This window comes from Exiguobacterium sp. E17S (genome assembly GCF_057772545.1).
In genome coordinates, this window is sequence record NZ_JBYLRU010000001.1 from 1,722,275 (window position 1) to 1,778,341 (window position 56,067).

Below are 56,067 nucleotides of genomic sequence, written 5' to 3' on the forward strand. Positions count from 1 at the left end.
TGACAAATCCATCTTCTCCTAACACCTCTTGAACAGCTTTTTCTCCAGCCAATTTTGCTTTTCCGTACTCATTTAAAGGATTGACAGCGTCTGTAGTTTCATAAGGCGTTTCTTTTGTACCATCGAAAACATAGTCCGTACTCACGTAAATCATTTTTGCCTTGACTGTTTTAGCAGCTTTTGCAATAACCTCAGTCCCTGTAGCGTTCACTAACCAGTTCTGTTCTTTCCCCTCATCCTCTGCCGCTTCAACATTCGTATATGCAGCAGCATGAAGAATCCAGTCTGGTTGAATCGAGTTCACGATGGTTTGAACTGCTCTCTCATTTGTGATATCCAGTTCTGATTTTGTAAAAGCACTAATCTCAAACACTGAAGCGTCGATTGATTCAACAAGATCTTTTCCTAATTGCCCGTTGGCACCTGTTATAATGACTTTCTTCATTTAACTAGTGTCGCTTTTTCTTTGAGTGGACGCCACCAAGCTTCGTTTGCTAGATACCAGTCGATAGTTTCAATAATTCCTGTATCAAATGTATATTTTGGTTTCCAACCGAGTTCTGTTTCTAATTTAGCTGGATCAATCGCATAACGACGATCATGTCCTAAACGATCTTCTACATACTTCACTAAGTCAGAAGAAACATTCAAACGTTCCACAATCAAGTCTACGATTTGGTTGTTTGTTCGTTCGTTATGCCCACCCACATTGTAAACTTCACCTGACTTACCATTATGGAAAACTAAATCGATTGCCGCACAATGATCGGTTACATGCAACCAATCTCGAATATTTTCACCATCACCGTAAATCGGTAATTCTTTTTGATCCATCGCATTGGTAATCATCAATGGAATGAGTTTTTCAGGGAAATGGAATGGACCATAGTTATTCGAACAGCGTGTAATATTGACATCCATGCCGTATGTTTCAAAGTAAGACCGTACCAACATATCTGCCCCTGCTTTAGAGGCCGAGTAAGGACTGTTTGGTGCAAGTGGAGTATCTTCAGTAAAGTATCCTTCTGCACCTAGAGAACCGTACACTTCGTCTGTCGATACTTGTACATATTTTTTTAAATTATGTTTCCGCGCAGCATCAAGTAACGCAAGCGTTCCTTGGATATTTGTTTCAACAAACACTTCTGGATTCAAAATACTGCGGTCAACGTGCGACTCAGCTGCAAAGTTGATGATTCCGTCTACATCATGCTCTTGAATTAATCGCTCTAACAATTGACGATCAGTGATGTTCCCTTCTACAAACACATGATTTGGATTGTCCATAATATCAGCTAGGCTGTCTTTATTGCCTGCATACGTAAGTAAATCTAAATTAATGATTTTATAAGTAGGATATGTATATAACATATGACGGACAAAGTTACTTCCAATGAATCCAGCTCCACCTGTAACGATAATATTCATGATTATTCCCCACTCCATTCAAAATTGTTTTCTGCTTGTTCAAACGTCGGATGTTTTGTATCTTTATCCGAAAGAATTGGATCAGAAATTGGCCAGTTAATATCTAGTGCTGGATCATTCCACTGAATTCCTCGGTCGTGTTCAGCTGAATATAATTCGTCAACTTTGTAGAAAACATTTACGTCCTCAGTCAATGTACAAAAACCATGTGCAAACCCTTTTGGAACTAATAATTGTCGTTTATTGTGTTCGCTTAGAATAAAGCCTTCCCACTCTCCATAAGTAGGAGAATTTTTGCGCATATCCACAACGACATCGTAGATTGCGCCTGTACCTACACGAACTAATTTTGTTTGCGCTTTTGGATTTAATTGATAGTGCATACCTCGCAAAACGCCAGCTTCTTTTGATAACGAATGGTTATCTTGAATGAAATTATGTTTAATACCCGCCGCATGAAATGTTTCTTCGTTATAGCTTTCCATGAAAAAACCACGGTGATCACCAAATACTTTTGGTTCAAGTAATAATACGTCTTCTAATTTACTTTTAATTACTTTCATAATTGAATACCTTCTTCCTGAGTAAATCGGTCTTTCACAGTGTTAGCGACATGCAAAAGGTATTGCCCATACGCATTTTTCTTTAAAGGTTGTGCTAAATCAATCAATTGTTCTTTTGAAATGTAACCCATGCGATACGAAATTTCTTCTAAACAAGCAATCTTTAATTTTTGTCTACGCTCAATAGTTTCGATAAAAGTAGAAGCTTCGAGAAGTGATTCATGAGTTCCCGTATCTAACCACGCAAAACCACGGCCAAGAAGCTCAACACGTAATGAATTATCTTCTAAATAGCATTTATTTAAATCAGTAATTTCAAGTTCACCTCGGGGAGACGGCTTTAAAGATTTAGCGAATTCAACCACCCGATTATCGTAGAAATACAATCCAGTAATGGCGTAATTACTTTTAGCGACTTCAGGCTTCTCTTCAATTGAAATAACATTTTGCTGCTCATCAAATTCAACAACACCAAAACGCTCCGGATCGTGCACATGATACCCAAACACAGTAGATCCTGACTGTAAGGAAGAAGCTTTTTGTAGAAGCTCTGTGAAGCCATGACCATAATAAATGTTATCACCTAACACAAGAGCAACTGAATCATCACCAATAAAGTCTTCACCAATAACGAAAGCTTGGGCTAAACCATCTGGAGATTCTTGAACTTTATAAGAGAGTGCTAATCCTAGCTCTTTTCCATCTCCAAGAAGTTGTTCAAATCGTGGAGTATCCTCTGGCGTAGATATGATCAAAATCTCTTTAATTCCAGCTAACATCAGCGTTGACATAGGATAGTAAATCATCGGTTTGTCATACACCGGCAATAACTGTTTAGATATTGACTTTGTAAGTGGATAAAGGCGAGTTCCACTGCCTCCTGCTAAGATTATTCCTTTCATTACTAACATTCCTCCGTTTTATCAATAAATTTAACACTAAGAAAATAAATCAAATAAAATATCAGACCAATTAGAAATCGCTCAAAATCTCCTTTGTATAACATTGAAGCTATAATAAAAGTAATTACACTTATATTCTGAACATATATTTGTTTAAATTGACTTATTTTTAATTTTCTTTCCACACAAATTTCTAATAAAATACTTCTTAAAGCTACACTTACGATTAAAACAATTAAAATAAATGTTACATTTTCGAAGAATTTAATAACAACATTAATAGAAAATACAGAAAAAACCAAAATGAAAAGATTAACAATTAAAATCTTCTTTTCTTCTCTATAAACCTTTAGGTATGTGTTATAAAGTATATTCACTTTAGACTCATACAACACAATAGGCAATATAAGGTAAATATATTCAAAAGATTTTCCGTATTGCGGTAACCATATCTCTAAAATCATTATCAATGGAATATAAATCAAAAAATTATTGGTAAGAAAATTCCTAACTGCTTTTTTAAATTCATATATATTTTTTTGAAGCATCTAAATTAATTCTTCTTAGATGGGGAAACAATATTAATCCAATCTGATTAATGAACATTAGGAAAAAGCTTACTATTATTAAGGCGAAAGAAATTACACCAAATGTTTTTATCCCCCAGGTGCTTTCAATAGCTAATCTAGGATAACCCATTATTAATAATCCTGATATATTTGCAAATAATAAAGGGATACCAATATAAATATTCCCCATTATGTTATTTATTGTAATTTTAATATTTTCCAATCTGTAAAATATAAAATCACGAAAAATATACAATAGATATCCAAATGAAACCATTTTACTACCTGTAAAAGCTAGTATATATAATTCATAGTTATTAACATTATTGAAGATTAATATAAATAAACAAATTATGAAAAGACATTTTTCGATAAGTATAGAAATTACATATTTTTTTATTTCATTAGTAGCTTGAAGAATATACATCAAAAAGAAAGATCCATTAGTTACTGGAATTAAAAGAAATGTAAATAATAAAACATGATTTTTTTCTATAGAAACATTAAAATAATTGGTTATACTTATTAGAAAAAAAACTATTAACATTTGTATCACAAAAGCCACTTTAAACTGAGACGATATTCTTTTTATATTTATTTCGTTTAACTTCTTACCGCCCTCTTTTAGATAAATCCCATCATTTAAACCTAAGTGAAAAAAACCTATGTAAGATGTATACAGTAAAAAAAGTTGCCAGTAACTAAAATCAACAATTCCCATAAATTTCGGAACAATTAATATCATCAATACGTTAACTGATAAAGTTAGCATCTGAGCACTAATTGAATATATAAAATTTATAAGCAATGGATTTTTTGCCTTTTTTAAATTTAGTATCATAACATTTAGCCTAATTTCTCTTTTTTAATTTTTAATGGAACTTTTTTGTCAACAATAAAATAATATAATATAACTACACCTAGAGCTTTTACTAATCCATTTAAAGATAATACCAACATGAATAATCGTTCCTCGATTGCTCCTTCCGATATAGGATAATAAAACATTGCAAATATTATTATTAAACTTGTTACTCTAGAAGTATTTTTAATAATCATTAAAAATACTGTGTACAACATTCCAATGAAAAACTGAATAAAAATCATGCCTAATACTGAAAAATCTTGAATATATCTTCTTAATGGTGTGTAAACATTAACACTATCATAGCCAATATAGAAATTTTCTAACGGCGCTCTAAGTTTAGGAAAATCTAGTCCTATTTGATTTAACGATGCATACAAACCAAATAAAGTGTTGCTTCCTATCCAGTCGCTAGGATATATAGTATTCATTTTCAAAAAGACATCTAGACCTACTATTGATCCGCCTATATAAAGTGATAGAGTACGAGAAAAACCTAAAAAACTTTTATCAGTCAAAAAACCTAATACAAAGAAAGCAAACATGAAAAAAGAATAGATACTAAAGAATATAAAAGTAGCTTTGTATTTTTAGAGTTCCATCCATTTTTTTTCTTATATAGAATAAAAAAAGTAATTAATGTCATAGTTAATATTTGAATGAAAATCTGTCGACCTGTCGTAAGAATCATTTGGAGACAAAAGAAAATAACTGGCAAATATATAAATTTACTAAGTCTATTTTCTTTATAAAATATCTTATTGTATATGATATAAAATATATAAAAATATGCAATTGAGTTACTAAATGCTAGCCCTATAGATAAAAACGTATTAAATCCATATTCTGAAGTTTGACTTCTTGCATATTTCAACATCATTGTCATACCTTCATTATTCCCACCTAGAATAGATAACCTGTATACTTCTATAAATGTCCAAATAAATATAGCTAACATGTAAGTAATACTTAAAAATAAAAACAAATTGCTTAAGTGAATCTTTTTAAATATAATTTCTGATTTCACAATATTATTATCTTTTTTTCTTGAATTAAATAAAAAGCGTATAATCATTTCGCCAATTCCTAATGAAATAGACGCTATGATAATAATAAATACTGTCTTTTGTGAAATATCAATGTGCCAATTTGTATAATTTAACATCACTACTGTACTACTAATCAAATATACTGAGTTTGAAACAAACCATGGTGAAATTATATCTTTACCTGACAAAAAATAAGATATCACGGTCAACATAAGCAATATAATTATAAGAACAAAAATCATATTATATTCCTTTCTTTTTTGTCATTTTGGTTCCATCGATCACACCACGAAAAATATACTGAATTTTTTCTATTTTTTGTTGTTCAAATATGAATGTTTTTATAGTCAATTTTGCAACACTTAATAACTTTTTTATTTCAATTTTTTTTCCTTTAGTCGATAAATAAACTAAATTTCTTGCTATATAGTACTTTCTATATTTATTATGATTTTGAACTGTGTAATTACCAAATAACGTCTTTATTGTTTTGCTGATACCTATTTCATGATTTAAAATCACATTATTGATTTTAATTACAAAGTATCCATTAGCTAATACTCGTTCACAATATTCAAAGTCAACATAATCAATGAATAATACATCATCGAATTCTCCAATTTCTCTCCATAATTTTACATTAGTTAATGCAGCTGATGTAATCGCATTTTTTACGTAAACATAGTCTTTATTATCAATTTCTTTTGACTTAATGTATCCTACGTTTCTATCAAATATATTCGGAGATATTATTGCCACTTTTTTCAAATTTACGTATTTTTTATATTCTGCAATTATGTTACTAGGCGATATTGAATCTTGATCTAAAGTTAAAACCCACTCTACCTTATTTTCAAATGCATAGCTCATTATTTGATTTAATGCTGTTGCTATTCCTAAATTTTTATTGTTTTTAATGACTAAAATTTTGTTGCTAATTTTCGACACAAAAGAAAACAACTCATTTATGTTTTTAGAGCTGTTATCTACAATAACAAGATTATCTACCTGAGTTATAATACTATTAATATTTTTTTCGAGTAGATTTAGTTCAGGATTAAATGTAACGATTCCAGCAATTATTCTCATTATTTACTCCTTTACTCACTAATAAACTCTTAAAATGATTTTTATTTTAGTTAAAATATTTAATACAACACTGTTTGTTTTAATTTTTTTGTCAAGTATGAGATTAAAATAATGAAAAACATTTTTTTTGTAATTAACAATTTTTTGTAATATCTCTTTATTTTCATCATTTAAGCTATTTTCATTTTTGGATGATAAATTTTCTAGTAATATTTGAGCTGTTTTATAATTATAATTTTTATTTCGTTTGATGATTTTTAATTCTTTTTTTAATCTTCCAATGAGTCCTTGATTTATTCCTGTAACATTATTTCCATGTTGTCTATATTTTATATAGGATTGTTCATCAAAACATATTTTAGCATTTAAACAAATACAAATTTTGTATAACCATGCATCATGACCACCTATAGAATGCTTTATTAAGCCTGTAGATATTAATTTATCTATAATATTTTGATTGAACACCATTGTACAACCAGATATATTAAATCTACTTAAAACAGTACCTAGTAACAGACTACTTTCGTTGTAACTTTTATATCCTATTTTATTTAGATTGCTATCAACTATTTCTAAACTTGAAAAATACAACTCGTATTTATTTGATTTTTTATTTTCTTTTAACATATTTATTGCACTTATTAATTTGTTATCGTACCAATAATCATCTTGATCGCAAAATGCATAGTAATGTGAACTATTATTACTTAGTTCTATTAATTTCATAAAACTTTTTTTATAGCCTAAATTTTTACCAGGAAATAAATATATTTTATCGTACTTTTCTTGATATTCTCTAATAATTTCAAGAGTTTTATCTGTAGAACCATCATCTCTAATAAAAATTTTAACATCTATATTTTTTTGATGAAGGACGCTCTCTAATTGTTCTTTCAAATATACTTCTCCATTGAATGTAGACATTAATACACTTACAGACTCCATTACCTTATCCCTTCTTAACTTTAGGTAGTTTAAATTTTTCCCCTAAAATAAAATCAAATTTATCTTCTGAGAAATATATATATCCAGCCCACGGATAAAATGTTAATTCACCAAAATAAATATTATTATTGACCCAATAAAGATCTACTCGAACATGAGGAAAATCATTAGAAAGTTTCTCAGCAATTTTAATCATTTCATCTAGTCGTTCAGGTCTTTTTATATTTTTTCCTATGTTAGGATAATCAGTGCTTGTTTTTATAAGATTCCAATCAGCATTATATATGTTTCGTTTGTGACCTATATCTCTATCAACATCAACAACTATGTATTCCACTTTTCCATTAAAACAAAAGATTTTGTAATCGTTTATTCCAGAAAATTCATTATTTTTATCTTCTATTAATTCTTCAACAATAATTTTAGGTTCTATATTTTTATAAGCCCACTCTCTACTAGCCGAAAAAATATTTCGTTTCATCCATTTATTTAATTTATTTTTAGTTGATTCGATGTCAAATTCTTTTTTATCTTTGCATATATAATTTGTACCACTACCATTAGTTGTTTTTATTATAAATTTATCCGGTAGATCATCTAAATTTATCAAATTCGGATCATTATAAACTCCGTATAAATCAACTAAAATTTCTTTCAATCCTTTACTTTCTACATATTCACGTACAGAAAATTTATCTGCACATTTTGTCATCAGATCATCGCGATAATTTAGTTTATACCACTGTACTTTTTCAGAGTATCTTTTTGGTGAATTTAAATTTAGATTTTTATTTAGTTTTATCTTGTGTTGAATTTTTAACATTATTCTATCAGGTATGAATTTCATTAAATTTAATATCGTAAATCTAGTTTCCTGATTTCTAATTATTTTCTTGTATTCCATTTATCATCGCTACCTTTACAAAGATATATTTTTTATTTCAGACATATATTTATCAACAACAATATCTCTATTAAAATGCTTTTCAATCTTTTCCCTTGAATATTTACTCATTTGTTCTCTCGAACTATTAGATTGAGTCGTTATAAAAAAGTTTATTTTAGATGCTAAATCTTCGGCATCTTTTCTTCTAAAAATGTAGCCATTTTTCTCTATATCTATTGTTTCTCTACATCCAGGTATATCTGATGCAATTAATATCCTACCCATAGCACCTGCTTCTAACAATACATTCGATAAACCTTCTCCTCCATGCGATGGTTGAATTAAACAATGCACATCTTCGATAAAAGGCTTTACGTTTACTTGATATCCTAAATAATTAATTATTCCATCCTTAGCATAGGAATCGATTTTAATAGCTAATTCTTTTTCAGTAGGCTCTATAAATCCTACCAAGTCAAATCGTACTTTTATTCCTTGATTTTTTTTAATTATTTTTGCTGCGTTTAAATATTCTTCAATTCCTTTATCCTTCATTATTCTACCTACAAATATAAATCTAATTTCTTCTGTATTTGGTAAAGGTTTTAACATATACTCAGTTAAATTTACTCCTGATCCAGGAATAACTTCGTGTTTACTTTTGACAATTCCGTTAGATAAGAGAATATTTTCATCATTAGTATTTTGAAAATATATTTTAGATGAGCTTCTTAATCCAAGTTTATATAAAAATACTAATACTCTTTTTAATCCTGTAGAATTTTTAAAGCCACTTCCTAATCCAGTAATGTTGGTTAAATAAGGAATCTTAAATAAATTGCAAGCAATTCCTCCATATAAGTTAGGTTTAATTGTATATGTAAGTACCACACCTGGTTTATATTTTTTTAAGATTTTTAAATAATGATTAAGTAATTTTAAATCTTTAAACGGGTTCGTTCCTCTTCGATCAACGTTAGTTTCAATAAATTTACAACCCCATGATTCCATTATAGGAACTTTTTCCTTATCATAAGGCATTGACAAATAAACCTCATATCCATCTTTCAATAACTGCTGAATCAATTCTTTTCTAAAGTTATAAATTACAAAAGCGTGGTTCCCAAGTAGCATCACTCTTTTATTCTTCATATTTATATTCATCCTCACCTAGTTGTAGCTATGATCAATACTATTTTTTATAGATGTCTCGAAATCACAAACTCTGTAATCGTCGGAGTTTGATAACACTTTTTTATACATTTTATTTCCAAATATTTTATTGATAAAATTGACTTTCTTACTAATGAGTTTTAATCCATAGTTAAATGAGGAGCTAAAATAAACCTTATGTCCACTGTACTTTGCAACGACTTCAATAATTTCTTTTGTACTCACATAGTCAATATTCTGTGGATAAAATACTCCTGCTTTTTCCTTTAAAATGATCTGTTCAATTAAGCAGTTCAAGTTATCAATATAAATCATGCTTCTTTTGTTATCTAAATCAAAAAAAACAGGTGTGATTTTTGCTAGTTTAATCAACTTTTTAAAGTTTCCTTTGCAACCTGGTCCATATACAACTGGTGTACGGATTACTGATGTCTTAAAATTTTCACTATTCATCGATTGAATTTTTACGTCGGCCTGTAATTTACTGTCTCCATAAAAATCAGCAGGAATTGGTATTGTATTTTCATCAATTAGGCTGTATTCACCGATTTTATTATCTAATCCATAAATAATAATACTGCTCATAAAAATAAACTGTTTTACGTTCTCTTTCTTCGCTTTTTCGGCTAAATTTATCGTCAAATCTCTATTAATTTGATAGTACATCTCTTTAAATCTAGGATTGCGAGATACATGTGCAATACCTGCAAGGTGTAAAATGGCATCGTAACCGTTAAAATCGATTTCGCGCCAGTTTTCTCCTCGTACAGATATATACTTTAATTCAATTTCATTATTACTTGATTGAATCCACTCTTTGAATTTCGTTCCAATATATCCGTTCTCACCTGTGACAAGTACCTTTTTCATTAGTGTTTACTCCTTTGTACTTGCTGCTTCTTTTGCCGTAATCGTTCCAGTACCGCCTTCAACTACTCCATCACTTTTCAATACGCTAAAGATTGTTGCAATGAAACAGCGTGAGTCCATGAGAATCCCCATTCGTTGAATATACTCACCATCTAGTTTTGCTTTGATTTCAATTGGTAATTCATCGCGACCGTTGATCTGAGCCCATCCCGTTAATCCTGGTAATGTGTCATTTGCTTTATACTTATCACGCTCATCAATCAAATCATATTGATTCCATAAAGCAGGACGTGGTCCAACAAAACTCATCTCACCTTTTAGGATATTAAACAGTTGTGGTAATTCATCTAAGCTTGTCTTCCGTAAAAACTGCCCAACGCGTGTAATATAGACATCCGGATCAGCAAGTAAATGAGTCGGTGTATCTTGTGGCGTTTCAATATACATAGTCCGGAACTTTAAAATGTTGAAATGACTTTTCTTCAAGCCAACTCGTTTTTGTTTGAAGAAGACTGGTCCTCGTGATTCAATTTTTATCGCCCCCATAATGCATAAAAACACTGGTATCAATACGATACATGCCACAAGCGCTAGAACGAATCCTAACAACCGTTTCACTGTCATATAACTCATTTGCTTTAGCTCCTTATGTTTATACTAATTTTTGTTTTTTTAGCGCAACATCGTTTGCAATATCAAGTAGAGTATTGCGTAGTTGCAATGGATTCAGTTGATGATTTTCGACCATACGAAGTAGTTCTTCAATCGGTTCAGCTTGCTTCGTTCGGCCCACAAAAATTTTCGGATAAATCGCTTCTGGATCGACTTCTCCATCTTTTAATAATTCCTCATACATTTTTTCTCCTGGTCGGATACCCGAGAATACGATTGGCATCTCATCTTCCGTAAAACCACTTAGTTCAATCATATTTTTCGCAAGATCAACGATTTTGACTGGTTCGCCCATATCAAGAACGAATACTTCTCCACCATCTGCTAGAATCCCAGCTTGAATGACTAGACGACTTGCTTCTGGAATCGTCATAAAAAATCGTGTCATCTCTGGATGAGTCACTGTAACAGGTCCACCAGCCTCTATCTGCGATTTAAAGAGTGGAATGACTGATCCACGACTACCAAGGACGTTACCGAAACGAACGACGGCAAATTTTGTCTGACTTCGTTTTCCTAAATCCTGAATGATCATCTCTGCAATCCGTTTTGTCGAACCCATCACGTTCGTTGGGTTGACGGCTTTATCCGTTGAGATCATGACGAATCGTTCTACCTGATGACGGTCGGCTACTTCTGCAACATTTTTTGTACCATAGACGTTGTTTTTTACCGACTCATACGGATTTGCTTCCATTAAAGGCACGTGTTTATGAGCCGCTGCATGAAAGACGACGTCTGGTCGATGTTGCGCAAATACTTCGTCTAAACGCATCCGATCTTGCACATCAGCAATAATTGGCACTAGATTAATCGCTGTCTGTAAACCGCGAAGTTCCCGTTCAATCAAATAGATACTATTTTCACCATGACCGAGTAATACTAACGTCGTCGGATTGAATTGAATGATTTGGCGACAAATTTCTGATCCAATCGATCCACCGGCTCCTGTGACAAGAACCGTCCGTCCTTCAATCTCACTTCGGATTCCTGAGATATTCAGTTCGACGGGCTCGCGTCCGAGTAAGTCTTCAATCGATACATCACGAATTGCGTTGACCGAAACCTTCCCCGTCACGAGTTCTTCAATCATCGGTAAGGTCTGGACATTCTTACAGAGTGTCTTTGCTTCCGTGATCAGTTCAATCCGCCGTTGCTGTGACAACGATGGAATCGCTAAGACGATGGCCTCAATTTTATGTCGTTCGATGACTGCCTTTAAATCCTCCGTCGTTCCTGCAACTTCGATTCCTTGAATCACGAAATGCATATTTTTTGGGTCATCATCGACAAAAGCGACCGGCTTCAATTCATGAAATGGTGAAGCATACAATTGACGAACCAATGCCCGCCCTGCACGTCCAGCTCCAATTACCAATGTTCGTTTTCGCGATTTGATCATGCGACGAGGCAAAGCATATTTCCGCCAATGTTGTCCGATTCCAAGTAGACGTAAGCCTACCCGGATTGCACCTAATAGTAGTAATGAAATACAAAAACTTAATAGTGTGATTCGTTCTAACACTTGTCCAAAGAATAGAACTTGATACACTATTAAGCCGATTGAGCTAAGTCCAAGTGACAAAGACAGTGTCATCGCCTCTTGTACACTCGCATATTTCCAGTTAACACGGTACAGCTTCATAAGAAACGCTACTGTGATGAAGAGTAAGGCAAATACCGTCGCCGATTGCACTAAATCACGACTGTCGATCAATAAAAATAATTCCTTAGGATATAAGAAAAAATATGTAAAGCTCATCGCAACCATTAATGCACAGGCATCCATACATGCTAGTAAAATCGTTCGGTAATAGTAATACTTTTTCACGAACATTCACTCCCTTCAACTAATATTTAAAATGCTGATTTTTAGACAAATGATTTCGATTTGTGTGCTTGTAGCAACTCTTCCATCATTCCTGCTACGTCTTCGCCTAAATCTTCACGGTTCAAGGCAAACTCGAGTGTCGTTCGAATAAACCCTAATTTTTCACCGACATCGTAGCGTTTGCCATCAAATTCGTAGGCAAAGACCCGTTGCATTTCATTGAGTCGTGTAATCGCATCCGTCAATTGAATTTCACCACCTGAACCAACTTGTTGTGTCTCAAGATATTTAAAGATTTCTGGCGTGAGTAGATAACGCCCTAAAATCGCTAAGTTTGACGGAGCGGTTCCTGGTGCTGGCTTTTCGACGAAAGATTTCACCTTATGTAATTGCTCTGAGATGCTTGAGCTTGGATCAACGATGCCATAACGATGTGTATCCTTTTCAAGAACTGGCTGCACACCGATGATTGAACTATTTGTGATTTCATACTGTTCGATGAGCTGTCGTGTACACGGTACATCTGCCTGCACGATATCATCACCAAGCATGACGACGAACGGTTCATTACCGACGAATGCTTTTGCTTGAAGAATCGCATCCCCAAGACCTTTCGGCTTCGATTGACGAATAAAATGAATGTTGATCTTTGTCGTTTCTTCGACTAAGTACAGTAGTTCTGACTTATTCTTCGAGATCAAGTTCGCTTCCAGTTCCGGCACAGAATCAAAATGATCTTCAATCGCTCGTTTTCCTTTACCAGTGATGATCAAGATATCTTCGATTCCTGATTCAATTGCCTCTTCGATGATGTATTGAATCGTTGGTTTATCAACGATTGGTAACATTTCCTTTGGCATCGCTTTTGTCGCTGGCAAAAAACGTGTACCGAGTCCAGCTGCTGGAATAACTGCCTTTTTTACTTTAATCACATAATCATCTCCCATATATAATTTTAGTTTCCCAAATTATATCTAACGTTCCATTCTTTATGTAAAATACAATAACACAGGACACATGTCACTTTCCATAAAGTTTTCCATATTTTAATAATGTAAGCGTTAACATAGAAAAAAGAGAGTGCCAATTCACTCTCTTTCCCTTACCTTGACAAAAAATGTTACACCCATTGTCCTTTCCAATTCTTCTCGACAGGACTCGGGGGATTGATTGTCACGAGTTGGTTCAAGAGAACGGCTTCATTGTTTTCATAAATCTCATCGATCAACCAATCTTCGAACGTTTTTTCAAGCATTCGTTCGCATTGCTTCCAGTAGAACGGACGCTTCTCGAGGTGATGTGCATCACTTGCAATAAGATGGGCTAACCCATTTTCGAGTAAAGCAATCGCAAACCGCTGGACGTCCTTTCCGTATTTACCGATTAAACTAGCACACGTCACCTGGCTGATTGCACCGTTTGAAATTAATTCAAAGAGCAATGATGGGTTTTGAATGATTGCTTTATTTTTTTCCGGATGAGCAACTATTGGGATATAGCCATCCGAAATCAATTCAGCGAAGACTTGGCGGGCATAAGATGGAATACCACTTGAAGGAAACTCAATCAAGATATAGCGTGACTCATTAAGTGTCAGTGCTTGTCCTGCCTCTAACGCTTCCATCAACTCACCAATCAAACGAATCTCATGACCCGGATAAACGGTAAGTGGAATATCACGTTGTTTTAACAAGACGTTAAATTCATTAACTGTTAACTGCACATCAACCTCTTCCGTTTCGAATTGCGGATGATAGAGATGGGGTGTCGCAATGATTCGCGACACTCCCTCTGCGACGGCTTGTTCGGCTAACTGTAAGGCATGTTCGACACTAGCCGGACCGTCATCGACGAGCGGCAAGATATGACAATGGATATCAACCATGTAGATGTCCCTCACTCATAGGAATAGTAGTATTGATATGCTGAATCATCCGTCAGTTCACGACGGTTTAAGACGACACCAAGGATTTTTGCCTCCGCCAGTTCAAGCTGTTCTTTTGCTTTTAAAACCCGTTGACGATCAGATGTTGTACAACCAACGACAAGAACAACACCATCCGTTAGTTTCGAAGTAATCCGACTATCGGCGACTTGCAACAGTGGTGGTGCGTCAAAAATAATGACGTCGAATTCTTCGCGTAGTTGTTCAGCTAGATGCTCCATCGCTCGTGACGACAAAAGTTCCGCTGGGTTTGGCGGAATCGGACCCGCCGTCAAAATTGATAGGTTATCGACTTTCGTTGGTAAGATGGCTTTTTCTTTTTCTGCTTGGCGTGTTAACAGACTCGAAAGTCCAAGCCCATTCGCTACACGGAACGTATAGTGGACCGTCGGACGACGCATATCGGTATCGACGATTAAAACCTTTTTACCTTGTTGGGCATAAGTGACGGCCAAGTTTGATGACGTCGTTGATTTGCCTTCTCCTTGTGTTGCTGATGTGACGAGAATCGCTTGAATCTCACGATCGACGGCCATGAACTCGATGTTCGTCCGAATCGTCCGGTACTGCTCAGCGACAGGTGACTTCGGCTGTGTGACCGTAATCAGCTTTCGTGCGTCTTTATTCATTTTGCTCTTTTTAGCCATGTTGTTGAACCGCCTCTCGTTTTGCTGCTTTTGACGATGACTTGAATACTTTGCTATCGATATCCGGGATGCTACCGAGAACCGGGAGATCAAGAATCTGTTGGACTTGATCTTCTGTCCGGATACGACGATCGAGTACTTCACGTAAAAACGCAAGACCGACACCGAGCAAGAATCCAACGACTGCTGCAATTGCTGTGTTTAAAACAATGTTCGGACTAACAGGTGATGTCGGAATACCTGATTTCGATAAAACAGTAACGTTATCGACGCTCATTAATTTTTGAACATCCGAACTGAAGACCTCTGCAATCGAGTTGGCCATGTTTGATGCGAGTGCTGCATCCGTACTTTGAACCGAGACGTTAATGACCTGTGAATTTTGTTCACTTTCGACCGTGACCATATTATTTAATGCAGCTACATTTGTTGGTGCGTTCGGAACTTCTTTCTGAACCTGTTCTAAAATCGCTGGGCTTTTGATGATGACCCGATATGTATTAACTAATGTGACAGACGACTGGACGGACTGTGCATCGATGACTTCGTTTTCTTGTTTCTTCGGTGTGACGAGAATTTGAGTTCCTGCCTGATACGTTGGTTTAATCAAAAAGCTACTGACGGCAAATGAGATGAGAGCGGCGACAATCGTCAACGCCAAGATGCGCCAGAACGATTTACGTAAAATCGAAAATAATTCCTGTAAGCTAATCGTTTCATTCATGGTCTAATTATTCTCCTTTATTTGTCTAATTCAGTGACTTTCCTACATCAACTAGGACTCAGTATAACAAAATTTTGGGAAATGGTTGATGTTTTTTTAGGAAATGTCATACGTTTATTGAAAAACATTGCGTATAATAAAAGATGAATTGTTACTTTTTACATTCATTTCCGTATCTCGACATAGGAGGAATTTCTTTATGCATCGCTCGCTACAGGCGCTTCAATTCTATACTTCTCACTCAAAAGAGGATATCGCACGGCTTCATGAACGGATTCGTTCGAGCCTTGCTTCAACTGAATCCTTGACGGATACGATGATCCGAATCACCGGTCAACCACCACTGATTCCTTATGACGAAGATACTGTCACGGTCGACGAATGGAATGCATTCCTCGCCGGAAAACATCACGAAACATTAGCTGATTTTTATGGTACGTTGGTCGCACGTCCGGTTCTCGATGAAGATGGACCGCTTCCAAATAAGGAAGAAGAACCATTACCGACACTTTCACGTAGTCATCGCGAACCGGAACCAAAACGCCGTAAAAAAGAAAAAGTCACTAAGTCTTCTCGATCTAAGCGATCAATACCATGGGGCTGGATTGCACTATTGATTCTTTGTTTCTTACTTGGAGCGAGTGGCACTTATGTCTACTCGACATACTTCGTAGGATCTGCAGATACGACACCTAAAACGACTGTCGAAAAACCGGTCACGGTTGAGAAAACAAAGGAAAAGAAACCAAAAGCAACAGAAGAGACTGCCGCTGTTGATGATGTTTTATATGTTAAAACACGCTCCAGTAACATCTACCGAGAAGAAGCGATGACGACATTACTTTATGAAGCAGACTTCGGAGACGGGTATCGCATCGTCAAGAAAACAGACGGCGTGACCGAAATTGAATTATCCGAGGATTTAACAGGATTTATTAAAACGTCCGATACGACAAAACGACTCGAAGGTGAACCGCTTGCTGACGAAACACTCTTAACGTGGGCGAACGATAACCTCGATACGAGTTTTGTGACCGGCACCCTCATTGACCTTATCGGCAAAAGTAGTGAAGAACTGAATAGTCTTTATGGACCAGCCGATCGGACTTTCAATGACGAATTGCATGACTACCTATTTTACGGAAAGCATTTCTTTGTCTTGAAGGACAACAAGGTCATCGCCATTGACTGGACGGAGACGACTATTACCAATGAGCAATTAGCCTCACTTGCTCCACTTCAACTCGAAACGGAATCGACAGGACTCGTCACGAGTAACTCCTATCGTCTTCAACGTTTTGCCAAAGAGGGGACGACAAGCCGGATTCGTCTAGCTGAACAATCGTTCTAAACAAAAGCACCAAATCCTAACGGATTCGGTGCTTTTTTCATTCCATATCGAGTGAATAGCGTAATGCCGTTTGTGTCTCTTTTAATGAATCTTCTGTCGGGTGCCAGTAATAGATCCCGTCGCCTTCTTTTCCACCCGTTCCTTCGAGTTTCAAGTTCTTCTGGTTACGGAAGGCATCCATGTAATCAAAAGCGAGTGTCCGCATCGGTTTGAACGAGACATTTGTCTGGGCATTTTTGCCAACGACGTCCATGATGGCGTTAAAGTTACTGACTGAAACGTCGGACGACAATTTGTTCGCGACTTGGGCAATGACTTCCCGCTGACGCATCTGACGACCAAAGTCACCTCGTGGATCTTCATAACGCATCCGTGTGAACTTCAACGCAGATTTTCCGTCTAAGTTGACTTTACCGACTGGGAAATGTGTCCCACTGACCGTAAAGTCCAAATCATTATTGACCGTTACCCCACCGACTGCATCAACCAACGACGTAAATCCTTCCATGTTGATTTCTGCATAGTAGTTGATTGGGATATTAAGAAACTTTTCGACTGTCTTGATTGCCATCTCCGGTCCACCAAATGAATACGCATGGTTGATCTTATCATTTGTTCCTTTTCCGACGATATCAACCTTTGTGTCCCGGGGAATACTGATTAATCGGCTTTCGTTTCGTGTCGGGTTCAGTGTCATGACCATGATCGAGTCACTGCGTCCACGCTCACCCGGGCGTTGGTCGACACCAAGCAATAGTACTGAAACCGGTTTTTGCTCTTCGACAACTTTGTCTCCTGTATTCTTGACGGGCGATTGAATTTTTTTGACCGTTTGGTCGACTTGATAGTATGTATAGCCGATGAATCCGCCGACACCGACGACGAGGACAAGTGCAATCAATAGCATAATTTTAAGTGGCGTCCAACGTTTTTTTACCTTACGTCTTTTTTTAACTCGTTCCAACTGCGTCCATTCCCTTCTGTGTTTTGCTTCTCGTTAATATCGGTCGTGTATGACAAGACTTACAGTCCGAGTATAACGAAATTTAAGGGTGATTTGTCAAAAACGGGAAAAGATGAAAAAAAGAGTCTTCCAATTGGCAGACTCTTTTTTGCTTCACATCAATCTTGTAAGCTCTTACTGCGGCGCATCATAGCAACGATTCTGTTGCCGATACTTTCTCAAACAGAAAGACTTCATAGATTTTTTTCTTAAAGTTGTAATCCAGGCTGACAAGCATCCGGTTTTTTGGATCTGTCGTCTGGAAAACATATGTTTTCATCATGATCGGATCAGCGAGTCCCTGCTTGATTTCCGCTTTTGAAGCGACCATTGAATAATCAAAGTTTGCCCAATCCATCCAGTCACCTAGCCCTTTACCAGTCAAAACGGCATCGAGTTGTTGTTCTGTCATGCCTTCCGACAGTTTCGCACCTTTTACTAGTTGCATTTTGCTTTCCCGGGCACCCAATTTTGTTTTAGCCGTTATGTTAATTACTTTTGAAGTCAGACGGTAAACCGAGTCCTTCGCTTTCGTCGTAAATGATAACGCCGTATAGGTTGGCGCTACTTTCACTTTCGTATCGTAAAAATTGTAAGTTGCGAACTTCTGACCGTCTTCTTTATCCGCAAACTCTGGCTTTTTCTTTAAAATTGTTGATCCATCTTTTTTCGTTAGCTGCGTTTTATAGCTTTTACCGTAGAGGACTTTTGCAACCTGCTCCATCGTCATACCGGTTTTGAGTGCCTCAAATTGGTTCGTTGCCGTGATTTCGACTTTCGTCGCTGCAGAAGCTGTTCCACTAAATAATGTCGTTCCTGCGATTACTGTTGTTACTGCAACTTTAGTGAATGTTGTTTTCATCTGTAAGTCCCCCTTTTAGAATGTCGCTGTCTCGTGATCCACAACGACGTACGTTTTCTTTTTCGCATCATAGGCCAAATCAACATAAATCCGTGATTTCGTTGATTTTTGGAAAACATAAAGCTTTCCTTTATGCGTCTCGATCTTATACTCTTTGATTTCCTTTGTACTGAAGACGCTCCGCGCATCTCCCTCACTTAGTCCAGCCCATTCACCAAGACCTGAACCCGAGAGCACACCATCCAGCTGTTTCTCCGTCATTCCTGTCTTGATCTTAGCGCCTGCGTTTAACTTCCGTGTACTCTCGCGATATTCGGAATACGTCTTACGTCCTGTTTCAATATTTTTCGAGACGAGACGATAGACTGAATCGTTCTTTTTCGTCATGAAGCCGAGCGATGTTTCAGTAGGTGGGATTTTTGCTTTCGGATCATAGATTTCGTAATAGATTTGTTTACGATGGTCTGCTGTGAATTGGAGAGCTTCTTTCATCTTCAATACTTGTGAACCGCTTTTCGTCGTTAATTGTTTTTTGTAGTCTTTGCCGTATAAGACTTTTGCGACTTGCTCCATCGTCATACCCGCTTTAAGTGCTGTGTATTGATTTGTCGCTGTTGTCTCGACTTTCGTTGCCGCCGATGCCGTTCCACTAAAGAGTGTTGATCCCGCGATGATTGTCGCCACTGTGATTTTCATGAAGGTCGTGTTCATACTTTACTCTCCTTTTTAATACTGACTATGATCTTCGACACGATACGCTTTCTTTTTCGTGTCATAGATGAAAAAGATGTATTGCCATTTGTTTGTCGCTGTCGGAAAAACGTATGATTTCGTATGAATGATCGTTACTTTTCCTGCTTTGACTTCTTTTTTTCGAAGGACGGATGTCGTATCGACGTGACCGAGTGTCCCGAATTCCCCGAGCCCTTTCCCTGTCAATAATCGATCAACTTGTTGTTCCGTCATCCCGTTCTTGATTTTCGCACCCTTGATCAGTTTGCGATCACTCGTCCGGAATCCGGCTGCTGTGTCACGCTTGAACTCCATTTGTTTCATCGTCAGCCGGTACTTTGTCCCACCTGTTTCCGTCATGAACATCAGGACACCGATTGCTGATGGGAATTCCACTTTTCGATTCACAAGATCATAGAGAAGGACGTTCCGATCCCATTCCTCCATCTCGATTTCTGTGTTCAATCGTAAGACTTGTGAACCGTTTTTTATCTTCAGTTGCTTTTTATACGTCTTGCCGTAGAGGACTTTGGCGACTTGCTCTACCGTCATCCCCGGTTTTAAAGCACGATATTGTTTTGTCGCGATCGTCTCAGCTTTTGTTGCAGCTCCCGCCGTTACTGGATTGAGGCAAACTATTGCGATCAGTACCATGAGAAGCCATCGTTTGACGTTCCACTTCTGCATCCATTTCACTCACTTTCTGTTGCACGTGCTTTAGTTTTTTTCTTAATCGTCCGAATATTACTGACCTGATAGGTTCTTTTTTGTTCGTTATACGTCAGTTCGATATGTTTCCACTTGTTTGTCGTCGATTTAAAGACATATTCTTTGATCCGAGACACTTCAGCAAACCCACGTTTTTGTTCGTCCAGCGTATAAGCAGACGCTGTATCCATATGACCGAGCATCGTCCAGTTGCCAAGACCCTTCCCCGTCAATTTTGCATCTAGCTCTTTTTCCGTCATCCCGTTCTGAAGCGCGGCACCTTTGACGAGCGATCGTGTACTTTCGCGATACCCCGTCTTCGTCTTCCGTTCGATGAACAAGCCTTTCGCCACTAAGCGATACTTCGTACTCTTCTGTTTCGTCATGAATTGTAAGACCAGTTCAGTCGGGGGATGTGTTGTTGTCGAATCGGAGAGGACATGGATTAATTGCTTATGTCCTTCTTCATCCCCTTCGAAGTTGATTGGAAGTTTAAGAACAGTCGATCCGTTTCTTTTCTTCAGGTGTTTCTGATACGACTTGCCATACAGGACTTGCGCGACTTGTTGCATCGTCATTCCATTTTTCAAGCCCTTGTACTGTGACGTCGCAAGCGTTTCTGCTTTTGTTGCTGCAGATACTGTTCCTGGAACAAACAGACCAAGCAACAGTACTAAACAGAGTGACCCTATCATGATGCGTTTCATATCTGTTTCCTACTCTCCTCGATGACTCCATGAATCATCCTTATTCATTTTTCGTATTTCAATGAAATCCCGATTTCTGTATCCACTTCATATCGCTTTTTCTGCTTGTTATAGGACAAGGTGACGACCTGCATCTTTTTCGAATGTGGTCGATGGAATTGATAGATTTTGTAGCGCCCCGTTTTCATCGGACTTTCTTTGATGACGGACGAAACGTTCCAACTCCAATACATCGACACCTGTCCGAGCTTTTTGCCGGACACCAGTTGGTCGAGTTGTTTCTCCGTTATCCCGTGGCGTAATGACGCTGACTTCATGAGTGTCCGGCTATTTTCATACAACCCGTTTTCCGTATCGGCTTGGTAGTACAGCGCTTTTTGTGTCAGATAATATGTCTTCTGGTGCTGTTTCGTACTAAATTCAAGAAACGTTGTCGTTGGAAGGTTTTTGGAGGGGCGATCAAGTACGTATCCAAGGGACCGATACCCTTGTTCGTTATCAGTCGTTCCCGGTTTTTTCGTAAAGATGACGCTACCATTTTGCTTCTTGATGTATTTCCGGTACTCTATTCCGTATATTGTCTTCGCGACTTCCGTTAGCGTCATACCGAACTTGAGTGCTTTGTACTCTTGTTTGATTTGCAGTGCTTCTTTTGATGCTGCTTGTCCTTCGAGTGTCCCGCTTACACAGAGAACACCAATCAGGAAGACACATAGGATACGTTTCATCGTTTAACCTACTTTCCTTATTTCACGAGCTGAACGGCACGATCGGCATTCAAGCGACCGTATCCGTACGTCGTGTCACGGCCTTTTTTCCCGAGGTCCTTTGCTGACTTCCGAAGAATCGATTCGACGTCCGTCACTTTGATACTTGGCTTTAAGCTATAGAGGACACTCGCGACCCCTGCGACATGCGGTGTTGCCATCGATGTGCCGCTCCAGAAGATCGATTCGCCGTCTTGCAAATAACTCGCGATATCTTGCCCCGGTGCAACGAGATCGAGTCCTTCGCCATAGTTCGAGAACGATGCTCGTTTATCGAATCGGTTCGTCGCCCCGACCGAAAAGGCATATTTCGAGCGTGCCGGATAGGACAGTTTCGATGCGCCTTCGTTACCGGTTGCTGCTACGACGAAGATTCCTTTCTTACGCGCTTCCGCTAAGGCATCTTCAATCGCTAGCGAGACACCACCACCGCCAAGGCTCAAGTTGATGACTTTTGCTTTTTGTTTTACGGCAAACAAAATGCCTTTGGCGATATTCGAGTTCGACGCATAGTTATTGCGCGAGATGACCTTGATCGGAATGATGCTTGCTCGATCGTTGATTCCTGTCATTCCGTAACCATTGTTTGATGTTGCAGCGATGACACCGGCGACGTGTGTCCCGTGCCCGTGATCGTCATAAGCAAGCTGACGTTTATGAACAAAATCATATCCGAGATCCATCCGGACGCGTCGGCGAAATCCGCATACGTCGGATTGATGCCCGTATCGACGACCGCCACACGAACGGTCGAGCGTGACTTGTTGGCAATCCGCTTGACCATCGCTTGATAACCGATGTCCGCTCCTTTAACGCCTCCGCGTTGTCCCGTATTTTTCAGCGCCCACTGGACGGACTGGAACGGATCGATACTGAGTAACTTCATCGGTTGATCGAGTTCGACGTACCGGACGCCCTTCGTTTTTTCAAGTTGGCGTTTGGCTGCCATCGCTTGGATGAAGCTTTTGTAGGAGAACTTTTCAATACGTAACGTACTGTCAATCGTTTCATGATCAGTAGCCCGTGACGTCTGTGATAACGTATTCGCTTCCGTCGCCCCGTTCAGACGAACAACAAGACTCGTCGCTTGTCCGGTTGTCGTTGATTTTGTCGCGTATTCGCGAATGGGTTCAAGGCGTTCGAGTTTATAGGGAATCGTAAACGCTTTATTCTTCGTTCCCGTTACTTCAATGTATTGTCGTCCACTCCATGTCAGCGGGAAAAAGAGTGTCTTTTTACTATTTGCATACCGCGCATATGGATCTTTTTGTTTGTATTCCGTCTGCGACGTATAAACGGTCGCTTTTTTGGAAGTGTCAAAGGCGAACTTCAAGTGTGTTCCACCTGACAGATACGTCTTCGTATCAAAATAGAATAAGGCTTTCCCGCTCGCATCAAACGTTCCTTTGATGTAGCCTTTTTTCGTTTTCGCTTCGATGGCTGGCACTTTTTTCGCCGTTGTTGCAGCTTCTGTCGTATCCCATGTATATGTACCAAATGCACTCACGAGGAGAGCACTGACGATGACCTTTTTCATTTGATTTCACTCCTTATCGTTGTATCCTTTTTCATTATAATGGAAAAAATTGATTTTCCTAGTTCTTTTTACCTCTATCAATCAATGAATTGACTGAAAAAAAGAAGCCCTGTTCGCACAGGACTTCTTGACTGCATTAAGGCAACAGTTTGACGGCGTTGTCGGCATTCAAACGACCGGCACCATAACTCGTATCATAGCCTTTTTTACCGAGATCCTTCGCTGATTTCTTGAGGATGCTTTCCACACTGCTCGCCTTCAAAGACGGCTTCAGACTGATCATAAGACTCGCGACACCTGCGACGTGTGGCGTCGCCATCGAAGTCCCACTTCCATATAACAACTCTCCATCTGCGAGATAGCTTGGGATCGAGACGCCTGGAGCGACGAGGTCTAGGCCCGTTCCGTAGTTCGAGAACGACGCTTTCGTATCTTTTCGTCCGGTTGCACCGACCGACAAGACATATTTCGAACGGGCCGGATACGCGACCGTTCCGCGTCCTTCGTTTCCGGAAGCGGCGACGATCAGGATGTTCTTCTTGACTGCCGCTGCTAATGCCGACTCGATCGATTTCGAAGAAGAACTACCGCCGAGACTCATGTTGATGACTCGGGCGCCTTGTTTCGTCGCATGCTGGATACCTTTGACGAGTCCCGAGACCGAACCAGCCCCTGACTCATCGAGCACCTTAATTGGAATCAACGTCGTCATCGGATTGATACCGGTCATCCCGTACGTATTATTTCCTCCCGCCGCAATGATTCCGGCGACGTGTGAACCGTGTCCGTTGTCATCCCAGGCTGTCTTATCGCCATTGATGAAATCATAGCCGAGATCCATCCGGACTTTACCCGCGAAGTCGGCATACGTCGGATTAATGCCGGAGTCGAGGACCGCGACTTTCGTTGCAGACAGATTCTTGCCTTTAATGCGTTTTTGCATAGCGACGAAGCCGATGTCTGCTCCTTTCAGTCCCTTCTTTTGTCCCGTGTTCTGCAAGGACCATTGATGTTTTTGATAGGCGTCGACACCGAAGGCTTGGATCGGTGCGTCAAACTCCGCGAACGCAACACTATTCGATCGCTCGAACTTTTTCTTCGCTGCTTCAGCGTCAGCATAGGAATCATAGACGAGTCGTTCGATGCGGAGCTCAGACGCTAGTGATTCGACTTTTGAGGCACCGAACGATTGTGCCCGCATTGCACCATGACGTGTCTGCACGAGTAACGCCGGTTTGACTGCTTTGACGGCAGCTGTCATCGATTCCTCGATTGGTTCGTAACGTGAGATGTAGGCAGGAACAGAATAACGATCGCCCGGATAGCCTTCGAGGACTAAGTACTGTCGTCCGCTCCAACTGAGTGGGAAGTAGAGCGTATCGTCTGTAACTTGGTAGTAGCGGTTGTAGACACGACCTGCTTCCGCGTCAGCTTTACTGGCGAACATCGTTCCGTACGTATCGTAGTCGAGCTCGAACTCGAAGTGCGTTCCTTTCGCAACGAAATCCTTCGCATCAAAATACCATACGGCAAACCCATCCGAGTCAAAGCGACCTGTCAAGGCACTGCCAGCTTGTTTCGAAAACGCTGGAACTTCCTTTGCCTTCATTAGTGTTGCCGGACGAATCGTTTCCTGCTTTTCAAACGCATTGACTGGAAGCGTACTACAGATCAAACCAAGCGCTAAGCTCCCTGCTATCCATGTTCGCATCATTGTTCCTCCCTCTAGGTCTTTCTTACTAATACCCGGATTAGATGGAATTATGTGGAATATAGCGAAACATTGACGTGAATCGAAAAAACCTCCTCCTACCGAAGTAGGAAGAGGTTCGCATTTCTTAGTTTAGTCCGAGAAGAACTGCTTTCTCGTAACCACCAGTCAAGACAGAGTTGTCATACGACTGAAGATCTTTGTTGACGACGATGACGTTCGACAACGTTTTCAGCGTACCAGCCGGGACTTTGATCTTCACGATGTCAAGTCCGTTCGATACGATGTCATCTGAGTCAGCAAGCGAAATCGTTGTTCCGACCGGAAGTGCTTTTCCGTTCAGGACATAATTTGCTGTACTTGTCGCATCGTACATACCAGAGTACTGAACGCCCTCTGTGAATTTGATGCGAATGACATCTTTCTCGTTTTTCTCATTAGCAGTGACCTTAAGGATTTCAAATGGTGATAAGACTGGTGTTGGTGGTGTTTTCATGAGTTTGAAATCATGTGTCGCTGTCGCAACTGTGTTACCGACATCATCCGAAAGTGATTTGACGACGACTTTCCACTCTTCACCGTAACCTTCCATGTCAACAAGCTTTTGTAGATTTTCGTTTGCTGCGACGCGGAAGTTTTTGTCTGTTGTATCCGTGTAATTAAGGACCGAACCATCGATTGTAACGATTTTTCCGTCTTTGTTTTTACCAATGAATTCAACAGTTGTCTTCGGAGGTAAGACTTCACCATCACTATTAATGAGTGGCGTGTTGTACTTATCGAGATCGCGGATTTTAACAGGCTCACTCATCATAACAACGAAATCATTACTTGGCGCTAAGCGATCAATCGTGTTAATCTCAGCACTCTTCAGATCTGGTGAATTAAGAGGAGACCCATCATAGTTCAAATCAAGCACGAGTGCGTCATTCTTCTCTCCATTCGCTTCAGCCTGAATCGCATCTTTCGCGAGCGTGATGCGGAATTTATCGTTGTAATAGTTTTCTTTCGTATTGACGGTATCATAGATTTCCGTCCAGTCCTTCATCAACTCGATGACTGCTTCGCCAGTCTCTTTGTTATACGACGTAACATCGACATATTTGCTGAAGTCTTCATACTTCTTCGTATTTGAGTTGTAACGCTCAAACTTCAATTCATTATCAAGCAACGCTAAGATGTTCGCTTTTTTAAGATTTTTACTGAACATGAGACGGAATTGTTCAGGCGACTCAACTACAACACCAGCTGTCGGTTTAACCGTGTCTGCTGCAACTGTGAAGTCAAGGTTTTGAGTCGTACCGATATTCGTTTCATCAGAAAGCGCTGCATAGTCGTAAATGCTTGATACTTGAAGTGAGTGTTTACCCGCTGCGAAGTAACCTTGTTTTAGACCCGGATAGTTATCTTTTAAAGTGATTTTGACTGTATCGCGGCGATCGACACCCATTTTATTATCAAATCCATAATGGAGGACGTCGAAGTACTTCCCGCCGTACTGACCGTCGATTTTGAAATCAGCTGTAGCAACAGATTCAGAGAATTTCACTTCGAGTTGATTCAACCCTACAGCCTTAACAGAAGTGACTTCAGGCTGACGAGCATCTGTTAACTTGAAGCTTGCTTTTGATTTGACTTCTGTATCCGTGTTGCTCGTGATTTTCGCTGTCAGCTTAACGACTGCATTATCTTGGAGTGGTGTTTCTTTGTCCAAAATCAACTCGAATGCTTTTGGATTCGAAGGAACTGCTTTGACACCGATGACACGTTTTGTTCCCTCAAATTGCTCGATTTGGATGTTGTCGTTTGCGAGATAATCTTCTTCATGAAGACCTTGCATGACTTTATCGAGTCCAAATGATTTAAGAAGAAGTTCACGTGAGACCGCTTTATCAAGGAAGATCGTCACGCGATCTGCTTGGTTCGACTCAGCTGCAAGAACATTGATCATCTCAATTGGAGCAGGCGTCACAGCGATCGTGCTGAATTTGACTTTCGTTTCTCCTGCAATCTTACCGATTAGGTTTTTGTAATCACCAGCTGCTGTTTCAATGATTTCTGCTTTGATGATTGCTTCGATATCTGTGTTACTGAATTCAGACGTCAACAGAACTGTCGCTTTACCGTCTTGAATCGTGACACGATCTTTTGCGAGAGCACCGAATGATGTCGATAATTTCAAGACGATATCATCTGCATTTTTATCCACTTCACCAGTCGCTTTGTTTTTAAGAGCGAATGTCACTTCCGTGTTATCTGCTCCGTTCGCAACGATTGTCGAAGCTTTTGGTGATACTTCAAGCATCCAGATATCTTCAACGCCTTGTGTCATGAAGCTGAGCGAACCGAGATCTTTCGCAACGCCACCCACCATGATACCTTTTGCGTCAACTGAGTAGTCCATACCATACTCGAGTCCTTCAACTTCAAGCAAGGCTGACTTCTTGTCTGGGCTGAGCGTAGCTGATTTGACTGTCGCACCTGCGATTTTGAAGTTGTCTGCTGAGACAGAATCAACAGCACGCGAGAATGAGACTTCGACTTTCTCTTTTCCGATTGCTTTTGCTGAAGCGAGGACCGTGTTTGCGATCGTGAAGTCCATCGGAGATGATTTGACATCGCCGACTTTGACGACGTAGCTGTGTGTTCCTTCTGGAATACCACCTTGCGATGCCATGAACTTCCCTTTCGAGAGCGTTCCTTTTGCGAGGATTGGAGTCGCTGACATGTCTTTGCCTGGGTAGATCAAGAGTTCTGCCATTGCGCCCACTGCTGGGTACATGACGTCTGCTTTGACTGAAAGCATCTGATCATCGACGCTTCCCATGACATTCGAGATGCTCGCTGCCTTGACTTCGTAGTTGATGTAACCTGTTACGACAGAGTTAGCACCTTTGTACGAGTAAGCCAATTTATATTTGCCTGCTTTTGAAGTCGATGGTGTTTTGAGGTTGAACTTACTGATTGGGCGCTTCACGATGATACCTGATTTGTACTGGATGCTAATCGTGCTTGGCAATTGAACTTTTCCACCAACAGCAACCGGCTCGAGGACTGGTTCGAGGACATCAACTGGGTAGTTTTGAAGTTCGACCTTGAGGATCGCTTTCTTCGTCGTACCTGCTACCTTACCGTAAAGGACTTGGTATTTGTTGATGTATTTCTTTTCGAATTTGACAGAACCGCTCCATTTGACTGAGCGCATTTCGTACTTGCCGTTTGAAAGTTTGACTTTGACTTTCGTCGGAAGCGTCAATTTCTTGACTGCGTATTTCGAACCACCAGCGTGTTTCATCAAGATTGGAGAGATGTATTTAACCGAGACCTTCGATGCTGCATCAGCAGCAACCGGTGCTACGACAGACGCCGTGACTGCGAGCGCAGCTGCAGCAGCGTACAATTTGTTCGTTTTCTTCGAATAACCCATGTTTACTATTCCTCCTCTTTTCTAACAAATCAAAAGCGAAAATCCCAATTAGAAATCTACAATATAAGTAAAATATAGAAATATTTTACTTATGACAGTCGAAAAAATTCTTTAGTCGTCTTAGGAGGAATACGTTCTGTTCACGTGCGATTTTTCGTCTATCATCAAGACGATCTAACCGTGAGCCATATGTATCCGATTGGGATGAACTAAAGAAAACTGCCGAAACCGCTTCAAAGAGCCATTTCTATCATAGATTCGTATGTCCTACTGTTTCGTTTTTGAGAATCAGTAGAAACGCTACAGGTCAAATATACAAAACTGGGAAGAACGCTACAATAGATTTTTTGTAAAAAATAGGTGAATAGTAGTAAGATAAAATATATTTACATAGGCTGTGCATGGAAATTAATTTTTGGATTCACCCCTTTAAAGAAAACGCTTACAATTATTATATTTTTGAATAACTTTCGTTTTTCTAAAATATAATTTTGAAGTTCAGGATACAAAATGATCTGCTTTTTCGATTACTCGGAGGAATGATTCCCGGTGCAAGCGATGGACATCATCAGCCCACATTTCAATCTTCTCTCCACGTCGCTTTAATTCAATCGGTAATCCGCGGCCAATCCAATCGAGCTGCCGTTGCAAGACATGACGTTTTCGTCCTTCCTGTCGCTCCGCCTCCGTGAACTGACGCAGGTACTGCAAGACGTAACCGAATCCGAACTCGATTGGAATCCGCAGTTCTGCTCCTTTATCACGGATTCGGATGATCCCGGCTCCATAATGGATGGCTCGAAACAATTCCTCATTGATACGCTGATACCACGTTCCTTGTGTCAGACAGTGTGGCTCCAGTGCCCCTTTTTTTCCACTCGGTAAGACTGCGAAATAATCAATGACCATGTACCTGCTCCTTTTCATTAAGAATAGGTGAGTCCGCGAGGGGCTCACCTATCATGACAGGTCAAACGGTTCGATTGTTCGAAACGGATTTGAATCTTTTCCCATCATTCAACATCGAAAAAGCTTTCCGAATACGCTATACTAAATTACGGGAATGGGAGGAATGCTCGTGGCTATCATTATCTTTTGCCTCGTCTGTCTCATTGCGTATCGGATCCGCAAGCTTCCCGAAGCACTACGGACGATTTTACTCATCCTCGGTTTAATCAGTGGATGGTTCGCGCTCTTTGAGATGATCAGCTTCATCGAAGCTAACCCGTACTTGGCTGCAATCCCGATTGGACTGGGACTTGCTTACTGGTACTGGTACCGTAAAAAGAAACAAGCAAACGACAAAACCCCTTCCGACTCGTGAAGTGGGTTTTTCTTATGGTCGAACGAAAAAAAGCGATGTCTCCTCAATTGGGGACATCGCTTTTCGTGTTCAGGACTGAACTTTCCGTTCGATTGCTGCGATCTTCTCTTCAATCTCAAGCAACTTCAGTTCGTGCTCAAGTTCGAGACGACGTTTTTTGCGTTTTAGACGATCGAGTTCTTCTGCGAGTGACTCGTTCGATGCTTCCGGCTTCGGAGGGGCTTGCTCCATCGATTGACGGAGTGGGTCAAACAAGTTCGATTTCGCAAACTGAGCCGCCTCCGGTCCGAACATATCTTGGATGAGTGGGAGAATCTTGTTCATCGCGGTTCCTGGAATCTGCGACTTCTCATCGACGAGACGTTTCAGCGCCAACTCATCGACGAGATACCCTTTTCCGTCCTGTTCGGCATGCAATTCGCCCGTCCGAATCCAGCGACGGACCGTTTCTTCTGAGACACGTAACAATTCACTGATCTGTTTTGTCGTTAACATCGTCATCCCTCTTTCCTTCTAGTAGTATCTTCACTATACACACATGTGTGCGTGTGTGTCAAAGAATACACACATTAAAAAAGAGACCCTCTGATCGAAGGTCTCTAATCATTATGCTCCCCGACGAACGAGTAACCAAAGACCGACGATGGCAAGTCCTGCTCCCGTTGCTGCGTATGGGAATGGCTTGTCTTCACCTGCTTGTGGTAATGTGCCCGTTGCTGTTGATGTCGTCGACTGTTTCGTCGCAGCATCGACTGCTTTGACTGGTGTTTCTGTCGACGTTGGAGTTGGGTTTGGCGTCGGTTTCGCGACCGGTTCTGCTTTTGCGATTTCTGCGAGCACGATCGAACCGAGGCTACCTTCTTCGATCGTCACACCGGCTTCTGGTGATTTCCGCTCGAAGTACTTCAACAACTCATCAATCATCTCTTGCTCTTCTGGCGATAAGGCGTCTTCGTCACTCGCCAGCAATTTCATTGCTTTCGTTTGCTTAGCGAATGACTCATATTCTTCAAATATCTCTTCTTCCATGTCTTCTAGCAAGGTATCCATGTCAAGATGGTGCATCGCTTTGACCGTATAGCCTTTTGCGACTTCTGTCTTGATCGTGTACGTCCCTGGCTCGAGTTGGATTTCCATCGAATCATCTTTCGCGACTTTTTCCTGATAGATATCTTTTCCTGTGATCGCATCCGTCACCGTATACGTCGCAGGAACCGTTGATTCGTCAAAATCTGGCTTTTGGTTTCCGTTCGCATCAAAGAAGTTAACGACAGCCAACCAATGCTCGAACGCGCCGTCAAGCTCTTCATCGCCGTAAATCCCAGCGTCAATCACTTCCGTCTGACCTGCGACGAGACGGACTTTCTTCATCCCAAAGTCTTCATCGACATCGGAATCGATCGTCCGGTCGCCACCGACGTTTTGCTCGGAATAGAAGTAATAGCCCATGTCATATCCGTCGACTTCGACTTCATATGTTCCTGGTTTTAAATCCTTGAAGCTATATAGACCATTCTTCGTGTAGGCTTCGTCGATGACATCTTCATTCCGGTCCATCAAATAGACGACGACATCATCGAGACGTGTTTCTTTCTCTTGGCGAATGCCATCTTCGTTCTCATCGAACCAGATCGTTCCTTCGATCGTTGCCGTCGTCGGTACCTCGACTGGTGTCGGTATCGCGTCATCACCTGTCTCTGGCTCGTCTGTCGTCGGCTCTTCCTTGACCGGTTCTTCCGTCACAGGCTCTTCCGGTGTCGGTTCGTCTGTCGTCGGTTCATCCGTTGCCGGATCTTCTTTGACCGGTTCTTCTGTTACTGGTGTCTCTGGAGTTGGTTCTTCTGTCTTCGGCTCTTCTGGCGCGACAACCTTACCGAACTGGACAAGAATCGTCCGTTGTCCATCCGCTGAGACGACCTTGACGACAGGTGCCGTCTCTGCCGTGAACGTCACGACCGGTGTCTCTTCGATATTGACGTCTTCACCTGTCACGCCATCTTCAAAGACGAGTGCCGTCTCCGACGTGATATCAACGATTCCTGTGCCTTCAAACGTCAACGTATATGGACCCGTGCCCGTCCCGGTGACGTCCCACTCGACAGTTTCTGCGTAGACCGGTAACTTCAGTCCGAACGCGACGACGAGTGCCATCAAAAGTAAGCTAAGTTTTCTCATGAGTGTATGTATGCTCCTATCGTAATTTAATATTACCTCCCTAAATAGTAAACAAATCCGCCAAAAATAACCAGAAAAAATCTTGAATTCCTGCTATTTTTTTATAATAAAAAAGCCTTGTCGAGAGACAAGGTCTTAGACGAGCTGACTACACGCTTGCGCACATGCCGTACACGCCTTCGCACACGCTTGGCAATGGTCATGATCGTGTTTACTACACTCAGCGGCACAGGCTTCACATATCCCCTGGCATGCCTTTGCAAGAACCGCGACATTCGAGCTGTTTCGAGCGATTGATTGTAGCAAGAGGCTACAGATATCCGCACAATCCCGGTCGAGTCGAATACAATCCGCCATATGTCCAACATGTTCTTCCTTCAGACAGGCATCAAAACAATGATTACAAGCAAGAATACAATCTGTCAGTCGTTGCTGTAACGTGTGATCCATAATAATTCCTCCTTTGTATATGTTTTTTGTACCCTGACGAGCCGAAATCAAACAAAAATAAGACAGCACATGGAGCTAGAAGCTCGCTATGCTGTCTTATTTGACGATCTCAAGCGGAATCTCGATCCCACGGCCTGCTCCTGCATCAATGATGAGGACCGGAAGACGCTGGTCATCGAAGACTTCTTTTTCGATCGTCGTATTGGACGTATAGGTCCGGATTTCCCCCATCTTCTTCGCTTCGAAGGAGACGAACGGAAATGGAATCGATTGGTTGGCGACTTCGAGCCGGATATCGACCTGTTGGTCATCGAGTCGAATGTCATTCGCTGTCCGGATGACGAGACGCATCCGGTCATTTTCCGTCAGGGTGACCTGTGCGGAAATGTTCTCGGTCTGTCCTGCACGCTTAACAGGATCCACGATGACCGTCGGGGAAGCGGTCTTCGCTTGTTCTGCGCGCTGACAACCAGGAACGACGAGTAAGGAAATCGCGAGGGGGAGAAGCCAGCGTTTCATGTTCGCTTCACTTCATAGCAAACGTCAGTTCAGCGACACAGGCGACTTCCCCATCGACTGTGGCTGTGGCACGACCTTTACCGATTGGTCCGCGGACCTTCGTCAATTCGACTTCGAGGCGGAGCTGATCCCCGGGCACGACTTGACGTTTGAAGCGGCATCCTTCAATTCCTGCGAAGAAGGCGAGCTTCCCTTGGTTCTCTTCCATCTTCAATACGGCGAAGGCACCAACTTGGGCGAGTGCTTCGACGATCAAGACGCCGGGCATGACATTGTATTCTGGGAAATGGCCATTGAAGAATTCTTCGTTCGCCGTGACGTTCTTGATTCCAACGGCACGTTTCCCCTCTTCGACTTCCAAAATGCGGTCAACGAGTAAAAACGGATACCGATGCGGAATGACTTCCTTGATTTGTTCGATCGTATACATATTCGACAGCTCCCATCACTGATTAAATTAAGATTTCATCCAAAAATCGGTGATGCGGGTCCATGTGTCGAGCTTTAACACATCCATTGCCTCGCCACCACCAAACGTCGCATAACCCACCATTGCGCCGACGATCAGTGCTACGACGATAAGAACGAGAACGATCAGTACACGTACGATGATCGGAACTCGGCGTGTCGAATATGCACGAAGACGTCGCTCTGATTTGTGCTCCGGATTGCCGGTTTCCTGGTTTGAAGCCTGTTGCTTCTTCTTCAGGCGTTCACGCGTTGGCTGATCCGTGCCTGTTTGGTTTTGTACCATCTTGATCACCTTTCATTGATTCAGTCTGAGAACAGTATAGCATATTAGTACCTGGTATTAAATAGTTCCAAATTCGCTACAAAACGTGTTCCGCAACTAGTGTAACACGATGAGACAGGCAATTCCTCTAAAAAATTTTAGTTTGTGTATATAAGGAAGGCGAAAAACAGTTTCCCACGTTCTGCGGTTTTTTTACACTTTTTTAAATCCAAATGAAACTGTCCGGCGTAAGCTTTCCAGAACGACGCAACAACGGTCCTTGGATGGCACGAAACATCACTTCAATAACTTTTAAAAAAATTTAAAACTTTATGCAATCCAAATCACCCGACGTTGCGTAAGCTATTCAGAACAGGCAAGAAACACCTACCAAATAAACCAAAAACTGAGAGGAATGATTTAAGATGAAACACACGAAAAAATTCGCAGCATCAGCAATGGCAGCAGCACTCGTACTACCAGGAACGGCAGCATTCGCTTCCGGTGGCGGAGAAGACATGAAACAAGATGCACCGAAAAACGTCACGGTCAAAACGAAAGCCGCTGACCTTCGTGCTACACTCGATCAATTACTCTCTGAGCACTTCGTCCTCGCAGTCATGGACATGAAGAAACAATATGACGGTTCAAAAGACGCACAGTACTACGAAGCAGCACTCAAACAAAACGCACTCGACATGACTCCAGCAATCGCTTCAGTCTACGGTGACGAAGGCGCGAAACAGTTCGAGAAAATCTTCGTTGATCACAACAAATATACGACAGACCTCGTCAAAGCTGTAAAAGCAGACGACCAAGACGGCATCAACGCTTCGAAGAAAGAAACAGAAGAGTTCGTTCAAGATCTCTCAAGCTTCCTCGATACAGCTACGGAAGGTAAACTCCCGAAAGCAGCAGCTGAAGAAGTCCTCCGTGCTCACGAAGCAGACGTCTACAAAACATTCCAGCAATATGCAGCTGGTGACTACGAAGGATCGTACAACACGTTCCGTGAAGGTTACAGCCGCATGTACGATATCTCAAAAGCTCTCTCTGTTGCAATCACAACACAGATGCCTGAGAAATTCGACAACACGAAAGCTGACTCAAAAGCAGCAGATCTTCGTTCAACACTCAACAGCCTTGCTGCTGAACACGTTGCTCTTGCAAACCTCAGCATGACAGCTGGCGTCGACCAAGCGAAAGACTACGATGCAGCAAACTGGGCTGAAGACATGCACACAGCTGACTTCAAAGCAGCCATCAAATCAATCTACGGTCAAGCCGGTGCAGATCAATTCGAACAAGTTTGGACGAAAAACCACATCGAAGCACAAGCGAACCTCGTCACAGCAGCAATCAATGACGACAAGAAATTGATGGGTGACGCACAAGACATGCTCAAAATGTTCTCGAACGACTTCGGTGCATTCCTCGGTGCAGCGACAGAAGAAAACCTTCCAACAAAAGCAGCACAAGAAGCGGTATCAGGTCACGAGACTTACGTCCAAGATACGTTCATGCAGTATGTTGAAGGCGACTACAAAGGTTCTGTCGACACATTCCGTGAGTCTTACGCTTACATGTACGGCGTAGGAGCTAACCTCGGTGATGCAATCGTTAAACAATCACCAGAGAAATTCATGGATGGTACACCAGGATCAATGCCTAACACAGGTAATGGTGGAATGAGCGACAATAACTCAGCTGCAACAACTGGTGCGATCGCAGTATTCGGTCTTGCACTCGGAGCAGTCGGTCTTGTCCTCGCACGTAAACGTCAAAACGCCTAAGAAATTGGGTATAATCAATAACAGGATAGCGACATGCTATCCTGTTATTTTTGTACATAGAGGGAATCCCTTCTCTCGGAAAGGAGATACGCGTTTATGAAACGTTGGTTATTACCGGCGAGCATCATCTTAATGGTCGCATCGGTCGGAACGTTATTGTTCCTCTTGTTCGGTCAAACAAAACCGGATACATCAAACATCACGCAAGGTGATCCAAAAACAGAATCCGCGGCCTCTTCCGAGACGAAGGAAGAAGATCCGCTCAAGCCGTCTGAAATCTTCAAGAAGGAGTTCAAGGACCTCTCCGCAACAGAGGTCGAGCTTCCGAAACAACTCGTCATCCCGAAGCACGACATCAAGACGAAAGTCGAACAGGTCGGGCTCGATAAGGATGGTGCGATGGCGACACCTAAAAACGAACAACAAGCCGGCTGGTACAAGTTCGGTCCGCGTCCGGGTGACGTCGGCAATGCCGTCATCGACGGTCACACCGATACGAAGACCGGTCCAGCAATCTTCTATAAGTTGCATGAGCTGAAGAAAGGTGACCCGGTCGAAATCACCGATGCATCCGGACGGAAGCTCGTCTTCCGCGTCAAAGAGCTCGTCCAGTACGATCACTTAAAGGCACCACTGAAGAAAATCTTCGGTCCAGCCGATACTCGGAACCTGAACTTGATCACCTGTATCGGAACGTACGATCAGAACCAAGGCACGTACGACGATCGTCTCGTCGTCTTCACGGAACTTGACGAAAAAGCATCAGATCCAGTCAAGACACCACCAAAACCGGCGACGAACATTCGCGTCAGTGGTGGATTCATCAACTGGTATGCGTCAACCGATGAAGACGTCGTCAAGTACAACGTCTATCAAGAGAAGGATGGAAAACGTAAAAAACTCGGTACGACAGAATCGATCGAGCGTAAAGCGTTCCCACTCCCTGAAGATGCAACTGGTCGTTTCGTCGTCACAGCGGTCAGCAAAGCAGGTATCGAATCAGAAGACGCGTTCAGCGCCGTCCAGAAATGACAAAAACGGGATGTCTCCAAGTCGGAGGCATCCCGTTCTTTATTTTGCTGCCGGTAATGCAATCCGGAGTTGTTTATTACCGGACATCGTCTCATAGAACAGACTGAGTCGTCCTTCCGTCACGCGGAGTTGCTCCGAAGGGATGAAGACGATTCCGATCCGGCTCTCATCCGGTTTATATTTACCGTTCAAGGCATTAAATTGATCTGCAATCGTCACGATTTCGTCCTCTGTCTCATACTCCCCGATCTTTGGTAAGATTTCAATCTCGTCCGCCGACTGATTCGTCACTTTGACCGTGATCGCAAGCAACCGCCCCGGCTCCCCCATCACTTGGAGGAGCTTTTGTTTTTCGACCTTCATCTGAACGAGCGGTGTTTGTCGCGTTTTTTCCGTCGTATCGACGTCCAGCGTCTTCATCTTCAATCCTGCCATCTCATAGACGACACCGAGTCGATCTTCGCGATCGAACTGCTTCAGCTGTGCTTCATCGAGTCGGATCGATGTCCGTGGTTTCGTTTCTTTTACCGGCTCCTCTGCCTGAAACCAACCGAAGAGCGGGACCATGAATTTCGTTACGATGATGAGGACGAGCAAGCCCGACATCACATAAAACAATACTGTCTTCACACGTCGCCTCTTTTCTAAGCCTCGATCCGTTCCTTCATCCATCCCCGATCGAGCCCATGTACACCGGGACGCCCATGTGTCGCAAGGTACTGGCAATACTGGACCGCGAGATACTCTGCCTGAAACTCGACGTAGCGCGTACCAGGCAAGCTGTTGACCTCATAGAGATAGATTTTCCCATCCGCCCCGATCCCGACATCGATCCCGAGCGCATCGAGCGGGTAGGCATAAAACGATTCGAAATAAGCCGGGAACCGTCGCGCAAAGTCAACGATCCGTCGCGAAATCGCTTCATGTTGATCCGGATAGTTCTGCTTCATGAAGATGTCCATCCGCGTCGTCGAGAACGCTCCGTGACTGAGATGGCTGACCGATTCTTGGTGATTGTTGCTGACGAACGGAAAATATTTGACGAGTTTCCATCGACCGTTCGCTCCCTTCGCGACATGGATCCGCATGCAATACGAATGCCCATGGATCGTTTGTGAGGCAATGAACGGCTGGACGATCATCGGATTCCGTCTCGTCTCTTCTTCGATGCGGCTAATCAATTCCCCTGTCGAACAGACGGTCGACTCGAGCAGATGGCTGAACCGGTACTGGTCTCCCTCTGGTTCGATCGTATAAATCCGTTGCCCTTGTTTTCCGTTCGCCGGCTTGAAGACGATTTTTCCGTACTTTTCAATCAGCGGGAAAATCGCCTTTCCTTTCTTTACCCGGTGCATCGGAATCAAGACATCCTGAAACGATCCTTCTTGCGCGAGTTGACGTAAGACGACGTTTTTATTGCCAATCCGGTGCGTCGTAAAGGGAATCTCGGCTGCAAGTCGATTAAACAATTCCTTATCTGCATCACTGAGCGGCAAATGATTGTAGATGACGTCCGGAAATTCATACATACCTGGGTGCCAGGCATCTTCGTCAAAGAAGAGTCCGCGGATCGTCCGATTTTCGAAGTCGACATCGCGCGGTCGGAAAAAGAAGATGTCAACGCCCATCGAGGCACCGATGACGCAGGCAATCTTATCGCGAAACTGCGGATTCTCGTTCAAGCGTAAAATTCCGATTCGTGTCATGACGCATCCTCCTCGACGGGTTCAAAGTAGATCAAATACCGTTCCGTACTGTCCGTGACGTTATAAAACGGATAACAGGTCGAGACGACGAGCGACTCCTGCTTCGTTGACTCAAGGACCCGCGTGTCTTTGTAATCGACAATCTCGCTCGATTGCATGACGTAGCGATAGGACCCGTTCGCGAGATAGAGGACGACCTCATCGCCCTTCTTCAACTTACTGATTTTCGAGAATGTCGTATCGTTATGCCCGGCGAGGAAAATCCGGTCGCCTTGACCTGGAAAGGCCGTCTCCGGATGATGTCCGACGCCTTTTGCGAGTGTCGCATCATCGACACCTTCAAGCACCGGTAACTCCATCTCAAGTGACGGCACTTTTAAATAACCGACCGTCTCACCGGTTTGAAAGAGGACGTCCTCCGTCTTCTCCTTTGATGGTTTGCTCGTTGCTGCTGATTTTGATGTCGTCGATGACGTTTCTTCCGCCTGCACGACATCTTTTGCTTTTGCGAGTTCCGTCGTCAAGGTTTGCTGGACCGTCAGTTTTTGATACCCGACGTATCCAAGTAAGGCAAGTCCGATGACGAGTAACAGCGTTGATACGCGTCGCATCATGACGGCACCTCCTTCAGCATTCGTGTCCATGCCCGGCAATACCCAGATAAGTTATGCTCGACGTCATCGATCCGAACCCGCATCGAGTGGTGCCGGATATAAAAACTTCCGAGAATCCGATCGGGTTTCTTCATATACATTGCGACTTCCGGATAGAAAAAGCCGTTTCGCTGATAAATCATCCGTCGTTCAATCGTCTGGTCGAGCCAGTCGAGCGGAAAATCAGCTAACAAGTCGGCTCGTCCGAGCGCTTCGATCCGGTCAATCATCTCGCGTGCCGCAAGCATCAGTTCAAGGAACGTCGGATACGTCGTCTCCCGGTGATGAATGAAGTCGAGTTTCGTGGAGATATTCTTGAGACCAAACTGGAAGTAACGCGCTTCCGGCAACCATTTCGTCAACTCATTCGCACTGTAGCTCAACCAGTGATCGTGGAACTTCCAGTACGATTTAGCGATGAAATGCTCGAATGACTGGACGACACTGTCGAGCCAACGTGGATTGGAATCGAGTGCGTATAGCCGCATCAAGGCGTACGTCGCTTCTCCTTCGTAGTAGATGATCCGAAAGGCATCCTTCAACGTAAACGACGGGTACTCGAGTACATGCAGGTATTGACCTGATGGTTGTTGCAGTGAAAGAATGCCGGCTGCGAGTCGTTGACTAAGTCGTAGATCCTCCGTCATCTGAAACGTCTGCATGTATTCCGTCAATGCTAAGATCGCTGCAGCATTCGCGCCGAGTTTGATTTCGTTTGATTCGCGATCAAGCACGAAGGAACGCTCCCCTTCATGTACGATCAGCTCCTCGACCAAATAACGTTTTGCTCGGTCGATTGCTTGGTGTAATCGTTCGCTTGGTGTCAGTCGATATGCTTCAATCATCGAATAGAGTGTACTTGCATGACGTAAGCTGTTATAGAACTTGATCGGTTTATCAAAGCAGGGAAAATAACCATATTGGAAGCGACCATTCGCCCGGACTTGGCGAGCAAGATACTCACTCGACTGGGCGACGATCGTCTTGATTTCAGAAGGAAGTGGACTTGTCGTCTCACGGATTTTTTCGACATCACGTATGACTTCAAGTACATATGGTGTTTCGTCTGCGAAGACACCGAGTGTATCAAAGAGGAGGCATGGACTTGTCGGTTGAAAGGCAATCCGCTCCGTCCGCCCTTGTTGGTGCGCATAATTGCTCAAGTTCGTTAGATTGATGTGTAGTTCTTGATGCGTCGGATCTTTTGTGAAAACGGCATTTCCATTCAGTTCTTCTTCTAGATAGGCACATTGCATCTTACGATCAAACGTGATTCCGTACCGGAAGTAATTTTTCCGTGTGTCTTTCACTCGCTCGTTTAAGGTCTCAAACGAGAGTGCCTCAAAGTTTCGGGCGATGTCGAGCTTCAACCACGCTACTTCTGGTTGTTGGCGGAGCCAATTGCGTGCTTGATCTTTTACGGATTGTAGCCCTTTACCTTGGAATCGAACGACACGGGCTCGCTCCGATGCTTGTCCGAGTGAGACGAATAACATCATCTGACGATTCCAGTAGTAGATATCATCGGTCTTCATGTGTTGTTCCAGTACATCCATGGCAGCGGTGAATCGGTTGAGCAGATCCATGTTCAGCTTCACTCCTATTCTAAAAGGATGAATCGCAGTGAGGCACAGATGGCCCCACTACGATTAACTACAGCATGACTTACTCTTGTGGACGGCGACGGAACAATTTCGTGAACAATCCGGCAGCTGTCGCGAGCATTCCCATGAGGGTGATCAAGAACAGATTCTCCGAAGTGTTCGGTAAGGTACCACCGACGATGCGTTTCACCGGTTGAGTGATCGGTTTTGAAACGAGTGGTGATTTATTGATCGGTGCACTGACTGTGTTCGCTGGCAATGTCGGCTTGACGCTTGGTCCATTTACAGCGCCAGTCGAAGGAGCTGGCTTGACGTTCGGACCTGAGACAGGGCTCGTTCCAGGAGTTGGTGTGACACCCGGACCATTTCCTGGTGGAGTCGTTGGTGGCGTGACGACTGGAATCGGGATGATAACATTGTCATTGTCGTTGTCATCGTTCGGATTCGAGACGTTGTCTGGATCCTCTTTCCCACCATTATCGTTGTCGTTGCCCTTGTCTCCACCATTGTTATTATCATTGTCACCATCATTATCTTGATCCGCATCCGCATCAGCGTCGGCATCAGCGTCAGCGTCAGCATCGGCATCGGCGTCCGCATCGGCGTCAGCATCCGCATCCGCATCGGCGTCAGCATCGGGGTGCATTGCTTCGATGGACCGAACCCGCCTTGCCACTCACTGAAAAACAACTTGCACCGCGGACGCTCACCTACAAACAGGTGGGAAACCGCATCTTACAGCTCGATCTCTATTATCCACCGGGAGAAGGACCGTTTCCAGTTGCCATCTATGCACACGGTGGTGCATTCGTTCGTGGAGAGCGCGATGACATGTTCTGCTTTAGTCCAATCGTCGACCGTCTGCTTGAACTCGGAGTTGCCGTCTGTAGTATTGAGTATCGTTTGTTCGAAGAGGGCAGTTATTTTCCGGATAACCTCGAAGATGTACGGGATGCGTTATGTTTTTTGAATAAGGAAGCAGAGGGTCTTCGCATTCTAAGAGGACGGATGATGGTATGGGGAGACTCAGCCGGAGCCGCACTCATGCTGACGACGGCACTTGCCCCATCTGCTTTCGTTGGTGAGCGTGATGAGCGCCACATGCCATTGATCAGTGGTGTGATCGCTTTATATCCACCGACGAACTTTTTGTTGTTTAATTTCATTCAGACTTGGATTGCCCACATTAAGTTCTACAAGGGGGGACGAGAAGAATGGCGAAAGCTGATGACGCACGTCTCACCTGTCACACATTTATCGTCGGATGCCCCGCCCATCATGCTCTTGCATGGGAAAAAAGATCCGATTGTTCCGTTTTCTCAAGCCTTGCATTTCGTTGAGAAGGGAGCGGATGTCGGAGCTGATGTCCGTTTATTTTCTTTTCCGAACGGTACCCATTCGCTTGCCAGTTTTGCTCAGACGGAAAATCCATTGAAGATCGAGCGATTGCTCGAACGAATTGAACGTTTCACCTGTCAGGTGCTACTGTTGCCACCGCGACAACTTCCGAATGGAAAACATGATACAATCAGTCATATTTCTTAAATGAGGGAGACAGAGACATGACTGAAATTTGTTTAGTGCGGCATGGTCAGACGGATTGGAACTTAAACGAACGGATTCAAGGAAGAGAAGATATACCGTTGAATGCAACAGGAAGAAGACAAGCGGAACTCAGCGCCGCTTATCTAGCGAATGAAAAATGGGATATCTTATTAGCAAGTCCGTTGTCCCGTGCTGTTGAGACAGCGGAAATCATCGGGCGTGCTGTCGGTTTGACGATTACGGCGACAGACGAGAGACTCGTCGAACGCGAATTCGGAGCCGCTTCCGGTGAACCGGTCGCAGCGATTTACGAAGCCGTTCAAGCGAACGATACGACACTTGTACCAGGTCTTGAAACGGAACAAGCCATCCAGGACCGCGTGTTCGAGGCGCTACAGGAAGTGACACGCATGTATGAGGGGAAACGAATTCTAATCGTCTGTCACTCGCATACGATCAAGGCAGCCTTATCATCGATTGATGAGACGTTCAGTTACCGGACACCTTTGAAAAACGCGTGTGCGAATTATATCCAGCATACGGATCACTATACGATTGACCGAATCAACGTAGCGGATCACATCACGGATGAGGTCGAAAAACCTTAAGAAACGGGTGTGTTCGGATGCTCTGTCAAATATTGCTTGAATGTTTCTTTAGCGATGCTTGTGATATGGGCGCCACGTTTCGAACGACGATCCTTATACTCTTGAACGAGTTCTTCGCCAGCGAATCCATCTTCGACGACTTCGCGTAAAATCGATTCAGATAAATCATTTTTCATCATGACCATTTTACCCGTGAAGACATACGAGACGTTTTCGCTTAAGACAGTCCGTTCGAGAGGCGTGACGATCATCGCGGCAGGGTCATTATCAGGTCGTGAGATCGTGATTTCAATCAAAGCACGTAAATGTTTTGTGAACAATTCATCGACGATCGGCTGATCCGTTGGAGGAACGACGATTTCTGCAACCCACTGTGCCGTCTGTTCGGTACTGACCGTCAATCCGTCCTGAATGGCGACGGGAATCGTCGTATCACGTCCTGACTCATCCATTAAAATGCGTAATGTGCATAACTTAAAGGTTTTCATGAAAAAATGCCCTCCCTTGATCGCTTACGATTTTCCTACAGTATACCGTGAGGAATGTAAGACGGGAAACTTTTCCTGACGAAATTCGTATGAACTATGTTTAAATAAGACTAGATACTACTAAACAGGAGGATCGTTCATTATGCCGCAAGTACTCATTGGAATATTAGGAATCCTGGGTATCGTTCTACTTGCCCACCATATCATCATGTATTGGCATGCTGAACCGACAGACCGCCCGACGCTTGCATATCGCATTGCGCTCCTGATTGCCTGTTTGCTACTCATTAGTGGAAGTGATCATTTAATCAGTATTTTCTACGCGGATTCCTTAGCTGAATTCGGTCAACGCATCACGTATATCGTCTTCATCGGAGGTGCACTTGGCTTCGCATGGTACTTTCGTAAGAAGATGGAACAAGCGCCAACAGAAATGACACCTGTCGGAAACGAAGCAGGATTAACATGAGAAAAAGCGCCGTTCATTCCGATGGAGGAAGAACGGCGCTTTTTGGCGTTTTATTTTAATCCACTTGCCAGTCGAGTATCCCGAATCATGTCGAGTTTGAGCTTCCAGAGACGATCGCTGAATGTGACAGCATAAATCTCTGGCAAACGCAGCCGTTTGTACTCTTCCCACAGACGACCGATCTGTGTTTCGTGGAAGTGGCGGCTCTCTTCGATCGTCGGAACCGTATAGACCAGTTCTCCATCTTTGAAGATTGGTTCAAGTAACCGTTCGACCTTGAACTGTTCGATGCGATTTCGGAACGATGGGTCCCGGACGTCGATGAGATCGACAGCTTCAAGTGTCGACGGATCTTCGTCCATCAACGTCACGTAATCGCCTTTGAACTTATCCGTCACCGGATCGATGATGCGATACACTTCCTTGATATGGGGCGTCGTCGTTTTTGCTTTTGACGAGGATACTTTAATGACGGGTACGAGCTCGCCATCTACTTCACGCGCGACCAGTTTATAGACCATTCCAAGAGCTGGTTGTTCGTAGGCTGTGATACCGCGTGTTCCGACGAGGAACGTATTGGCTTGGGCACCTTGGATGCGTAAGTCCTGGATGACGTACTCATCGAGGTCCCCTGATAAGACGATGTCGACTTCCGGGAAGCCGGCTTCGTCCAGCATGTTACGGGCACGTTTTGACAAGTAAGATAAGTCGCCAGAATCGATTCGGATGCCACGTAGTTTATGCCCTTTGGCTTGGAGCTCCTTCGCAACCGTGATGGCATTCGGAAGACCACTCTTGAGCGTATCGTACGTATCGACGAGTAATGTCGCCTGATCCGGATAATGAGAAGCGAATGTCCGGAATGCCGTCAATTCGTCATCGTGGAATTGAATGTCGGCATGTTCCATCGTTCCACCACACGGAATGCCGAAGTCGCGTCCTGCTGAAGCAAGGCTTGTGACGTCAAAACCAGCCAGGTACGAAGCACGCGTACCGAAGTAAGCGGCATCGATGCCTTGCGCGCGACGGGCACCAGCTTCGAGGAACTTCGCTCGGGGAGCCGATTGACGAATACGTGCGTACTTCGTCGCGATGAGCGATTCGTGGTTCGCGATGTTCAGAATCGCGGTCTGTAAGAGCTTCGCTTCAAAGATGCGTGCCTCGATCCGAATCAGTGGTTCGTTCGGGAAGACGATTTCGCCTTCTTTGACACTTGAGATTGAGCCATTGAACTTGAACTGACGCAGTTCATCCTTGAACTCATCCGGGAAGCCAATCATCTCTTGCAAGTACGTGATATCTTCTTCCGTGAAACGGAGTGTTTGAATATACTCGATGATATTTTCGAGACCCGCAAAGACGACATAGCCTCCTGCGAACGGATTCGAACGGTAGTAAACATCAAAGACGGCACGTTCATTATGACGTCCTTCTTTCCAATAGATATACATCCACCGTGGTAAGTACAGATCGGTATGGAGTGCAAGATTACGTTGTAACATGACGGACAGATCCCTTCTTATTCGCCGACGACTTCTGCGCCGATCGATTGTTTAAAATGTGTAAGCGCCCACTCGTGACCAGTCGCGTTAAAGCTTGCGACCGCATCGGCATGGACGACGATACGATACCCGAGATTGTAGGCATCGACAGCTGTATGAAGGACACAAATGTCCGTACAGACACCGACGAGGTGGACTTCGCGGATATCGCGTTCACGCAAGCGTAAATCAAGGTCCGTCCCGGCAAACGCACTATAACGCGTCTTGTCGATGACGTGATCGGCGACCCGTGCCATGGCAGCGACTTTCCCGAACAGATCACGTCCATGTGTTCCACGGATATTATGTGGCGGGAAGAGGACGGTTTCCGGGTGGAATGTATCGCCTTCTTCGTGAATATCGTTGGCGATGACGACGTAGTCTTCCGTTGAAAACTCCTCCATCAACGTAGCAATTCGATCTTCAATCGCTTGTCCTGGTTTTCCACAAGTCAGCTTTCCTTCGTCAGCAACGAAATCGATCGTGTAATCAATGACAATCAGAGCGCGCATATGCGTAAGCCCCTTTCCGATTTTGAATTAGTGTTCTCTTTCACATTGTACTCTATCTCACACAGAAGGCAAAAGGAAGAAATCGGATACAAACAGGTATAGAGAAGTAAAAGAATGGGGTATAAGGTATAGGACGAAAATGATAGTAGAGGAGGAGAAAGGGATGGCTAGGTTGAATGAGTATGAAGTGGAAGAGCGTCTTGAGCGGTTGCAAGATTGGAGTGTCGTGGATGATGAAATCGTCCGGACTTATACACTTGCATCGTTTCCTGCGGCACTGGATTTCGTACAGGAAGTCGGAAGTATCGCTGAAAACTTGAATCATCATCCACGAATCGTGATCGACTATAAGAACGTCACACTTGCAGCGACGACTCATGATGAAAACGGATTGACGGAAAAAGACTTTCAACTTGCGGAGGCCTGTGATGCCATCTAAACTTTCGATTACATTCGGTAGCGGTTCGTTCGTTGAACAAATTCGTTCCCGTGATGCTCATATTCGTGTCGCTAGCGGAAGCGGCGATGCCATCCTCTGGATGGAGACGGACTCGAAATCACCTTTTCAAAGTGGCAATACCTATACGTTGCTCGAATCACGTGGCAATTTTTCGGACGAAGGCAGTCTCTTCTACTGGTCGATTCCGGCAGATCAAAATAGCGGGGATCTATTCGTACATCAAGTGATGTCGAATCCGAAAGTCATCGGAGCAGAATATGGTGGCTTCCAGGCATTTCGGATTGGACGTGTCGAGAAGGGAACGGATCTTGCCTTATTGATTCAGTTCCAAGAGACAGGGGACGGAGCTCGTTATGCAAAATCAGTTGAACGTCTTACGGTAGACCAGTATGCTGAAGAGGCAGGGAAGTCGTTCGCGCCTTCTCCCGTCATGAAACGGTATCAAATCGTACCACCAACAAATGAGTGAGATGCAGGGGGACTAACAGATGAAGAAGAACTATTTTGTCGTAGCAACACTTGGTGGCGCACTTGTCGGCGCTACTTTATCACTACTGCATAAAGATACGCGCCAAGCGCAGTTTGCAGCAGTGAAACGGACATTCAGCGGCGCAGGAACACAATTGTCTGCTGTCAAACAAGATCCAAAAGGGCGCTTTGAGGAACTAAAAGCACTCTATACGGATAATCAGGAGACAATCCATAATCTGATTGACGACGTGAAGGACTTAGCAGAAGTACTTCGCAAATAAGCAAAAAAGGACTCGCGAGTGTAGCGGAGTCCTTTTTGTATGCTGGTTTACAAGTAGCGGAAGAATAATCCGAGTACGGCAAACGCGATGATGATATAGAAGAAGATCCGACCGAGTTGACCAGAACCGCTTACGAAGACAGGTCCACCGCTCGAACGACGACCGGTTTGAAACGGACGTGTGAATGGAACGGCACGATTACCAAAGACGAACCCGAAGAGGAATCCGAGGACGAAACCGTACAAATGACCAAAGACAGCAACGTTCGATCCGAGCAACGTAAAGACTGCCGTGACCGCAGTAAAGATATACACAAGACGTGTATCATCTGCTAGGATGACCGTCCGCTTGAATCGACTCAAGTAGACATAAAAACCAAGCAAACCAAGAATGGCACCCGATGCTCCAGCTTGACCATAAAACGGTTCATTGATTTTCGTGAAGTACGTCAAGATGTTTGCAAGCGTACCAACGAGCAAGTAAAAGGCTGCAAATCGACCATGTCCGATCATCCGCTCAAGCGGTGGAGCGAAGATGACGAGAGCAAACGTATTGAACGCAATGTGCCAAAAATCGTAATGCAAGAACGTTGCTGTGACGACACGCCACCATTCACCTTGCTCGATTAAGAGATTGATGGATGCCCCTGCATTTAGAGGAGAGAATGTCAGGTTAAGGAGTGGGCCCAACTGTTCGATGACAAACAGGGCGACTTGGATTAAAATGAACAACGAAACGACCGGATAAGAACGTGTGAACGTTTGTAGGTTTTCCGTTCGACTAAACATGACAACACCTCGCTTCATCTTCATTCTATATGAAGATGGCGAAGAATAGAACTGTGGAGGCGTCTCGGATGATTTATGGAATTGGAATCGATTTGGTCGAACTGAATCGAATCATGCAAACGCTCGAGCGACAGCCACGTTTTGCCGAGAGAATCTTAACACAGGCAGAGCAGGAACGATTTCAATCGCTCTCGGGACACCGTCGCATCGAGTATCTTGCTGGACGTTTCGCCGCAAAGGAAGCGTTCGTCAAAGCATTCGGAACCGGCGTCGGAAAAGAAGTCTCTTGGCAAGATGTTGAAATTTTAAACGATGAGACAGGGCGACCGATCATGAGTGGACCATTCGATGGCGTCATCCACGTCTCGATCACACATTCAGAGCATTATGCATCTGCGCAAGTCTTATTAGAGAAGAGGGAATGGGATGTACCGACCAACTTGGATTGAAATCGATCGGGAAGCGATCGCACATAATATACGCGAAATTAAAACACGGATGGGTGAACAACAGGTGATGGCGGTCGTCAAAGCGGACGGCTATGGTCACGGGGCAGTGACAGTCGCTGAGATCGCTCTTGAGAACGGAGCCGACTTACTCGCTGTCGCACTCCTCGAAGAAGCGATTGAGTTACGCGAAGCGGGCATCCAAGCACCGATTCTGATGCTTGAAGCCTTACTACCGGAACATGCACCAGTCGCTTCGAATTATGATGTCGCCGTTCCTGTCTTTTCAGCCGATTGGCTTCAGGAAGCGAAACGTCATTTGACGGAAGTCGATCATCTCCGCTTGCATATCAAAGTCGATACGGGAATGGGGCGACTCGGATTGCAACATGTCGATGAGTTGAAGCGAATTCTTGTTGAGTGTGATGATGATCTCGTTGAACTCGAAGGGATCTATACGCATTTCGCAACTGCTGATGAGCTGAGTAGTCGGTTGTTTGAACGCCAGCTCAAGACGTTTTTATCGTACGTCGCACTAGTACCGGATATCCGGTACGTCCACTGTGCCAATTCGGCGGCAGCGATTCGCTTAGCAGGTCAAGCACCGTTTAACGTCGTTCGAGTTGGTATTGCATTATATGGGGCGATGCCGTCGGATGAGATGGCAGGTCATTATGAATTTCTAAAACCAGCGTTTTCACTGAAAAGTCGTCTGATGCAGGTCAAACAAGTTGAACCAGGTCAAACGATCAGTTACGGAGCGACCTATACCGCGCCGACGGATGAATGGATCGGTACCGTTCCGATCGGTTACGCGGATGGCTGGTCACGCAAGTTCCAAGGTTATTCGTTGATCGTAGACGGTCTACCGTGCGAAATCGTCGGGCGTGTCTGCATGGATCGGCTCATGATTCGTTTACCGCGAGAATATCCGATTGGAACGGAAGTCATCTTGATTGGAGAAGGGGCACCGATCGAGGAAGCAGCCCATTGGCTCGGGACGATCAACTATGAAGTTCTCTGTCAATTCTCGAAGCGTGTTCCACGTCAATGATTCGTACAAGACATCAATAAGATGGCAAAAATATGTTATTTGTTTGAATTTTGATTGTATTTTCTGAATTCGACTGATATATTGAAGTAGAAAGTGAGTCGTTCGTTAAGGTTTCAGTGAATCTGGAGGTGCCATTATCTTGGTCCAACAACGGGAAATGCAGTTTGTTGAGCGAAATGTAGCGAAGGAGACGATTGGGATGAAGTCGAACCATACGACCGAAGAACGCAAGCGTCAGCTACGTGAGGAATTGAAGCGTGGTTACGAAGAAATGGCAGCAATCAATTTATCGATCGTTGGCGAAATGTTCCAGATTGAAACGGAGGCGGAGTTCTCACTCCTACGTCAAGTAAGCGGGGTGTAAGCTTTGATAGTCAAACGTGGCGACGTGTTTTATGCAAATTTGTCACCTGTGGTCGGATCGGAACAAGGGGGAGTTCGTCCCGTGCTTGTTCTACAAAATGATATTGGTAACCGATTCAGCCCGACAGTCATCGTGGCTGCGATCACGGCACAGATCGACAAAGCCAAACTACCGACCCATGTGGAAGTATATCGAGAGCGACACGGATTAGAACGTGATTCGGTCATCTTACTTGAGCAAATCCGGACAATTGATAAACGCCGTCTAACGGATAAAGTCACACATCTAGATCCAGACACGATGATGAAAGTAAATAGTGCCGTCGCAATCAGCTTAGGCTTGGTTGATTTTTAGGCACTTACATAGAAGCGCAACACAAGAAGAGTCGATACTAGCGTATGCGACTTTTTTTGACCTCTTTTTTTATAAAATGGGTTTTAAAGTTTTCTTTACGGGGAAACATACCCAAGTGACCTTTTTATAAAGGGATGAGGTAGGATGAATAGCAAGACCACATAGACAGATTTTCCTTGAGGAGGAACTTGAAGATGGATTTAACAATTAAAACAGAGCAGCTTGACGGTCAGACGCATCTTTATATCGCAGGTGAGATTGATACGTATACAGCACCAAAGCTTCGCCAAGAACTAGTCCCGGCAGTTGAAACAAACGATGTCGTCGTCCATTTGGATGAAGTACACTACATGGATTCGACAGGTCTCGGCGTGTTTGTCGGAGCACTCAAAGCAGCGAAAAAGAACGGTACATCGTTCACGCTCGTCGGCGTTTCTGAACGCATCCGTCGTCTATTCGAAATCACAGGTCTTTCAAGCATCATTACAATCGATAGTGGTGTAAGAGGTGGAACGCAATGAAGAACGAACAACTAAACATGACATTACCGGCAAAACCGGAATATGTAGCCATTGCCCGTCTGACGGTTTCAGGTGTCGCGAACCGGATGGGATACACGTATGATGACATCGAAGATATCAAGATCGCTGTCTCAGAAGCATGTGCGAACGCTGTTCAACATGCATACGAAGGAAAAGAAGATGGTAGCATCGCCTTGACATGTAATGTCTATCCGGATGATCGTCTTGAGATTGTCGTCAAGGATAACGGCATTACGTTCGATAAAGATGAGGTCAAACGCCAAAGTGAACCGATTACGGATGCACACGATCTCGATTCCTTGCATGAAGGAGGACTCGGCATCTTGATGATCGAAGCATTGATGGATCAAGTAACGATCGAGAAAGCGAACGGCGTCACTGTCCATATGACAAAATATATGAATAGAGATGAGGTGGGTCAAAGTGCCAGCAAAGTCTCAACAACGCCATCACAGTGATGATGAAGTACTTCGACTGATTGATTTGTATCAGCAGGACGACCAAGATGAGGAAGTGCATGCGGCATTACTCGAGCGTTATTCAGACTTGGTAGAAGCTTTGGCCCGGAAGTTCTCGCGTGGTCGACCGATTCATGACGATCTCGTTCAGGTCGGAATGATTGGGTTGCTCGCAGCGCTTCGTCGCTTCGATAAGGAATTCGGTCGCAGTTTTGAATCGTTTGCTGTTCCGACGATCATTGGTGAAATCAAACGTTTCATCCGCGATAAGACGTGGAGCGTTCACGTTCCACGTCGCATCAAGGAACTCGGACCGAAAATCAAGAAGGCAGTCGAGGAGTTGACGACGGAGTTGCAACGCTCTCCGCGCATTGATGAGATTGCGGCGCGTCTTGAAGTATCGGAAGAGGAAGTCCTCGAAACACTTGAAATGGGTAAAAGCTATCAAGCGTTATCCGTTGATAGCTCGATTGAGGCAGATCAGGAAGGTAGTACCGTTACGTTACTCGATCTTGTCGGGAATCAAGAAAACGGCTACGACTCCGTCGATCAGCGTCTGATTCTTGAAAAGGCATTTGCTGTCTTAACGGACCGCGAACGTTCGATTCTCGAATGTGCCTACTACCGCAATATGAGTCAAAAAGAAACGGGCGAACTACTCGGCATTTCACAAATGCACGTTTCCCGTCTCCAACGACGCGCTTTACAGAAGTTACGTGAAGCGATCAAAGTCGAACCAAATGAAGTATTCTCAAAAGACTGACCTCGTGTCAGTCTTTTTTCTTTTCCATGCGTTCTTCGGTATAATGAATGAGAGGTGAAGCAGATGGAAAAGAGAATCGCAAGTGAACTGAATGTACGTCCTGCGCAAGTGAAGGCAGTCTTACAATTGACGGAAGAAGGCGGTACGATTCCGTTCATCGCCCGCTACCGGAAAGAACAGACAGGTGAGCTCGATGAGGTCGCGATTAAAGCGATTCTCGATCGACATAAACAATTAACGCAACTTGAAAGTAGACGGAGCGACGTCCTTGAAAAGATTGAGGAACAAGGTGCACTGACGCCGGAACTTCGTCGAACACTTGAAGAAGCGACGACGTTACAGCAAGTCGAAGATATCTACTTACCATTTCGACCAAAACGTCGGACAAAAGCGGAAATCGCACGGGAAGCAGGGCTTGCACCACTTGCTGACTGGTTCCGCGACAAGTCTGCTTATGATGAAGCGACATTCCATCGCTTGAGCAATGGGCTGGATTCGGAAGAAGCGCTGACTGGGGCACAATCGATCATTGCCGAGGAGTGGGGCGAACAAGCGACGGTGCGTGAGTTCATTCGTAAGCAAATGCGCCGTTCAGCAGAAATCGTCACGAAACAGAAAAAGGATGCAGTCGATGAAAAAGGCGTCTTTGCACAGTATTATGCCTACAGTGAGCGGATCCAACAGATCGTTCCGCACCGGATTCTTGCGATCAACCGTGCGGAAGCATTGAAAATCGTCTCTGTGAAAGTCGTGTTAGAGGAACAACAGGTTTTACCAACATTACTTCGTTCATACGCACAACTGGCGCCAAAGAAACGTGATATCGTCGAAGCGGCGATCACGACGGGCTATAAAAAATCCGTCTTTCCTGCCATCGAACGAGAAATTCGAAATGAACTGACGGAAAAGGCAGAGCTCCAAGCGATTGATGTCTTTGGTAAGAATCTCCGCCAACTCTACATGCAACCACCGATGAAAGGGAAAGTCATGTTGGGACTGGATCCGGCTTATCGGACAGGATGTAAGTGGGCAGTCATCGATCCGACAGGTGAAATGAAGGAAGTCGGCGTCATTTACGTGACGATGTCAGAGCAAAAAGCAAAAGAAGCACGTCAAACACTTTCGCAGCTCGTCGATACATATGGGATTGAGTTGATTGCGATTGGTAATGGTACAGCTTCACGGGAAACAGAAGCATTCGTTGCGGACTGGATGAAGGGGCAAAAAGATATCGCCTTTACGATCGTCGACGAGGCAGGGGCGAGTATTTATTCCGCTTCAGAGATTGCCCGGACCGAGTTCCCGGAGCTTCAGGTTGAACAACGATCCGCGATTTCGATTGCACGTCGCCTGCAGGATCCACTCGCTGAGCTTGTCAAAGTTGACCCGCAGTCTGTCGGAGTCGGTCAATATCAACATGATGTCTCGCAAACGAAACTGAAGGAGACACTTGATTTTGTCGTCGAGACGGTCGTCAACCAAGTCGGAGTCGATGTTAATACAGCGTCAGAACCGCTATTGAGTTATGTCGCAGGAATCACGAAGGCGACAGCGAAAAAAATCGTCGAACGCCGCTCGGAACTTGGGACGTTTAAGACGCGTCAGGAATTATTGAAAGTTCCTCGTCTTGGTGCAAAAGCCTACGAACAGGCAGCAGGATTCTTGCGAATTCTAGAAGGTACGCATCCGCTCGACCGGACGCCGATTCATCCAGAGCAGTACAAAACAGTCGAGAAGCTATTTAAGACACTTGGCTTAACTCTTGATCAAGTTGGAACGGATGCGGTACGGGAACAATTGTCTACATTGTCATTACCGGAGATGGCACAGACGCTCGAAATCGGAGAACCGACACTACGTGATATCATCGAAGCGTTACAACGTCCGGGTCGTGACCCACGGGAAGCGCTTGATAAACCGTTGCTTCGCCAAGATGTTCTATCGATGGATATGATCCAAGTCGGAATGGAGTTCCAAGGGACGGTCCGGAATGTTCTTGATTTTGGTGCGTTCGTTGATATCGGAGTGAAAGAGAATGGTTTAATTCATATCTCGAAGCTCAGTCGTAAGCGTGTCAAACATCCACTTGATGTCGTCGCTGTCGGGGATATCGTGACGGTATGGGTGACGAATGTTGAACCAGAGCGGGGACGCATTGGTTTGACACTGGTTTCGCCGAAATGACGAATGAACAATTACAACGATACGTCGAGCAACTGTCGCTCGACGTATTTTCCTTACCGTTTCGACATGAAGCTTATTTTAATCCACGGCTGAAGACGACAGGTGGTCGCTATTTCTTAGGCGATCATCATTTAGACTTCAATAAACGATATATCGATGACATGAAAGTCTTCCGCGGAATCGTGATTCATGAACTGTGTCACTACCATTTACATCTAGCAGGAATGGGGCACCGTCATCAAGATCAAGACTTCAAGGAATGGTTAGAGCGCTACGGTGGGCTTCGATACAGTCCCAGAAGACAAGAAGACGAAAAAAAATCCTATCTTTATGAATGTGAGAAATGCAGCACATTATATAGAAGGAAAAGACGCATGAATACGAAAAGATATCGATGTGGTCGATGTCGTGGAAAGATTTTTTACAAAAGTAGTTGACGTTCATTTCGGAGCATGATAAATTATAGAAGTCGTCAAAACGACAGCAACTAAACAACTTATCGTCGCTAAAAACTTTTTTAAAAAAGCATTGACGGAAAGAAAAAAAGTTGCTACTATATAAAAGTGTTCCGAACAGAACGTAACGTTCCGCAATAGCTCAGCGGTAGAGCAACCGGCTGTTAACCGGTAGGTCGTAGGTTCAAATCCTACTTGCGGAGCCATTCTTTTGGAGATGTACCCAAGTGGCTATAAGGGGCGCCCCTGCTAAGGGTGTAGGCCGGGAAACTGGTGCGAGGGTTCGAATCCCTCCATCTCCGCCAGACCTCTTATGTGAAAATGTTTCTTGAGAATAATTATTAATTACGATATGGCCCGTTGGTCAAGCGGTTAAGACACCGCCCTTTCACGGCGGTAACACGGGTTCGAATCCCGTACGGGTCACCATATGGAGGATTAGCTCAGCTGGGAGAGCACCTGCCTTACAAGCAGGGGGTCGGCGGTTCGATCCCGTCATCCTCCACCATTTCTTTTTAAAGAGTTGTTTACAACTTCAAATTGCGGTCCTGTGGTGTAGCGGTTAACATGCCTGCCTGTCACGCAGGAGATCGCGGGTTCGAATCCCGTCAGGACCGCCATTTTTGGGCTGTAGCCAAGTGGTAAGGCACTGGATTTTGATTCCAGCACGCGAAGGTTCGATCCCTTCCAGCCCAGTTTTTATGTGTCATTAGCTCAGTTGGTAGAGCATCTGACTTTTAATCAGAGGGTCGCAGGTTCGAATCCTGCATGACACACCATTTTTAATTTCATATTTGCGGTCGTGGCGGAATCGGTAGACGCGCTAGGTTGAGGGCCTAGTGGTGGCAACATCGTGGAGGTTCAAGTCCTCTCGACCGCACCATATCGCACCCTTAGCTCAGCTGGATAGAGTACTTGACTACGAATCAAGGGGTCGGGAGTTCGAATCTCTCAGGTGCACCATATTTTGTTTGCTTTGACGGGCCTATAGCTCAGCTGGTTAGAGCGCACGCCTGATAAGCGTGAGGTCGGTGGTTCGAGTCCACTTAGGCCCACCATTTTCAAAACAAACAATGACGAACTTTGAAAACTGAACGATGAGGCAAAAATCGTATTCTACGGAATACAAAAACGAATGAAGCGCAAGCTTCGTCAATCGTGACTTCGGTCACAACAACGAGCAAGTCAAACACTTCATGGAGAGTTTGATCCTGGCTCAGGACGAACGCTGGCGGCGTGCCTAATACATGCAAGTCGAGCGCAGGAAACTGACGGAACTCTTCGGAGGGAAGGCAGTGGAATGAGCGGCGGACGGGTGAGTAACACGTA

General features: G+C 43.5%; 61 protein-coding genes, 10 tRNA genes, 1 rRNA gene and 1 pseudogene (1 of these 73 running past the window's edge). 30 read left to right on the forward strand and 43 right to left on the reverse strand.

The window, feature by feature from the left end:
• From rfbD to AC3B4V_RS08905, 17 genes and pseudogenes are all read right to left on the reverse strand, one after another.
• Positions 1–445, reverse strand: partial view of a dTDP-4-dehydrorhamnose reductase gene (rfbD, locus tag AC3B4V_RS08825; protein WP_488378169.1) — the 5' portion only. 404 nt of this gene lie to the left of the window's left edge; only the first 445 of its 849 coding nucleotides appear in the window; its start codon is at positions 443–445; its stop codon lies off the left edge, out of view.
• Entirely contained in the window at positions 442–1,428 is a 987-nt protein-coding gene (gene rfbB / locus AC3B4V_RS08830; protein ID WP_488378170.1) for a dTDP-glucose 4,6-dehydratase, read from the reverse strand. Before rfbB ends, rfbD begins: the two co-directional genes overlap by 4 nt.
• 2 nt (positions 1,429–1,430) lie before the next feature.
• A complete protein-coding gene (gene rfbC, locus AC3B4V_RS08835) occupies positions 1,431–1,991 on the reverse strand; it encodes a dTDP-4-dehydrorhamnose 3,5-epimerase (protein ID WP_488378171.1) in 561 nt (186 codons plus the stop codon).
• Entirely contained in the window at positions 1,988–2,893 is a 906-nt protein-coding gene (gene rfbA, locus AC3B4V_RS08840; protein ID WP_488378228.1) for a glucose-1-phosphate thymidylyltransferase RfbA, read from the reverse strand. Before rfbA ends, rfbC begins: the two co-directional genes overlap by 4 nt.
• A 525-nt stretch (positions 2,894–3,418) precedes the next feature.
• Positions 3,419–4,183 (reverse strand): MATE family efflux transporter, encoded by a 765-nt coding sequence (locus tag AC3B4V_RS08845; RefSeq protein WP_488378172.1) that lies wholly within the window; start codon positions 4,181–4,183, stop codon positions 3,419–3,421.
• A gap of 125 nt (positions 4,184–4,308) precedes the next feature.
• Positions 4,309–5,618, reverse strand: a pseudogene (locus AC3B4V_RS08850) (O-antigen polymerase).
• A gap of 1 nt (position 5,619) precedes the next feature.
• Positions 5,620–6,465 carry a glycosyltransferase family 2 protein gene (locus AC3B4V_RS08855; RefSeq protein WP_488378173.1) on the reverse strand — a complete coding sequence of 282 codons (846 nt, stop codon included), beginning with the start codon at positions 6,463–6,465 and terminating at the stop codon, positions 5,620–5,622.
• Between the two features lie 18 nt (positions 6,466–6,483).
• Positions 6,484–7,413 (reverse strand): glycosyltransferase, encoded by a 930-nt coding sequence (locus AC3B4V_RS08860; RefSeq protein WP_488378174.1) that lies wholly within the window; start codon positions 7,411–7,413, stop codon positions 6,484–6,486.
• 4 nt (positions 7,414–7,417) lie between these two features.
• Entirely contained in the window at positions 7,418–8,317 is a 900-nt protein-coding gene (locus AC3B4V_RS08865; RefSeq protein WP_488378175.1) for an ATP-grasp fold amidoligase family protein, read from the reverse strand.
• A 15-nt stretch (positions 8,318–8,332) separates the two neighbouring features.
• Complete coding sequence (locus AC3B4V_RS08870; protein WP_488378176.1) at positions 8,333–9,451, reverse strand: glycosyltransferase family 4 protein; 1,119 nt, start codon at positions 9,449–9,451, stop codon at positions 8,333–8,335.
• 18 nt (positions 9,452–9,469) lie between these two features.
• Positions 9,470–10,342: an NAD-dependent epimerase/dehydratase family protein gene (locus AC3B4V_RS08875; protein ID WP_488378177.1), complete on the reverse strand. Its 873-nt coding sequence runs from the start codon at positions 10,340–10,342 to the stop codon at positions 9,470–9,472.
• 6 nt (positions 10,343–10,348) lie between these two features.
• Entirely contained in the window at positions 10,349–10,975 is a 627-nt protein-coding gene (locus tag AC3B4V_RS08880) for a sugar transferase (protein WP_488378178.1), read from the reverse strand.
• A 19-nt stretch (positions 10,976–10,994) separates the two neighbouring features.
• Positions 10,995–12,845 (reverse strand): polysaccharide biosynthesis protein, encoded by a 1,851-nt coding sequence (locus tag AC3B4V_RS08885; protein ID WP_488378179.1) that lies wholly within the window; start codon positions 12,843–12,845, stop codon positions 10,995–10,997.
• A 41-nt stretch (positions 12,846–12,886) separates the two neighbouring features.
• Positions 12,887–13,774 (reverse strand): UTP--glucose-1-phosphate uridylyltransferase GalU, encoded by an 888-nt coding sequence (gene galU / locus AC3B4V_RS08890; RefSeq protein ID WP_488378229.1) that lies wholly within the window; start codon positions 13,772–13,774, stop codon positions 12,887–12,889.
• Positions 13,775–13,965: 191 nt separating this feature from the next.
• Positions 13,966–14,730 carry a tyrosine-protein phosphatase gene (locus AC3B4V_RS08895; RefSeq protein ID WP_488378180.1) on the reverse strand — a complete coding sequence of 255 codons (765 nt, stop codon included), beginning with the start codon at positions 14,728–14,730 and terminating at the stop codon, positions 13,966–13,968.
• Between the two features lie 11 nt (positions 14,731–14,741).
• On the reverse strand, positions 14,742–15,437 hold the full coding sequence (locus AC3B4V_RS08900; RefSeq protein WP_488378181.1) for a CpsD/CapB family tyrosine-protein kinase: 696 nt from the start codon (positions 15,435–15,437) through the stop codon (positions 14,742–14,744).
• A complete protein-coding gene (locus AC3B4V_RS08905; protein ID WP_488378182.1) occupies positions 15,430–16,161 on the reverse strand; it encodes a YveK family protein in 732 nt (243 codons plus the stop codon). The genes AC3B4V_RS08900 and AC3B4V_RS08905 overlap by 8 nt, the downstream gene beginning before the upstream one ends.
• Before the next feature lie 199 nt (positions 16,162–16,360).
• Here AC3B4V_RS08905 and AC3B4V_RS08910 point away from each other — a divergent pair, with 199 nt between their 5' ends.
• Positions 16,361–17,512, forward strand: coding sequence for a hypothetical protein (locus AC3B4V_RS08910; RefSeq protein ID WP_488378183.1), 1,152 nt, complete (start codon positions 16,361–16,363; stop codon positions 17,510–17,512).
• Between the two features lie 37 nt (positions 17,513–17,549).
• On the opposite strand, the gene AC3B4V_RS08915 is transcribed toward AC3B4V_RS08910, so the two are convergent.
• From AC3B4V_RS08915 to AC3B4V_RS08965, 11 genes are all read right to left on the reverse strand, one after another.
• Positions 17,550–18,419, reverse strand: a complete 870-nt coding sequence (locus AC3B4V_RS08915) for an LCP family glycopolymer transferase (RefSeq protein WP_488378184.1) — start codon at positions 18,417–18,419, stop codon at positions 17,550–17,552.
• A 244-nt stretch (positions 18,420–18,663) separates the two neighbouring features.
• Entirely contained in the window at positions 18,664–19,377 is a 714-nt protein-coding gene (locus AC3B4V_RS08920) for a hypothetical protein (protein ID WP_488378185.1), read from the reverse strand.
• Between the two features lie 15 nt (positions 19,378–19,392).
• Entirely contained in the window at positions 19,393–20,088 is a 696-nt protein-coding gene (locus AC3B4V_RS08925; RefSeq protein ID WP_488378186.1) for a hypothetical protein, read from the reverse strand.
• A 15-nt stretch (positions 20,089–20,103) separates the two neighbouring features.
• Entirely contained in the window at positions 20,104–20,805 is a 702-nt protein-coding gene (locus AC3B4V_RS08930; protein ID WP_488378187.1) for a hypothetical protein, read from the reverse strand.
• On the reverse strand, positions 20,802–21,524 hold the full coding sequence (locus AC3B4V_RS08935; protein ID WP_488378188.1) for a hypothetical protein: 723 nt from the start codon (positions 21,522–21,524) through the stop codon (positions 20,802–20,804). The genes AC3B4V_RS08930 and AC3B4V_RS08935 overlap by 4 nt, the downstream gene beginning before the upstream one ends.
• A gap of 44 nt (positions 21,525–21,568) precedes the next feature.
• Entirely contained in the window at positions 21,569–22,252 is a 684-nt protein-coding gene (locus tag AC3B4V_RS08940) for a hypothetical protein (protein ID WP_488378189.1), read from the reverse strand.
• A gap of 17 nt (positions 22,253–22,269) precedes the next feature.
• Positions 22,270–22,974, reverse strand: coding sequence for a S8 family peptidase (locus tag AC3B4V_RS08945; RefSeq protein WP_488378190.1), 705 nt, complete (start codon positions 22,972–22,974; stop codon positions 22,270–22,272).
• Positions 22,860–23,828, reverse strand: a complete 969-nt coding sequence (locus tag AC3B4V_RS08950) for a hypothetical protein (protein ID WP_488378191.1) — start codon at positions 23,826–23,828, stop codon at positions 22,860–22,862. Before AC3B4V_RS08950 ends, AC3B4V_RS08945 begins: the two co-directional genes overlap by 115 nt.
• A gap of 136 nt (positions 23,829–23,964) precedes the next feature.
• On the reverse strand, positions 23,965–25,539 hold the full coding sequence (locus tag AC3B4V_RS08955; protein ID WP_488378192.1) for a S8 family peptidase: 1,575 nt from the start codon (positions 25,537–25,539) through the stop codon (positions 23,965–23,967).
• A gap of 127 nt (positions 25,540–25,666) precedes the next feature.
• Positions 25,667–28,966, reverse strand: a complete 3,300-nt coding sequence (locus AC3B4V_RS08960; protein ID WP_488378193.1) for a hypothetical protein — start codon at positions 28,964–28,966, stop codon at positions 25,667–25,669.
• A gap of 498 nt (positions 28,967–29,464) precedes the next feature.
• Positions 29,465–29,875, reverse strand: a complete 411-nt coding sequence (locus tag AC3B4V_RS08965) for a hypothetical protein (RefSeq protein ID WP_488378194.1) — start codon at positions 29,873–29,875, stop codon at positions 29,465–29,467.
• A gap of 163 nt (positions 29,876–30,038) precedes the next feature.
• On the opposite strand from AC3B4V_RS08965, the gene AC3B4V_RS08970 reads away from it, so the two are divergent.
• The gene (locus AC3B4V_RS08970) at positions 30,039–30,290 is read left to right on the forward strand and encodes a hypothetical protein (RefSeq protein WP_230088487.1); all 252 of its coding nucleotides are present in this window, start codon (positions 30,039–30,041) and stop codon (positions 30,288–30,290) included.
• Positions 30,291–30,359: 69 nt separating this feature from the next.
• Here the strand turns inward: AC3B4V_RS08970 and AC3B4V_RS08975 are convergent, their stop codons facing one another.
• The 6 genes from AC3B4V_RS08975 to AC3B4V_RS09000 form a co-directional block, all read right to left on the reverse strand.
• Entirely contained in the window at positions 30,360–30,785 is a 426-nt protein-coding gene (locus AC3B4V_RS08975) for a helix-turn-helix domain-containing protein (protein WP_029342712.1), read from the reverse strand.
• Positions 30,786–30,896: 111 nt separating this feature from the next.
• Positions 30,897–32,465: an SdrD B-like domain-containing protein gene (locus AC3B4V_RS08980; RefSeq protein ID WP_488378195.1), complete on the reverse strand. Its 1,569-nt coding sequence runs from the start codon at positions 32,463–32,465 to the stop codon at positions 30,897–30,899.
• Between the two features lie 135 nt (positions 32,466–32,600).
• A complete protein-coding gene (locus AC3B4V_RS08985; protein ID WP_488378196.1) occupies positions 32,601–32,915 on the reverse strand; it encodes a four-helix bundle copper-binding protein in 315 nt (104 codons plus the stop codon).
• Between the two features lie 96 nt (positions 32,916–33,011).
• Positions 33,012–33,434 carry a hypothetical protein gene (locus AC3B4V_RS08990; RefSeq protein WP_029342715.1) on the reverse strand — a complete coding sequence of 141 codons (423 nt, stop codon included), beginning with the start codon at positions 33,432–33,434 and terminating at the stop codon, positions 33,012–33,014.
• A 7-nt stretch (positions 33,435–33,441) separates the two neighbouring features.
• Positions 33,442–33,864 carry a 3-hydroxyacyl-ACP dehydratase FabZ gene (gene fabZ, locus AC3B4V_RS08995; protein ID WP_029342716.1) on the reverse strand — a complete coding sequence of 141 codons (423 nt, stop codon included), beginning with the start codon at positions 33,862–33,864 and terminating at the stop codon, positions 33,442–33,444.
• 27 nt (positions 33,865–33,891) lie between these two features.
• Entirely contained in the window at positions 33,892–34,188 is a 297-nt protein-coding gene (locus AC3B4V_RS09000) for a DNA-directed RNA polymerase subunit beta (protein ID WP_029342717.1), read from the reverse strand.
• A 404-nt stretch (positions 34,189–34,592) separates the two neighbouring features.
• On the opposite strand from AC3B4V_RS09000, the gene AC3B4V_RS09005 reads away from it, so the two are divergent.
• Positions 34,593–35,960 carry a copper amine oxidase gene (locus AC3B4V_RS09005; RefSeq protein ID WP_195864372.1) on the forward strand — a complete coding sequence of 456 codons (1,368 nt, stop codon included), beginning with the start codon at positions 34,593–34,595 and terminating at the stop codon, positions 35,958–35,960.
• Positions 35,961–36,056: 96 nt separating this feature from the next.
• Positions 36,057–36,992 (forward strand): class F sortase, encoded by a 936-nt coding sequence (locus AC3B4V_RS09010; protein ID WP_488378197.1) that lies wholly within the window; start codon positions 36,057–36,059, stop codon positions 36,990–36,992.
• A 39-nt stretch (positions 36,993–37,031) separates the two neighbouring features.
• Here the strand turns inward: AC3B4V_RS09010 and AC3B4V_RS09015 are convergent, their stop codons facing one another.
• The 5 genes from AC3B4V_RS09015 to AC3B4V_RS09035 all read right to left on the reverse strand — a co-directional run bounded on the left by AC3B4V_RS09015 (position 37,032) and on the right by AC3B4V_RS09035 (position 41,601).
• The gene (locus AC3B4V_RS09015) at positions 37,032–37,622 is read right to left on the reverse strand and encodes a hypothetical protein (RefSeq protein WP_488378198.1); all 591 of its coding nucleotides are present in this window, start codon (positions 37,620–37,622) and stop codon (positions 37,032–37,034) included.
• Positions 37,623–37,636: 14 nt separating this feature from the next.
• Positions 37,637–38,698 carry a YheC/YheD family protein gene (locus AC3B4V_RS09020; RefSeq protein ID WP_488378199.1) on the reverse strand — a complete coding sequence of 354 codons (1,062 nt, stop codon included), beginning with the start codon at positions 38,696–38,698 and terminating at the stop codon, positions 37,637–37,639.
• A complete protein-coding gene (locus tag AC3B4V_RS09025; RefSeq protein WP_488378200.1) occupies positions 38,695–39,312 on the reverse strand; it encodes a class D sortase in 618 nt (205 codons plus the stop codon). The genes AC3B4V_RS09020 and AC3B4V_RS09025 overlap by 4 nt, the downstream gene beginning before the upstream one ends.
• Positions 39,309–40,937 carry a hypothetical protein gene (locus AC3B4V_RS09030; RefSeq protein ID WP_488378201.1) on the reverse strand — a complete coding sequence of 543 codons (1,629 nt, stop codon included), beginning with the start codon at positions 40,935–40,937 and terminating at the stop codon, positions 39,309–39,311. Before AC3B4V_RS09030 ends, AC3B4V_RS09025 begins: the two co-directional genes overlap by 4 nt.
• Before the next feature lie 79 nt (positions 40,938–41,016).
• Complete coding sequence (locus AC3B4V_RS09035) at positions 41,017–41,601, reverse strand: LPXTG cell wall anchor domain-containing protein (RefSeq protein WP_488378202.1); 585 nt, start codon at positions 41,599–41,601, stop codon at positions 41,017–41,019.
• A gap of 23 nt (positions 41,602–41,624) precedes the next feature.
• On the opposite strand from AC3B4V_RS09035, the gene AC3B4V_RS09040 reads away from it, so the two are divergent.
• Positions 41,625–42,500 (forward strand): alpha/beta hydrolase, encoded by an 876-nt coding sequence (locus tag AC3B4V_RS09040; protein ID WP_488378203.1) that lies wholly within the window; start codon positions 41,625–41,627, stop codon positions 42,498–42,500.
• A gap of 17 nt (positions 42,501–42,517) precedes the next feature.
• Positions 42,518–43,108 carry a histidine phosphatase family protein gene (locus AC3B4V_RS09045; protein ID WP_488378204.1) on the forward strand — a complete coding sequence of 197 codons (591 nt, stop codon included), beginning with the start codon at positions 42,518–42,520 and terminating at the stop codon, positions 43,106–43,108.
• Here AC3B4V_RS09045 and AC3B4V_RS09050 read toward each other — a convergent pair.
• Entirely contained in the window at positions 43,105–43,596 is a 492-nt protein-coding gene (locus AC3B4V_RS09050) for a YwpF family protein (protein ID WP_023469634.1), read from the reverse strand. The genes AC3B4V_RS09045 and AC3B4V_RS09050 overlap by 4 nt on opposite strands.
• A 142-nt stretch (positions 43,597–43,738) precedes the next feature.
• Between AC3B4V_RS09050 and AC3B4V_RS09055 the strand changes: the two genes are divergently transcribed.
• Positions 43,739–44,065: a hypothetical protein gene (locus tag AC3B4V_RS09055; protein ID WP_029342848.1), complete on the forward strand. Its 327-nt coding sequence runs from the start codon at positions 43,739–43,741 to the stop codon at positions 44,063–44,065.
• 50 nt (positions 44,066–44,115) lie between these two features.
• Here the strand turns inward: AC3B4V_RS09055 and AC3B4V_RS09060 are convergent, their stop codons facing one another.
• Positions 44,116–45,567, reverse strand: a complete 1,452-nt coding sequence (locus AC3B4V_RS09060) for a nicotinate phosphoribosyltransferase (RefSeq protein WP_488378205.1) — start codon at positions 45,565–45,567, stop codon at positions 44,116–44,118.
• Between the two features lie 17 nt (positions 45,568–45,584).
• Positions 45,585–46,118 carry a cysteine hydrolase family protein gene (locus AC3B4V_RS09065; protein ID WP_488378206.1) on the reverse strand — a complete coding sequence of 178 codons (534 nt, stop codon included), beginning with the start codon at positions 46,116–46,118 and terminating at the stop codon, positions 45,585–45,587.
• A 163-nt stretch (positions 46,119–46,281) separates the two neighbouring features.
• Between AC3B4V_RS09065 and AC3B4V_RS09070 the strand changes: the two genes are divergently transcribed.
• The 3 genes from AC3B4V_RS09070 to AC3B4V_RS09080 are packed head-to-tail and all read left to right on the forward strand — an operon-like array spanning position 46,282 to position 47,330.
• On the forward strand, positions 46,282–46,557 hold the full coding sequence (locus tag AC3B4V_RS09070) for a 4a-hydroxytetrahydrobiopterin dehydratase (protein WP_023469630.1): 276 nt from the start codon (positions 46,282–46,284) through the stop codon (positions 46,555–46,557).
• Positions 46,547–47,047, forward strand: a complete 501-nt coding sequence (locus AC3B4V_RS09075; protein ID WP_023469629.1) for a hypothetical protein — start codon at positions 46,547–46,549, stop codon at positions 47,045–47,047. The genes AC3B4V_RS09070 and AC3B4V_RS09075 overlap by 11 nt, the downstream gene beginning before the upstream one ends.
• 19 nt (positions 47,048–47,066) lie before the next feature.
• A complete protein-coding gene (locus AC3B4V_RS09080; protein ID WP_023469628.1) occupies positions 47,067–47,330 on the forward strand; it encodes a hypothetical protein in 264 nt (87 codons plus the stop codon).
• Positions 47,331–47,377: 47 nt separating this feature from the next.
• Here AC3B4V_RS09080 and AC3B4V_RS09085 read toward each other — a convergent pair whose 3' ends face one another.
• Complete coding sequence (locus tag AC3B4V_RS09085) at positions 47,378–48,118, reverse strand: rhomboid family intramembrane serine protease (protein WP_064300646.1); 741 nt, start codon at positions 48,116–48,118, stop codon at positions 47,378–47,380.
• A 68-nt stretch (positions 48,119–48,186) separates the two neighbouring features.
• On the opposite strand from AC3B4V_RS09085, the gene acpS reads away from it, so the two are divergent.
• The 20 genes from acpS to AC3B4V_RS09185 form a co-directional block, all read left to right on the forward strand.
• Positions 48,187–48,567, forward strand: a complete 381-nt coding sequence (gene acpS, locus AC3B4V_RS09090; protein WP_488378207.1) for a holo-ACP synthase — start codon at positions 48,187–48,189, stop codon at positions 48,565–48,567.
• A complete protein-coding gene (gene alr, locus AC3B4V_RS09095; RefSeq protein WP_488378208.1) occupies positions 48,545–49,618 on the forward strand; it encodes an alanine racemase in 1,074 nt (357 codons plus the stop codon). The genes acpS and alr overlap by 23 nt, the downstream gene beginning before the upstream one ends.
• 139 nt (positions 49,619–49,757) lie before the next feature.
• Positions 49,758–49,982 (forward strand): hypothetical protein, encoded by a 225-nt coding sequence (locus AC3B4V_RS09100; protein ID WP_023469624.1) that lies wholly within the window; start codon positions 49,758–49,760, stop codon positions 49,980–49,982.
• Between the two features lie 3 nt (positions 49,983–49,985).
• Positions 49,986–50,336 carry a type II toxin-antitoxin system PemK/MazF family toxin gene (locus AC3B4V_RS09105; protein WP_023469623.1) on the forward strand — a complete coding sequence of 117 codons (351 nt, stop codon included), beginning with the start codon at positions 49,986–49,988 and terminating at the stop codon, positions 50,334–50,336.
• Positions 50,337–50,530: 194 nt separating this feature from the next.
• Positions 50,531–50,857, forward strand: a complete 327-nt coding sequence (locus AC3B4V_RS09110; RefSeq protein WP_023469622.1) for an STAS domain-containing protein — start codon at positions 50,531–50,533, stop codon at positions 50,855–50,857.
• The gene (rsbW, locus tag AC3B4V_RS09115) at positions 50,854–51,336 is read left to right on the forward strand and encodes an anti-sigma B factor RsbW (RefSeq protein WP_023469621.1); all 483 of its coding nucleotides are present in this window, start codon (positions 50,854–50,856) and stop codon (positions 51,334–51,336) included. Before AC3B4V_RS09110 ends, rsbW begins: the two co-directional genes overlap by 4 nt.
• A complete protein-coding gene (sigB, locus tag AC3B4V_RS09120) occupies positions 51,302–52,099 on the forward strand; it encodes an RNA polymerase sigma factor SigB (protein ID WP_023469620.1) in 798 nt (265 codons plus the stop codon). The genes rsbW and sigB overlap by 35 nt, the downstream gene beginning before the upstream one ends.
• A 63-nt stretch (positions 52,100–52,162) precedes the next feature.
• Positions 52,163–54,283, forward strand: coding sequence for a Tex family protein (locus tag AC3B4V_RS09125; RefSeq protein ID WP_488378209.1), 2,121 nt, complete (start codon positions 52,163–52,165; stop codon positions 54,281–54,283).
• Positions 54,280–54,720 (forward strand): SprT family protein, encoded by a 441-nt coding sequence (locus AC3B4V_RS09130; protein ID WP_488378210.1) that lies wholly within the window; start codon positions 54,280–54,282, stop codon positions 54,718–54,720. The genes AC3B4V_RS09125 and AC3B4V_RS09130 overlap by 4 nt, the downstream gene beginning before the upstream one ends.
• Positions 54,721–54,869: 149 nt before the next feature.
• Positions 54,870–54,944: transfer RNA gene (locus tag AC3B4V_RS09135), tRNA-Asn, on the forward strand.
• Positions 54,945–54,951: 7 nt separating this feature from the next.
• Positions 54,952–55,043: transfer RNA gene (locus AC3B4V_RS09140), tRNA-Ser, on the forward strand.
• 49 nt (positions 55,044–55,092) lie between these two features.
• Positions 55,093–55,167 (forward strand) — tRNA-Glu (locus AC3B4V_RS09145).
• A 3-nt stretch (positions 55,168–55,170) separates the two neighbouring features.
• Positions 55,171–55,246: transfer RNA gene (locus AC3B4V_RS09150), tRNA-Val, on the forward strand.
• A 36-nt stretch (positions 55,247–55,282) separates the two neighbouring features.
• A tRNA-Asp gene (locus tag AC3B4V_RS09155) sits at positions 55,283–55,358 on the forward strand.
• 4 nt (positions 55,359–55,362) lie between these two features.
• Positions 55,363–55,434 (forward strand) — tRNA-Gln (locus AC3B4V_RS09160).
• Between the two features lie 7 nt (positions 55,435–55,441).
• Positions 55,442–55,517, forward strand: a tRNA-Lys gene (locus tag AC3B4V_RS09165).
• A gap of 17 nt (positions 55,518–55,534) precedes the next feature.
• Positions 55,535–55,621 (forward strand) — tRNA-Leu (locus AC3B4V_RS09170).
• 4 nt (positions 55,622–55,625) lie between these two features.
• A tRNA-Arg gene (locus tag AC3B4V_RS09175) sits at positions 55,626–55,701 on the forward strand.
• A gap of 18 nt (positions 55,702–55,719) precedes the next feature.
• A tRNA-Ile gene (locus AC3B4V_RS09180) sits at positions 55,720–55,796 on the forward strand.
• A gap of 135 nt (positions 55,797–55,931) precedes the next feature.
• Positions 55,932–56,067: ribosomal RNA gene (locus AC3B4V_RS09185) — 16S ribosomal RNA — on the forward strand; the annotation flags it as partial.

Excerpts from the sequence above, each read along its gene's own strand:
- AC3B4V_RS08960 (WP_488378193.1), bottom strand. The coding sequence starts at position 28,966 with ATGGGTTATTCGAAGAAAACGAACAAATTGTACGCTGCTGCAGCTGCG.
- AC3B4V_RS08950 (WP_488378191.1), bottom strand. The coding sequence starts at position 23,828 with ATGAAAAAGGTCATCGTCAGTGCTCTCCTCGTGAGTGCATTTGGTACA.
- AC3B4V_RS08935 (WP_488378188.1), bottom strand. The coding sequence starts at position 21,524 with ATGAAACGCATCATGATAGGGTCACTCTGTTTAGTACTGTTGCTTGGT.
- AC3B4V_RS09020 (WP_488378199.1), bottom strand. The coding sequence starts at position 38,698 with ATGACACGAATCGGAATTTTACGCTTGAACGAGAATCCGCAGTTTCGC.
- AC3B4V_RS09070 (WP_023469630.1), top strand. The coding sequence starts at position 46,282 with ATGGCTAGGTTGAATGAGTATGAAGTGGAAGAGCGTCTTGAGCGGTTG.
- AC3B4V_RS08985 (WP_488378196.1), bottom strand. The coding sequence starts at position 32,915 with ATGGATCACACGTTACAGCAACGACTGACAGATTGTATTCTTGCTTGT.
- AC3B4V_RS08940 (WP_488378189.1), bottom strand. The coding sequence starts at position 22,252 with ATGAAACGTATCCTATGTGTCTTCCTGATTGGTGTTCTCTGTGTAAGC.
- AC3B4V_RS09030 (WP_488378201.1), bottom strand. The coding sequence starts at position 40,937 with ATGGATCTGCTCAACCGATTCACCGCTGCCATGGATGTACTGGAACAA.
- rsbW (WP_023469621.1), top strand. The coding sequence starts at position 50,854 with ATGAAGAACGAACAACTAAACATGACATTACCGGCAAAACCGGAATAT.
- AC3B4V_RS08975 (WP_029342712.1), bottom strand. The coding sequence starts at position 30,785 with ATGTTAACGACAAAACAGATCAGTGAATTGTTACGTGTCTCAGAAGAA.
- AC3B4V_RS08925 (WP_488378186.1), bottom strand. The coding sequence starts at position 20,088 with ATGAACACGACCTTCATGAAAATCACAGTGGCGACAATCATCGCGGGA.
- AC3B4V_RS08845 (WP_488378172.1), bottom strand. The coding sequence starts at position 4,183 with ATGGGAATTGTTGATTTTAGTTACTGGCAACTTTTTTTACTGTATACA.
- AC3B4V_RS08965 (WP_488378194.1), bottom strand. The coding sequence starts at position 29,875 with ATGGTCATTGATTATTTCGCAGTCTTACCGAGTGGAAAAAAAGGGGCA.
- AC3B4V_RS08865 (WP_488378175.1), bottom strand. The coding sequence starts at position 8,317 with ATGGAATACAAGAAAATAATTAGAAATCAGGAAACTAGATTTACGATA.
- AC3B4V_RS08870 (WP_488378176.1), bottom strand. The coding sequence starts at position 9,451 with ATGAAGAATAAAAGAGTGATGCTACTTGGGAACCACGCTTTTGTAATT.
- AC3B4V_RS09085 (WP_064300646.1), bottom strand. The coding sequence starts at position 48,118 with ATGTTTAGTCGAACGGAAAACCTACAAACGTTCACACGTTCTTATCCG.
- AC3B4V_RS09035 (WP_488378202.1), bottom strand. The coding sequence starts at position 41,601 with ATGCACCCCGATGCTGACGCCGATGCGGATGCGGATGCTGACGCCGAT.
- rfbC (WP_488378171.1), bottom strand. The coding sequence starts at position 1,991 with ATGAAAGTAATTAAAAGTAAATTAGAAGACGTATTATTACTTGAACCA.
- AC3B4V_RS09010 (WP_488378197.1), top strand. The coding sequence starts at position 36,057 with ATGAAACGTTGGTTATTACCGGCGAGCATCATCTTAATGGTCGCATCG.
- AC3B4V_RS09125 (WP_488378209.1), top strand. The coding sequence starts at position 52,163 with ATGGAAAAGAGAATCGCAAGTGAACTGAATGTACGTCCTGCGCAAGTG.
- AC3B4V_RS08900 (WP_488378181.1), bottom strand. The coding sequence starts at position 15,437 with ATGGCTAAAAAGAGCAAAATGAATAAAGACGCACGAAAGCTGATTACG.
- AC3B4V_RS08990 (WP_029342715.1), bottom strand. The coding sequence starts at position 33,434 with ATGAAACGCTGGCTTCTCCCCCTCGCGATTTCCTTACTCGTCGTTCCT.
- AC3B4V_RS09000 (WP_029342717.1), bottom strand. The coding sequence starts at position 34,188 with ATGGTACAAAACCAAACAGGCACGGATCAGCCAACGCGTGAACGCCTG.
- AC3B4V_RS09130 (WP_488378210.1), top strand. The coding sequence starts at position 54,280 with ATGACGAATGAACAATTACAACGATACGTCGAGCAACTGTCGCTCGAC.
- AC3B4V_RS09050 (WP_023469634.1), bottom strand. The coding sequence starts at position 43,596 with ATGAAAACCTTTAAGTTATGCACATTACGCATTTTAATGGATGAGTCA.
- AC3B4V_RS09075 (WP_023469629.1), top strand. The coding sequence starts at position 46,547 with ATGCCATCTAAACTTTCGATTACATTCGGTAGCGGTTCGTTCGTTGAA.
- AC3B4V_RS08945 (WP_488378190.1), bottom strand. The coding sequence starts at position 22,974 with ATGGATCTCGGATATGATTTTGTTCATAAACGTCAGCTTGCTTATGAC.
- AC3B4V_RS09025 (WP_488378200.1), bottom strand. The coding sequence starts at position 39,312 with ATGATGCGACGCGTATCAACGCTGTTACTCGTCATCGGACTTGCCTTA.
- AC3B4V_RS09045 (WP_488378204.1), top strand. The coding sequence starts at position 42,518 with ATGACTGAAATTTGTTTAGTGCGGCATGGTCAGACGGATTGGAACTTA.
- rfbA (WP_488378228.1), bottom strand. The coding sequence starts at position 2,893 with ATGAAAGGAATAATCTTAGCAGGAGGCAGTGGAACTCGCCTTTATCCA.
- AC3B4V_RS09055 (WP_029342848.1), top strand. The coding sequence starts at position 43,739 with ATGCCGCAAGTACTCATTGGAATATTAGGAATCCTGGGTATCGTTCTA.
- AC3B4V_RS08955 (WP_488378192.1), bottom strand. The coding sequence starts at position 25,539 with ATGCGAACATGGATAGCAGGGAGCTTAGCGCTTGGTTTGATCTGTAGT.
- alr (WP_488378208.1), top strand. The coding sequence starts at position 48,545 with ATGTACCGACCAACTTGGATTGAAATCGATCGGGAAGCGATCGCACAT.
- acpS (WP_488378207.1), top strand. The coding sequence starts at position 48,187 with ATGATTTATGGAATTGGAATCGATTTGGTCGAACTGAATCGAATCATG.
- rfbB (WP_488378170.1), bottom strand. The coding sequence starts at position 1,428 with ATGAATATTATCGTTACAGGTGGAGCTGGATTCATTGGAAGTAACTTT.
- AC3B4V_RS08915 (WP_488378184.1), bottom strand. The coding sequence starts at position 18,419 with ATGCTATTGATTGCACTTGTCCTCGTCGTCGGTGTCGGCGGATTCATC.
- AC3B4V_RS08920 (WP_488378185.1), bottom strand. The coding sequence starts at position 19,377 with ATGAAAACAACATTCACTAAAGTTGCAGTAACAACAGTAATCGCAGGA.
- AC3B4V_RS09080 (WP_023469628.1), top strand. The coding sequence starts at position 47,067 with ATGAAGAAGAACTATTTTGTCGTAGCAACACTTGGTGGCGCACTTGTC.
- AC3B4V_RS08875 (WP_488378177.1), bottom strand. The coding sequence starts at position 10,342 with ATGAAAAAGGTACTTGTCACAGGTGAGAACGGATATATTGGAACGAAA.
- AC3B4V_RS09065 (WP_488378206.1), bottom strand. The coding sequence starts at position 46,118 with ATGCGCGCTCTGATTGTCATTGATTACACGATCGATTTCGTTGCTGAC.
- AC3B4V_RS09005 (WP_195864372.1), top strand. The coding sequence starts at position 34,593 with ATGAAACACACGAAAAAATTCGCAGCATCAGCAATGGCAGCAGCACTC.
- AC3B4V_RS08895 (WP_488378180.1), bottom strand. The coding sequence starts at position 14,730 with ATGGTTGATATCCATTGTCATATCTTGCCGCTCGTCGATGACGGTCCG.
- AC3B4V_RS08860 (WP_488378174.1), bottom strand. The coding sequence starts at position 7,413 with ATGGAGTCTGTAAGTGTATTAATGTCTACATTCAATGGAGAAGTATAT.
- AC3B4V_RS08910 (WP_488378183.1), top strand. The coding sequence starts at position 16,361 with ATGCATCGCTCGCTACAGGCGCTTCAATTCTATACTTCTCACTCAAAA.
- AC3B4V_RS08855 (WP_488378173.1), bottom strand. The coding sequence starts at position 6,465 with ATGAGAATAATTGCTGGAATCGTTACATTTAATCCTGAACTAAATCTA.
- AC3B4V_RS09060 (WP_488378205.1), bottom strand. The coding sequence starts at position 45,567 with ATGTTACAACGTAATCTTGCACTCCATACCGATCTGTACTTACCACGG.
- fabZ (WP_029342716.1), bottom strand. The coding sequence starts at position 33,864 with ATGTATACGATCGAACAAATCAAGGAAGTCATTCCGCATCGGTATCCG.
- AC3B4V_RS08880 (WP_488378178.1), bottom strand. The coding sequence starts at position 10,975 with ATGAGTTATATGACAGTGAAACGGTTGTTAGGATTCGTTCTAGCGCTT.
- AC3B4V_RS08980 (WP_488378195.1), bottom strand. The coding sequence starts at position 32,465 with ATGAGAAAACTTAGCTTACTTTTGATGGCACTCGTCGTCGCGTTCGGA.
- AC3B4V_RS08970 (WP_230088487.1), top strand. The coding sequence starts at position 30,039 with ATGCTCGTGGCTATCATTATCTTTTGCCTCGTCTGTCTCATTGCGTAT.
- AC3B4V_RS08905 (WP_488378182.1), bottom strand. The coding sequence starts at position 16,161 with ATGAATGAAACGATTAGCTTACAGGAATTATTTTCGATTTTACGTAAA.
- AC3B4V_RS09110 (WP_023469622.1), top strand. The coding sequence starts at position 50,531 with ATGGATTTAACAATTAAAACAGAGCAGCTTGACGGTCAGACGCATCTT.